The organism is Mucilaginibacter sp. P5_A4, assembly GCF_056400605.1.
Genome location: NZ_JBFUKX010000009.1, coordinates 115,344 through 156,885, shown reverse-complemented (window position 1 = coordinate 156,885; position 41,542 = coordinate 115,344). Strand labels below are relative to the sequence as shown.

General features: G+C 43.7%; 31 protein-coding genes, 2 tRNA genes and 2 rRNA genes (1 of these 35 running past the window's edge). 15 read left to right on the top strand and 20 right to left on the bottom strand.

Annotation, left to right across the window (positions count from 1 at the left end; genetic code table 11):
* The 5 genes from AC1DQW_RS08415 (at position 1) to AC1DQW_RS08395 (ending at position 4,687) form a co-directional block, all read left to right on the top strand.
* Positions 1 to 74, top strand: a tRNA-Ile gene (locus AC1DQW_RS08415).
* 113 nt (positions 75 to 187) lie between these two features.
* Positions 188 to 264 (top strand) — tRNA-Ala (locus AC1DQW_RS08410).
* Between the two features lie 278 nt (positions 265 to 542).
* Positions 543 to 3,422, top strand: a 23S ribosomal RNA gene (locus AC1DQW_RS08405).
* Between the two features lie 221 nt (positions 3,423 to 3,643).
* Positions 3,644 to 3,755, top strand: a 5S ribosomal RNA gene (rrf, locus tag AC1DQW_RS08400).
* Positions 3,756 to 4,207: 452 nt separating this feature from the next.
* Entirely contained in the window at positions 4,208 to 4,687 is a 480-nt protein-coding gene (locus AC1DQW_RS08395; protein ID WP_477453669.1) for a rhodanese-like domain-containing protein, read from the top strand.
* Between the two features lie 117 nt (positions 4,688 to 4,804).
* Here AC1DQW_RS08395 and AC1DQW_RS08390 read toward each other — a convergent pair whose 3' ends face one another.
* The 4 genes from AC1DQW_RS08390 to AC1DQW_RS08375 form a co-directional block, all read right to left on the bottom strand.
* Positions 4,805 to 5,266 carry a hypothetical protein gene (locus AC1DQW_RS08390; protein ID WP_477453668.1) on the bottom strand — a complete coding sequence of 154 codons (462 nt, stop codon included), beginning with the start codon at positions 5,264 to 5,266 and terminating at the stop codon, positions 4,805 to 4,807.
* A gap of 152 nt (positions 5,267 to 5,418) precedes the next feature.
* Positions 5,419 to 7,203, bottom strand: coding sequence for a PQQ-dependent sugar dehydrogenase (locus AC1DQW_RS08385; RefSeq protein ID WP_477453667.1), 1,785 nt, complete (start codon positions 7,201 to 7,203; stop codon positions 5,419 to 5,421).
* A 206-nt stretch (positions 7,204 to 7,409) separates the two neighbouring features.
* The gene (locus AC1DQW_RS08380; RefSeq protein WP_477453666.1) at positions 7,410 to 7,643 is read right to left on the bottom strand and encodes a type II toxin-antitoxin system HicA family toxin; all 234 of its coding nucleotides are present in this window, start codon (positions 7,641 to 7,643) and stop codon (positions 7,410 to 7,412) included.
* A complete protein-coding gene (locus AC1DQW_RS08375; RefSeq protein ID WP_477408399.1) occupies positions 7,640 to 7,867 on the bottom strand; it encodes a type II toxin-antitoxin system HicB family antitoxin in 228 nt (75 codons plus the stop codon). Before AC1DQW_RS08375 ends, AC1DQW_RS08380 begins: the two co-directional genes overlap by 4 nt.
* 139 nt (positions 7,868 to 8,006) lie before the next feature.
* Here AC1DQW_RS08375 and AC1DQW_RS08370 point away from each other — a divergent pair, with 139 nt between their 5' ends.
* The 3 genes from AC1DQW_RS08370 (at position 8,007) to AC1DQW_RS08360 (ending at position 13,208) form a co-directional block, all read left to right on the top strand.
* Entirely contained in the window at positions 8,007 to 9,311 is a 1,305-nt protein-coding gene (locus AC1DQW_RS08370; protein ID WP_477453665.1) for an amino acid permease, read from the top strand.
* Between the two features lie 276 nt (positions 9,312 to 9,587).
* Entirely contained in the window at positions 9,588 to 12,425 is a 2,838-nt protein-coding gene (locus AC1DQW_RS08365; RefSeq protein WP_477453664.1) for an outer membrane beta-barrel protein, read from the top strand.
* Between the two features lie 6 nt (positions 12,426 to 12,431).
* Complete coding sequence (locus tag AC1DQW_RS08360; RefSeq protein WP_477453663.1) at positions 12,432 to 13,208, top strand: GLPGLI family protein; 777 nt, start codon at positions 12,432 to 12,434, stop codon at positions 13,206 to 13,208.
* A gap of 418 nt (positions 13,209 to 13,626) precedes the next feature.
* Here the strand turns inward: AC1DQW_RS08360 and AC1DQW_RS08355 are convergent, their stop codons facing one another.
* Genes AC1DQW_RS08355 through AC1DQW_RS08335 form a run of 5 tightly spaced genes read right to left on the bottom strand, consistent with a single transcriptional unit; the run spans position 13,627 to position 19,018 of the window.
* Positions 13,627 to 14,415, bottom strand: coding sequence for an L-fucose dehydrogenase (locus tag AC1DQW_RS08355; RefSeq protein WP_477453662.1), 789 nt, complete (start codon positions 14,413 to 14,415; stop codon positions 13,627 to 13,629).
* 31 nt (positions 14,416 to 14,446) lie between these two features.
* Positions 14,447 to 15,727 (bottom strand): L-fucose:H+ symporter permease, encoded by a 1,281-nt coding sequence (gene fucP, locus AC1DQW_RS08350; RefSeq protein WP_477453661.1) that lies wholly within the window; start codon positions 15,725 to 15,727, stop codon positions 14,447 to 14,449.
* A gap of 30 nt (positions 15,728 to 15,757) precedes the next feature.
* The gene (locus AC1DQW_RS08345) at positions 15,758 to 16,969 is read right to left on the bottom strand and encodes a DUF6786 family protein (protein ID WP_477453660.1); all 1,212 of its coding nucleotides are present in this window, start codon (positions 16,967 to 16,969) and stop codon (positions 15,758 to 15,760) included.
* A gap of 4 nt (positions 16,970 to 16,973) precedes the next feature.
* The gene (locus AC1DQW_RS08340; protein WP_477453659.1) at positions 16,974 to 17,834 is read right to left on the bottom strand and encodes a fumarylacetoacetate hydrolase family protein; all 861 of its coding nucleotides are present in this window, start codon (positions 17,832 to 17,834) and stop codon (positions 16,974 to 16,976) included.
* On the bottom strand, positions 17,834 to 19,018 hold the full coding sequence (locus tag AC1DQW_RS08335; protein ID WP_477453658.1) for a glycoside hydrolase family 172 protein: 1,185 nt from the start codon (positions 19,016 to 19,018) through the stop codon (positions 17,834 to 17,836). Before AC1DQW_RS08335 ends, AC1DQW_RS08340 begins: the two co-directional genes overlap by 1 nt.
* 328 nt (positions 19,019 to 19,346) lie before the next feature.
* Between AC1DQW_RS08335 and AC1DQW_RS08330 the strand changes: the two genes are divergently transcribed.
* From AC1DQW_RS08330 to AC1DQW_RS08320, 3 genes are all read left to right on the top strand, one after another.
* Positions 19,347 to 19,919, top strand: a complete 573-nt coding sequence (locus AC1DQW_RS08330; RefSeq protein WP_477453657.1) for a Crp/Fnr family transcriptional regulator — start codon at positions 19,347 to 19,349, stop codon at positions 19,917 to 19,919.
* Between the two features lie 195 nt (positions 19,920 to 20,114).
* Positions 20,115 to 20,831: a pirin family protein gene (locus AC1DQW_RS08325; RefSeq protein ID WP_477453656.1), complete on the top strand. Its 717-nt coding sequence runs from the start codon at positions 20,115 to 20,117 to the stop codon at positions 20,829 to 20,831.
* Positions 20,832 to 21,022: 191 nt separating this feature from the next.
* Entirely contained in the window at positions 21,023 to 21,322 is a 300-nt protein-coding gene (locus AC1DQW_RS08320) for a hypothetical protein (RefSeq protein WP_477453655.1), read from the top strand.
* 117 nt (positions 21,323 to 21,439) lie between these two features.
* Here the strand turns inward: AC1DQW_RS08320 and AC1DQW_RS08315 are convergent, their stop codons facing one another.
* Both AC1DQW_RS08315 and AC1DQW_RS08310 read right to left on the bottom strand, forming a co-directional pair.
* Entirely contained in the window at positions 21,440 to 23,305 is a 1,866-nt protein-coding gene (locus tag AC1DQW_RS08315) for a CHASE3 domain-containing protein (RefSeq protein ID WP_477453654.1), read from the bottom strand.
* An 80-nt stretch (positions 23,306 to 23,385) separates the two neighbouring features.
* On the bottom strand, positions 23,386 to 23,745 hold the full coding sequence (locus AC1DQW_RS08310; RefSeq protein WP_477404786.1) for a response regulator: 360 nt from the start codon (positions 23,743 to 23,745) through the stop codon (positions 23,386 to 23,388).
* Positions 23,746 to 24,291: 546 nt separating this feature from the next.
* Here AC1DQW_RS08310 and AC1DQW_RS08305 point away from each other — a divergent pair.
* Together AC1DQW_RS08305 and AC1DQW_RS08300 are read left to right on the top strand one after the other, a co-directional pair.
* A complete protein-coding gene (locus AC1DQW_RS08305) occupies positions 24,292 to 24,468 on the top strand; it encodes a hypothetical protein (RefSeq protein ID WP_477453653.1) in 177 nt (58 codons plus the stop codon).
* A 15-nt stretch (positions 24,469 to 24,483) separates the two neighbouring features.
* Entirely contained in the window at positions 24,484 to 25,704 is a 1,221-nt protein-coding gene (locus AC1DQW_RS08300) for a family 8 glycosyl hydrolase (RefSeq protein ID WP_477453652.1), read from the top strand.
* Between the two features lie 39 nt (positions 25,705 to 25,743).
* On the opposite strand, the gene AC1DQW_RS08295 is transcribed toward AC1DQW_RS08300, so the two are convergent.
* Positions 25,744 to 25,983, bottom strand: coding sequence for a hypothetical protein (locus AC1DQW_RS08295; RefSeq protein ID WP_477404782.1), 240 nt, complete (start codon positions 25,981 to 25,983; stop codon positions 25,744 to 25,746).
* 313 nt (positions 25,984 to 26,296) lie between these two features.
* Here AC1DQW_RS08295 and AC1DQW_RS08290 point away from each other — a divergent pair, with 313 nt between their 5' ends.
* Positions 26,297 to 28,597 carry a PAS domain-containing protein gene (locus AC1DQW_RS08290; protein ID WP_477453651.1) on the top strand — a complete coding sequence of 767 codons (2,301 nt, stop codon included), beginning with the start codon at positions 26,297 to 26,299 and terminating at the stop codon, positions 28,595 to 28,597.
* Between the two features lie 42 nt (positions 28,598 to 28,639).
* Here the strand turns inward: AC1DQW_RS08290 and AC1DQW_RS08285 are convergent, their stop codons facing one another.
* From AC1DQW_RS08285 to AC1DQW_RS08250, 8 genes are all read right to left on the bottom strand, one after another.
* Complete coding sequence (locus AC1DQW_RS08285) at positions 28,640 to 29,845, bottom strand: ComEC/Rec2 family competence protein (RefSeq protein ID WP_477453650.1); 1,206 nt, start codon at positions 29,843 to 29,845, stop codon at positions 28,640 to 28,642.
* Between the two features lie 34 nt (positions 29,846 to 29,879).
* Positions 29,880 to 31,697 carry a S8 family peptidase gene (locus AC1DQW_RS08280; protein ID WP_477453649.1) on the bottom strand — a complete coding sequence of 606 codons (1,818 nt, stop codon included), beginning with the start codon at positions 31,695 to 31,697 and terminating at the stop codon, positions 29,880 to 29,882.
* A 324-nt stretch (positions 31,698 to 32,021) separates the two neighbouring features.
* Positions 32,022 to 33,722 carry a sodium:solute symporter family transporter gene (locus AC1DQW_RS08275; RefSeq protein WP_477453648.1) on the bottom strand — a complete coding sequence of 567 codons (1,701 nt, stop codon included), beginning with the start codon at positions 33,720 to 33,722 and terminating at the stop codon, positions 32,022 to 32,024.
* A gap of 677 nt (positions 33,723 to 34,399) precedes the next feature.
* The gene (gene araA, locus AC1DQW_RS08270; RefSeq protein ID WP_477453647.1) at positions 34,400 to 35,890 is read right to left on the bottom strand and encodes an L-arabinose isomerase; all 1,491 of its coding nucleotides are present in this window, start codon (positions 35,888 to 35,890) and stop codon (positions 34,400 to 34,402) included.
* Between the two features lie 70 nt (positions 35,891 to 35,960).
* Positions 35,961 to 37,328, bottom strand: coding sequence for a glycoside hydrolase family 27 protein (locus AC1DQW_RS08265; RefSeq protein WP_477453646.1), 1,368 nt, complete (start codon positions 37,326 to 37,328; stop codon positions 35,961 to 35,963).
* Between the two features lies 1 nt (position 37,329).
* The gene (locus AC1DQW_RS08260; RefSeq protein ID WP_477406427.1) at positions 37,330 to 38,028 is read right to left on the bottom strand and encodes an L-ribulose-5-phosphate 4-epimerase; all 699 of its coding nucleotides are present in this window, start codon (positions 38,026 to 38,028) and stop codon (positions 37,330 to 37,332) included.
* Positions 38,025 to 39,743, bottom strand: a complete 1,719-nt coding sequence (locus tag AC1DQW_RS08255) for a ribulokinase (RefSeq protein ID WP_477453645.1) — start codon at positions 39,741 to 39,743, stop codon at positions 38,025 to 38,027. The genes AC1DQW_RS08260 and AC1DQW_RS08255 overlap by 4 nt, the downstream gene beginning before the upstream one ends.
* Positions 39,744 to 39,844: 101 nt before the next feature.
* Complete coding sequence (locus AC1DQW_RS08250; RefSeq protein WP_477414082.1) at positions 39,845 to 40,552, bottom strand: NUDIX hydrolase; 708 nt, start codon at positions 40,550 to 40,552, stop codon at positions 39,845 to 39,847.
* A 308-nt stretch (positions 40,553 to 40,860) separates the two neighbouring features.
* Between AC1DQW_RS08250 and AC1DQW_RS08245 the strand changes: the two genes are divergently transcribed.
* Positions 40,861 to 41,542, top strand: the 5' portion of a protein-coding gene (locus AC1DQW_RS08245; protein ID WP_477453644.1) for an aldose epimerase family protein. It continues 494 nt past the right edge of the window; the window shows 682 of its 1,176 coding nt (coding positions 1-682); it begins with the start codon at positions 40,861 to 40,863; the stop codon falls past the right edge of the window.

The window sequence follows — 41,542 nt, the reverse complement described above, 5'->3', positions numbered from 1 at the left end:
GTCCTGTAGCTCAGCTTGGTTAGAGCACTACACTGATAATGTAGGGGTCAGCAGTTCAAATCTGCTCGGGACTACGATAGGAGCGGAAAGCAGAAAGCCACAGGCAGCAAGCAGGAAACTTCAGGCTAAGAAAGATAGAAAGGAAAAGGCTTTATGCTTTACACCTTGAGCTTTCGGCACATCTTAAGGGGGATTAGCTCAGCTGGCTAGAGCACCTGCCTTGCACGCAGGGGGTCAACGGTTCGAATCCGTTATTCTCCACCAGATCAGATATGAGATATCAGATGTGAGATATGAGACAAAGACGCAAGTCGGTCTCAATACTCAAATCTCAATGCTCAAATCTAATCGAACGTTCTTTGACATATTGGAAGAAGTAATTGAAAAAGAGAAGACAACAGTATAGAGACGGTTGTTGGCTTTAAAGGATTACAAGGACAAAGGTAAAAAGGTAGCAATACCAATGAACCAATGAACGAGTGAACCAATGAACGGCAATCTGATCAAAAAGCATACTATACGAGCAAAAGGCGTATAAGTAGAAGAAAGTAAGAAAGGGTACACGGGGGATGCCTTGGCTCTCAGAGGCGATGAAAGACGTGATAAGCTGCGATAAGCTACGGGGATCTGCAAATAAGACTTGATCCGTAGATTTCTGAATGGGGAAACCTAATTAGTTGAAGACTAATTGCATAAATGCGCAAACCTGCTGAACTGAAACATCTAAGTAAGCAGAGGAAGAGAAAATAATAATGATTTCCTGAGTAGTGGCGAGCGAAAGGGAAGAAGCCCAAACCAATTATGTTACGGCATAATTGGGGTTGTAGGACCACAACATGAGAATTAAACAAAACCGGAACGGGGTGGGAAACCCGGCCATAGAGCATGAGAGCTGCGTACGGGTAATGAATAATTGGATAGTGGTATCCTGAGTACCGCGAGGTCGGAGACGCCTTGTGGGAATCTGCCGGCACCATCCGGTAAGGCTAAATACTCCTGAGAGACCGATAGTGAACCAGTACCGTGAGGGAAAGGTGAAAAGAACCCCGAACAGGGGAGTGAAATAGAACCTGAAACCGTGTACTTACAAGCGGTCGGAGCAGACTTGTTCTGTGACGGCGTGCCTTTTGCATAATGAGCCTACGAGTTACTCTTTCCTGGCAAGGTTAAGTGTTTAAGACACGGATCCGAAGCGAAAGCGAGTCTGAATAGGGCGTATAGTCAGGGGAGGTAGACGCGAAACCTTGTGATCTACCCATGGACAGGTTGAAGGTGCCGTAACAGGTACTGGAGGACCGAACCGATAAACGTTGAAAAGTTTCCGGATGATTTGTGGGTAGGGGTGAAAGGCTAATCAAACTGGGAAATAGCTCGTACTCCCCGAAATGTTTTTAGGAACAGCCTGGCGGTTGAGTTAATAAGAGGTAGAGCTACTAATTGGGTGCGGGGGAGTCAAATCCTACCAAATCCAGATAAACTCCGAATGCTTATTAATATACGCTGGAGTGAGGCTCTGGGTGCTAAGGTCCAGGGCCGAGAGGGAAAGAACCCAGACCATCAGCTAAGGTCCCCAAATTACTGCTAAGTTGAACTAACGAGGTCCGATTGCACAGACAGCTAGGATGTTGGCTTGGAAGCAGCCATTCATTTAAAGAGTGCGTAACAGCTCACTAGTCGAGCGATCGGGCATGGATAATAAACGGGCATCAAGCAGTATACCGAAGCTATGGATTTACATTAATGTATCTGGTAGGGGAGCATTCTATATACCGGCGAAGCAGGAGGGACAACCGACTGTGGAGGTTATAGAAAAGCAAATGTAGGCATAAGTAACGATAAGGCGGGAGAGAAACCCGCCCACCGAAAGACTAAGGTTTCCTGATCAACGCTAATCGGATCAGGGTTAGTCGGGGCCTAAGGTGAAGCCGAAGGGCGTAGCCGATGGACAACTGGTTAATATTCCAGTACTTTTTATAACTGCGATGCGGTGACGGAGTAGTGACACTGACGCGAACTGACGGAATAGTTCGTTAAAGGCCGTAGGTATATGGACTGTAGTTAAGTACGCAGACCATGCTGAAAGCTGATAGTATACCAAATCTTCGGATGCGGTAATAGTTCAGGTAATCAGACTTCCAAGAAAACCCGCTAAGCTTCAGGTTATAAAAACCCGTACCGTAAACCGACACAGGTAGTCGAGGAGAGAATCCTAAGGTGCTCGAGTGAATCATGGCTAAGGAACTCGGCAAAATGGCCCTGTAACTTCGGGAGAAGGGGCGCTTTCAGCAATGGAAGCCGCAGTGAAAAGGCCCAGGCGACTGTTTAACAAAAACACATGGCTATGCAAAATCGAAAGATGACGTATATGGCCTGACACCTGCCCGGTGCCGGAAGGTTAAGAGGGGATGTTAGGAGCAATTCGAAGCATTGAATCGAAGCCCCGGTAAACGGCGGCCGTAACTATAACGGTCCTAAGGTAGCGAAATTCCTTGTCGGGTAAGTTCCGACCTGCACGAATGGTGTAACGATCTGGGCGCTGTCTCAGCCATGAGCTCGGTGAAATTGTGGTATCGGTGAAGACGCCGGTTACCCGCAACGGGACGGAAAGACCCCATGCACCTTCACTACAACTTAACATTGATATCGGATACAGGATGTGTAGGATAGGTGGGAGACTGTGATCTGGCTTCGCTAGGAGTCAGTTAGTCAACGTTGAAATACCACCCTTTCTGTATTTGGTGTCTAACTCTGCATTGCGGAGGACATTGTTTGGCGGGTAGTTTGACTGGGGTGGTCGCCTCCAAAAAGGTAACGGAGGCTTTCAAAGGTAAGCTCAGTACGCTTGGTAACCGTACGTGGAGTGCAATAGCATAAGCTTGCTTGACTGTGAGGCAGACAAGCCGAGCAGGGTCGAAAGACGGATATAGTGATCCGGTGGTTCTGCATGGAAGGGCCATCGCTCAAAGGATAAAAGGTACGCTGGGGATAACAGGCTGATCTCCCCCAAGAGCTCATATCGACGGGGAGGTTTGGCACCTCGATGTCGGCTCGTCACATCCTGGGGCTGGAGAAGGTCCCAAGGGTTGAGCTGTTCGCTCATTAAAGTGGCACGCGAGCTGGGTTCAGAACGTCGCGAGACAGTTCGGTCCCTATCTGTTGTGGGCGCAGGAAGTTTGAGTGGGGCTGACCTTAGTACGAGAGGACCGGGTTGGACTAACCTCTGGTGAATCTGTTATGGCGCCAGCTGTATTGCAGAGTAGCTACGTTGGGAATAGATAAGCGCTGAAAGCATCTAAGTGCGAAACTAGCCACAAGATGAGACTTCCATTGAGGGTCGTAGGAGACTACTACGTTGATAGGTCATAGGTATAAAGGTGGTGACATCATAGCCGAGTGATACTAATTGCCCGAAGCTTTCTCATAGCAGGTAATAATGGTGAGGGGTGAGTAGTGAATGGTGAGTAGCAATACTGATCAACCATGAGTGCCCCTCACTGACAAAAACTAATACTGTTGTTTTCTTTAATCAAGAACTTCTTTCAATAATATGTCATTGTTTATCGGGCTCGGGTAGCCGGTTGCGAGTTGCGGGTAAAACCGGAACCAGGCAACACGAACCACGAACCGAAAACATTAAAAATCTTCAGGTGCCTATATCGGCGGTGTCTACCTCTTCCCATTCCGAACAGAGAAGTCAAGCCCGCCAGAGCCGATGGTACTGCGGTAAAACGTGGGAGAGTAGGTCGGTGCCCAATCTTAAATCAAGCCCTTGTCCGTCAATTGACGGATCAAGGGCTTTTTTGTGCGCCTTTGGTTTTACCGGGTAAACCCTTAACTCAAAAGTCAAAAAATGGGCGAATAGCTTACAACAAGCAGTTTTGTGCTATAAATGAGCAGAAAAGGGGGACTTTTAGGGTTCTTTTAAAGAGAAAAAATGCAGAAAAAGTGCAGAAATATCGAGGTTTGTGTGAGGATTTATTAAGCATCCCTTTTTGATCCCTTAATCCACCCTACCGGCTACCTGCCGGGACGCTGAAATGCTCCGCCGGTTACCCTTTGGAACACCCTCCGGGGTACTGACAAAGTAGTGTCACCATTTTGTGGAATGGCGGGTGGTATATTTGTGGGGTTGGGTTTGCGGATAAACAGGATTTATAGATAAACATCATTATTTACATCACCAACGGTTTTATAAATCACCTTTACTATGAAAGTTAAATTTTTTATAACGGTTTTATACATTTTAATAGCGGGCTTATGTGGCTCGGTAGCGAAAGCTCAAACTACCCCTATGGCAATGCCATCCACAATTAATAATTATCCCTGGACAGATAAGCAATTAATGGAGCCAGTTGTATTGGCCGCCAGCCTGGTGAATACTCCTGCAAATCAACCCTTAATATTGAACATTGGCGCGGTAGAGGATATCATGGGGGCCAAACATATAGGGGCGGTTAGCAAACCGGAAAATATGGAACTGCTCGAAAACACTGTTTCTGCTCTGCCAAAAACTACGGAAATTGTTATTTATTGTGGATGCTGCCCGTTTACAAAATGCCCAAATATTCGTCCGGCATTTCTGCAATTGCAAAAGCTTGGCTTTACAAATGTTAAACTTTTAAATTTGCCGGTAAATCTGCAATCCGGCTGGATCTCCAAAGGTTACCCCTTGGCGATCAACCGATAGAAAGCGCCTATGTTTGCGATCTCTGGCTATGTATTCACTAAACCTATCCATGCCGGATCTTGATGCAAAGAAGCGGCATGGATGATTGGTTTTACAGAAATACTTACGCTTAAGGCCTTAACTTTTCTTCTTTTTATTTTGTTCCTTTTGTTGTTCTAACAAAAGGCAATGCGCGGCACAGGCGTGAAGTTTATAATTTTTGTGGGTAGTTCCCAAATTATGTCCCTGGGGATCTAAAATTTCACATTTTTCTTTGTCCAGGTCTTTGGTATTCAGTACATTTTCCCCTTTAATATCATAATAGGAGCCGTTTTTATTTGCTTTACCTAAATTTACGCCGTTGGCATCAATCACATTTCCGTTGCGATCAATAAAGTAAATCTTTTTTCCTTTGTTGTCCCTTACAATATTATTTTTATCAATAACTGCAAGTTTAGTTCCCTTATGATCTTTGATCACGCCTGATGAGTCGATAAAGATCTCCTGGTTTTTACCCACATGCGTTTGGCCTGCAACATTATTAATAATGCCGGTAGTAAATGTTGCTATTAAAATGAATAGAAGCTGTAATTTTTTCATGATACTTATCTTTTTGATTTAACTCAAAATTGATCTTTATATCACTTAAATTTACTGATTAACAGCACTTTAAAATATGATATTGCTCATGAAATCCTCACAGGGGAGGGTTAGTTATATGCAGCTATAATCAACCAGCAAGCTGGTATCATTTATTTTATTCTCAGGCTTGCCCTCACCTGTTTAACCTCTGATGCGGTTACCAGGTTGCTGTTGTTGCCGAAATTACTGCGGATGTAGGTAAGCACCGCCGCAATTTCCCCATCGCTTAAAAAATTATGCTTGGGCATTACGCTGTTATAGGGTCGGTTTTTAACTTTAATCGGTCCTTCAAGACCATTCAGCAATACCCGGATAGCCGGTTCTTTTTGCATATACTTACCCCCCGTAACCCACTCCGATCCATTTAGCGGCGGGAACAGGTTACCATCCCCTTTCCCGTTTTTTTGATGGCAGCCTACGCAATAGGTATTATATACTTTGATTCCCCCTTTAAGCATACCAGTAGCAATGTTATTGCGAATCCTGTCGGGTATTTTAAAGTTTGGCAGTTTTTTGCGGAGTTCCATTTTAGCAAGCTGGGCACCGGTAAATTTGGTTTTATCGCCTTCATAAAAAATACGCCATACCCGTCCTTTTTCGGTATCGCTTACATATAGTGACCCATCGGGACCCATAGACAAGCCCATTGGCCGGCAAACCGCCTCACTAACACTTGCTACCGTGGTAAGCCCGGCAAAACCATCGGCAAATATTTCCCAGGGACCGGCGGGAGCTCCATTTTTAAACGGAACAAACGCCACAAAAAAGCCTGCCTGTGGATATGGTGAGCGGTTGGTTGAGCCATGAAGGGCTACAAATGCACCATTCTTATACCTCGCCGGAAACTGGTTGCCGGTATAAAACAACAGGTCGTTGGGCGCCCAATGCGCCTGGAAAGCAATCAACGGTTGCGCATATTTTGCGCCATTGCCTGCTTTTTTGCCATCGCCTCCGTACTCGGGGTTTAGCAGTTTTTTATGACGAATAGGATCATAATAATAATACGGCCAGCCTACGTCTGTACCCTGCTTAATCTTCACAAATTCCTCGGCAGGCAATACAGCACTTTGCCATGCATTGAATATTTTGGGGAACAGCAAATGCAGGTCGTCCCTGCCGTGGGCAACCGCATACAGGCAATTATCAGCAGTATTCCAATCCATAGCCACTACACTGCGTAAGCCCGTAGCATAGCGGATGCCATCTTTTTGCTCCTGGTTGGATTTGGCCTCATCAAATTGCCAGATGCCCCCATACTCCTGTAATAAAGGGCAGCCCTTAATCCCCGGCGAACCGGGTACCCGGTTTTGCTCCTGGCAGGCGTTTGATGGCGCGCCAAAAGCTACATACATATGCCCGGCATTATCAAAGGCCAGGGGTTTGGCATCATGCTCGTGCTCGCCATGCGTATCATGCAATATCAATTCAAGCGGGCCATCGGGCACCAATGTATTCGGGTTTAGTTTGGTTCGAAAAACATTCATTTCCGAGCTGAAATACAGGTAGCCATTATGGATGCGCATAGCCGTACCATAGGACCCTTTATCTTCATAATTAGCAAATTTTTGAATGATATCAGCTTTACCATCGCCATCGGTATCGCGAGCTGCAACATTGCCGCCAATAGTATCCGGGAAGCGAAGCTTTACATAAATATCGCCGTTGCTATTCACCGCCAGGTGCCGCGCCCGGCCTTCCAGGCTATCAATCACCACAACAGCTTTAAACTTACCGGGGAGGTATAAGCCTCCGTTGTTTACGTCGGCGGTAAGTGTTTTATGCTTTTTTATTACGAGGGAGAAGCTGAGCATGGCCAAAGCCAATAAAATCATACAAATAACGGTTATCGGTTTATGAACCAGCTTTTTTAAAAATAAAAGATTGTATTTCTTCATCAGGGCGAATAGGGGATAAATATCATTAGAGTTGGCTGCTATCCATGTTGCATAAAGCTTGTCGGTATTAAAAGGAATCTGTGGGGTAAATGTTTAGATAACTTACCAAAAGAGTAAGGTAATGCAGGGTGCATCTTTAACCGTTGATTAAGCCCTCACCGGAAATTGCATTCTTCGGCCAGGTACAGGAGAAACTCCGGTTGAAATCAACGAACCAATTTATCAAACTCTTCGATGGATATTATAACATCTTCCCTTAGTATTTTTCTTAGTAAACCTTTAGGTAAAGGCTCATTTTTATGAACAGGTATAGTAGTCACCCTACCATCCGGATGTTTCATTCTGTGATGTGAGCCCTTTATTCTTATTACAATAAATCCCAGACTTTCAAGCAGTGATACCATCTGCTTACCGCTTACTACCGGTAATTTATCACTCATGCAGATATTGGAATATTGATTTCCATCTCACGTACCCCTATAAACTGATTAATATTTTCAGTGGTTTGTTCTTCCATGCAAAGCTCAATAACCTCTCTTAAATTTTCGAGTGCCTCATCAATTGTGTGTCCATAGGAATGGCACCCTCTAAAAGTAGGGCACGAAACAATGTAAACTCCATCTTCATCTATTTCAACAACTACCGGAAAATGATATGTTTTCATATATGCGCTTTGTAAACAAATTTAATATTTATTTTTAAGATTTGAAATTGAATGCTGGCACATGCGTTCAAAGGAGTAACAATTTTACCTCTCGTATTTAATAAAAACCTTATCTTATCATCCTTAATGATCTACAGTCATGCCCGCATCACAAAAAAAATTAGGTTTATGGACAAGCACCTCCCTGGTGGTTGGCAATATGATAGGTGCCGGGGTGTTTTTAATGCCTGCAGCTATGGCTTCATTTGGCAGTATTGGTTTGCTGGGCTGGGTATTTTCGGCGGTAGGCTCATTTTTTCTGGCAAAAGTTTTTAGTAACATGAGCAAGCTCCTGCCACATGCAACGGGCGGCCCCTATGCCTTTACACGCTATGGATTGGGCGATTTTGCAGGCTTTTTAGTGGCATGGGGATATTTTTTGTCCACTTCATGCGCCTGCGCGGCCATCACCAAATCATTGGTAAGCGCTTTAAGTACTTTCTTTCCGCAATTGGCAAGTGGTCTTCCTGCCGTATTAACAGGGCTGTGCGCTATCTGGCTGCTTACTTACATCAACACCAGGGGTATTGTCACCAGCGGCAAATGGCAGCTGGTTACTACCATACTTAAAATTTTGCCGTTAGTACTTGTAGCATTTGGTGGCTTGTTTTTTTTAGAGGCTAAAAATTTTTCTCCATTTAACAGCAGCGGTACAACTACTTACAGCGCAATTAGCACCACCGCCGCCATGACACTGTTTTCGTTTATAGGAATTGAATGCGCTACGATACCAGCCGGAAGTGTTGAAAACCCGGAAAAAACGATACCCTGTGCTACATTGCTGGGGTTGATGATTGCTACCCTGGTATATATTTTAGGTAGCGTAAGCGTAATGGGGCTGATCCCTGCCGCCCTGTTAGAGAAGTCGCAAACACCTTATGCCGATGCAGCTGCGATAATTTACGGCAATAACATTAGGTACTGGGTGAGCGCCGGCGTTGCTATTGCCGCGTTTGGCGCTCTTAACGGGTGGACACTGATGCAGGGCCAAATGCCTTTTGCCGTAGCCAGGGACAAGTTGTTCCCTGCCATATTTAGTAAACAAAATAAAAAGGGAGTACCTTATATGGGCATCCTACTTAGCAGTACTTTGGTTTCTATTTTTATGAGCATGAACTATACTAAAGGATTTGTAGAGCAATTCAGGTTCCTGTTATTGCTTTCATTGTTATCAATGCTTATTCCTTACCTGCTATCGGCTGCATCTTACCTCATAATCCGTGTAAAAAACAAACAGGCAGATGGTTGGTTAGGTGCTGTGGTTTTGGCTATGATAGCATTTGCTTATGCATTATGGAACATTGCCGGTACCGGTAAGGAAGCCGTTTATTATGGTTTTTTATTGCTGATGATCAGTGTTCCGTTTTATGTTTGGGTGGCTTATAAAAAAAATAGCCGGCAGTAAATACCTTATAATTTTTATTGATACGCAGTTATAACCATACTTTAATATTATTTTTACTTACATAATTGTTTATTTGACAGGTAAAATCGCTGTGTCGCTTAAATTTTACATCAATTGGCAATGAAATACAATGTTCAGATAATCAATAACTTATGGTGTGACAGAGAAACTTAAATGTTAAATTTTATGCCTTAAATGTTAAATTTCATTAGGCAAGTGTTAAACCCCTTTGATTACTAAGAACTTAGTTATATCTTGGTTTCCATAAACTACCTTATGAAAATCACAATTACTGCACTAATAATATTTTGCTTAAGTACAGTCTCCGTTTTTGCACAAAATACTTATTCTATTAAAGGTTCGGTTGCCGATACGGCATCAAACTCAAAACTCACCAATGCCACAGTTGCTGTTTTAAACGCCAAAGATTCTATCCTGCAAAAATTTACCAGGGTAAGCGAGGGGCAGTTTGCAATGGATAATCTTAAAAAAGGCAAATTCATCCTGCTGGTAAGCTACTCTGGGTATGCCGATTTTGTGGAGCGCTTTACGCTCGATTCGGCACATACTACCCATAACTTTGGCAACATTGGCATGATACTTAAAACCCGGCTGCTTAAGGAGGTAATTATAAAAGCACAGGTAGCTGCCGTTAAAATAAAGGGTGATACTACCGAATTTAATGCCAAAGCATTTACTGTACAGCCTAATGCCAAAGTAGAAGACCTGCTGAAAGAATTGCCCGGCATACAGGTTGATAAAGATGGAAAAATAACCGCCCAGGGGCAAACGGTAAGTAAAGTATTGGTTGATGGCGAGGAGTTTTTTGGCGATGACCCCACCCTGGTAACCAAAAACCTGCGTGCCGATATGGTAGATAAAGTACAGCTTTACGATAAAAAAAGCGACCAGGCCGCATTTACCGGTATTGATGATGGGGTGAAAAATAAAACCATCAACATAAAACTTAAAGAGGATAAAAAGAACGGCTATTTTGGCAAGGTAGATGCTGATGGCGGTACAGATAAGTATTACCAGGAGCAGGTATTGTTTAACAGATTTAAGGGCAGGCAAAAGTTTTCGGTTTACGGTACTTTGGGCAATACGGGCAAAGTAGGTTTGGGCTGGGACGATAACAGCAAATACGGTGGCAGCGGCGGCCTTGAATTTGGCGATAACGGCGATGTTTATTTCAATGGCGGCGGTGGCGATGATCTCGACTCATTCAGCGGGCGGTTTAATGGCGAAGGGATTCCGTTGGCCAGATCGGCAGGGGCGCATTATGATACCAAATGGGATGGCGATAAACAATCTATCAATGGTAATTATAAAATAGGCTCTTTAAATGTTGATGGTACTAAAAATACCTTAACACAAAACAATTACGCCAATACATTTACTACCAACAATTCTGACCAGGTATTTCATAACCACATGTTCAGGCAAAAACTCGATCTTACCTACCAGGTAAAACTCGATTCGGCCCAGAATTTAAAACTTATGGTTGATGGTACCGACAAAAACACCATCACCAATAATACTTATGATTATGTGAGTAAACGTGCCAATGGATCGTTACAGAATACCAACATGCGTAACATTGATAATAATGTACATCAAAAGCTATTTAATGCAAGCGCGTTTTATACTAAAAAATTTAAGAGGGTTGGTCGTACCTTATCTGTAAACGTAACCGAGGCCCTGAATCAAAGTAATTCGGATGGCCATTTATATGCCCGGACTAAGTTTTTTGACTCAACGGCTTTTGATAACACAGCCACGGCAACCAAAGATACCATTACCGATCAGCGTAAAACAACCAACATTAAAAGCAATGTATTAAACACAAACCTTACCTATACCGAGCCGCTTACTAAAACATTTTCGGCAATTGTAAACTATGGTATCAACCTGAGCAACAGCAGCGCCGACAGGAGATCATACAACGTATCGGGAACAAATCCCGACGGTACAAAGCAGTATAGTTTGCTTGATACCACGGTAAGCAATAATTATAAGCTGAACCAGGTATCAAACCAGTTTGGCTTAAATTTTAATTATAAGGGCAAAAAAAGTACATTTAATTTTGGCTCCAGGGTTTCGGCGGTTAATTTTAAGCAGGTGAATGAGATAACCGGGTTTACCCGAACCCGCAATTTTACAAACTGGTTTCCGCAGGCAACTTATCAATACCGCTTTTCGCAGCAGGAATCAGTGAGGTTTAGCTATAATGGTAATACCACACAACCCACTATCGATCAGATACAGCCGGTAAGGGTAAATACCGATAACCTGAACATTACGCTGGGGAATACTAACCTGAGGCCCTCGTACACAAACCGTTTAAATTTAAGCTACAACTCCTATAAAGTGCTGAGCGGACAATCCGTATGGTTGTATGGTTCCTACTCCAATACCTATAATCCTATTGTAAGTAATGTGGTTACGGTAGATGGTGCAAGTACTTACCAATATACCAACCTGAAAAGCAGGCAAACTGTAAACCTGTATGCGAGCGCTTATTTCGACAGAAAAATACCTAAAGTTGATATCAATGCCGGTTTGGGTGGAAACGTTAACGGTAATACGTATTATAACTATTCTAAAATTGATGCCGGGGCCAACCAGTTGAATAAAACCCAATCATATACCTATTCTGCCGACTTCAGGCTATCAAAATACAAACAGAAAAAGTATGATATGTACGCTTCCTTTGGACCTACTTATACCATAAACTCATCTTCGCTGCAGCCAAATATTAACAATAACGGGCGCGGATTTCAGGCCAACGGAGGGTTTAACATCTACCTGCCTTTGCATTTCTCCATCAGTTCCGACTGCAACTACCAGTTTAATGCAAAAACACAATCATTCCCCGAAGACTTTAGAAAAACCATTTTAAACGCCACCATTGGCAAAACGTTTTTAAAAGACGAAAGCATTAAAATTTACCTTGCCGGTAACGACCTGCTAAACCAAAATACAGGATACAGCCGAACCGGCAGTGCTAACCAGATTTCGCAGGAAAGGTATACCGCGATAAGAAGATTCTTTATGCTTTCGCTTGTTTGGGACTTTAACCACGTTGGCGGCGGCGCTGCACCTAAAAAATAATTAATCATGAAAAACCTCACTTTATTTGCAACCTGTTTATTGATGCTTGGGGGTAATACGCTATTTGCCCAAAACAAGCATTTTACAACCAACGGCACCATTGAGTATGAAAAAACCGTAAACATGTACGCTGTTTTTCAAAAGATAATTGATAAGGACAATGAAGCATGGCTGCAGCCTGCTTTTGATTCGTACAAGAAAAATCAGCCCCAATTCCGGAAGTTAAAAAGTACCCTGGTTTTTGGTAATAATAAAACTTTGTTTACGCCTATTGAGCCCGAAAATCAAAGTAATACCTTTTTTCTGGATAACCCCATGGTTGGGCAGAATAATGTGGTTCAAACCGACCTGGCTACCAATACCATCATCAACCAGAAAAAGGTTTTTGAATCGGTATTTTTGGTAAAGGATAGCGTGCGTAAAATAAACTGGAAAATAACCACCGAAACCCGCGAGATAGCCGGCTTTACCTGTCGCCGGGCCAATGCGCTGATATTGGATTCTGTTTATTTAGTAGCTTTTTATACCGATGATATACCTGTATCTGGCGGACCCGAATCGTTTGCCGGTTTACCGGGAATGATATTAGGCCTGGCGATACCCCACGAAAATGTAACCTGGTTTGCCACCAAAGTGAACGAGGTTGTTGTTGATGACAAAGCCCTTACCCCACCCAAAAAAGGTAAAGCGGTAAACCGCAAAGAACTGGCAGCTACCCTTACCGGGGTTATGAAAGATTGGGGCAACCAGTCAAACTCCTATTTGAAGGCGTTTGTGTTATGATGTATAGTACTTGCCTAAAAGCCAGACTTACGAGTTTTTATAAACAGACCGTCATTGCGAGGTACGAAGCAATCCCCGATTTACAGAGCCGCCCTGTATAGTTAGGGATTGCTTTGTACCTACCTATGACGTATTCAACTTTCAAGGTGTAAAGGCCTGTCAGTCTGAGCCTGTCGAAGACTCGTGCGGAGAGGCCTTTGCCCGCTATGCTTCGACAGGCTCAGCATGACAGCCTTTTAGCAACGTCATCCCCTCCTTCAGAGTTCCCGGATTTTACCACTCGCAATGACGATAGGATACGTGCTTCGCAAGTCTCGTTTCGGAGGCAGGCATCATCCCTTTAATGTTTTCCAATTCTATCAACCAAAATGGCAATTTGCAAAGTTGAAACTACTCCCCCTTCAGGGGGCTGGGGGGCTTACGCGTTTGCCAGTGCCCTATCCAAATGCACATAACCACCATCAACATGTATCAACTGCCCGGTAGTATGGCTCGACATTGGCGACAGCAGGAAGGCTGTGGTATTGGCCAGTTCTTCGGCCGTGGTCATGCGGTTACCCAATGGTATCTTTGCTTCTATTTCCTGGAGTTTGGCTGCCGGATCGGGCAGGGTTTTTATCCAGTTTTCGTAAAGTGGTGTCCAGCATTCGGCCACCACAATAGCATTTACACGGATGCCGTATTTTAACAATTCTACCGCCCATTCGCGGGTTAATGCGTTACGCCCGCCGTTTGCTGCCGCGTAGCCCGATGTATGGCCCTGACCGGTATCGGCAGTTTTGGAGGTGATATTGAGGATAGCCCCTTTTGATTTTTTTAGCTCGGGCAGCGCGTAATGCGCCATAAGGTAATAGTGTACTAAGTTTTTATGCAGTGATGCGGCGAAGCCCTCATAGTCACCACTCTCCAATCCCACACCATCGTTAACGCCAGCGTTGTTCACCAGGCCGTCAATCCGGCCATATTGGGCTATAACGGCATTAACAGCCGCCTCGCTTGCTTTAGGGTCGGTAAGCTCGGCAACTACCTGGAAGGCTTTGCCACCGGCAGCTTCAACTTTATGCACTACTTTAAGGTTATCTGCTTCGCTGCGGCCCACAATAATGGGTATGGCGCCCTCGGCAGCCAATACTTTAACAATACCTTCGCCGATGCCTTTTGCACCGCCTGTTACTATAATTACCTTATCTGTAAGTTGTAAATCCATGCTTATATGTTATAAAATATATCAATTCAAATTAATGGGAAACCGCCATACTAACCTTCTGTTTCACCCGCAGGTTTTTAACCGCAAAATAAAATACGAATAAAAAGCAGGCCGCTGGTACCAGGTAAGCTATCTGGATGTTGGTCATGTCAGACAGTTTGCCCATGATAGGTGGAAAAATAGCCCCGCCTACAATAGCCATAATTACCAGTGATGAGCCTTCCTTGGTTTTGGTGCCCAGGCCACGGATACTTAACGAAAATATGGTTGGGAACATGATCGACATAAAAAACTCTACACCTATTAAAGCAAAAACCGGGAATTTGCCATGCAGAAATACCGATAGCAGAATAAGCAATACATTGGTAATACCATAAATGGCCAGCAGTTTTACCGGGTTAATAAATGTCATTAAAAATGTGCCAACTGCTCTGCCTGCTAAAAAGGCCATTAAGGCAGCGGTTAAATAATAAGCCGCGGTTTTTTCATCCATGCCCGATACACGTTCCGAAAAACGGATAAAAAAGCTGCCCACGCAGGCCTGTGCGCCTACGTAAAAAAATTGCGCCGCTACACCAAAATTTAAATTCTTCTCCTTTAAAAGTGCAGCTGTGCGTTGAAAAAATGATAGGTTTTCATGTAGTGGTGAGCCTTCTCCTTCTTCAACAATTTCGGGTAAATGGGTTCGCCATAAAAGTGCAGTTACTATGAGCACACCTACAGCAATAACAATATAGGGTATTTGTACCGATGAAGCTTCTTTATTTAAATAATCATTCAGCTGGCCAGACGACATGGCCGATTCCTGTACAGCTGTAAGGTTTTTACCCGACAGGATAAAAATACCGCCGATTAAAGGTGCAAGGGCAGCCGCCAAACCATTAAATGTTTGTGCAAAATTAATGCGCTGGGTTGCACCGGCAGGGTCGCCAATGGCGGTGATGTATGGATTGGCTGCGGTTTCTAAAAATGCTGCCCCCGAAAATATTACAAACAAAGCACCCAGGAAAAAAGCGTAATTCCGTACAATGGATGCCGGGTAAAACAAAAACGCACCTGCCGAAAAAAGGATCAGGCCCAATAAAATTCCGCCTTTATAGCCATAACGTTTCATGAACTGGGCTGCCGGGATAGGTAATAAAAAGTAAGCGATGTATGATGCCGAATCAATTAATGATGATTGCAGATCACTTAACTGGCAGGCTTTTTTAAGGTGAGGTATCAATATTGGATTTAGGTTTAGCGCAAAGCCCCATATAAAAAACAGGGAAGTAATAAGGGTTATCGCTAAAAGGTCTTTGTTTTTTGCCATCTGATTTTTCTTATAATTAGTTTATTGGTTTTATTTTAATGCTGATTTGATATCCTTAATTGAAATGCCCAAAGTTTTCAGGGCGATACTATTCAGGGCCTTTTCATCCCCTGTAAAATGAAATACGCTGTGTTTGTGCGTTAGTTTTTCGCCGGGCTTCAAAAACGCGGCGGGCGATACACTTTCAATTTCGTAAAAAGGCCCCATTTGCTTGCCGTCTGCCAGCGGCCCGTCGTTATAGGCATTCACCGCATCGCCGGTAAAGGGGGCGGTATCGGGTTTCCATTCCTGGTTAAGGTAATCGGCGCCGCTATCCAGGTCAAAAACGGTTAGGGTTAATACCTTGTTACTGGCATCATAGCTGCCTGCCATGTTTTTGGCGCGGTTTGGTGGGATGCCCAGCTTACCGCGCGATTTACCATCGGCTTTAAAAAGCAGGATCCCATTGCTGTAAGTGATCCGGTCTTTGGCTATCTCGCCAAAATAATTGGTGGTGGCTACTTTGCCGGTTGCTTTATCTTCATAAGGTACCACGATAACCGTTTTGGACGATGGGCTGAACATATCCAGGTTCCATAAGCAGGGGGCGCCGGTTATTTTATCCCAGGCCTTATCGCCCGCATTAATGATGGTATTTACCGTGTTAAAACCTACAGATTTTACAGAATCATTTGTACTGATGCCCAGCAGTTGGTTAATCACCTCCGGCTCCAGGATTTCGATATCCCGCTCCAGTTTCATGTTAAGCTGTGTGCCTGCGTAGTTTTGCATTTGAGTGGCTTTGCTCATGGATACCTTTTTATCCGATGAGGAAACCAGTTCCCAGCTTTCGTAATCAATTGCGGCGGGCGTATGCCAGTTATCAAACTCCATTTTGGCGCCCGGCTTGAAGAACAGCGAGAACCTGCCGCCTTCGGGGCCAAGCCACAGGCGGTCTTCGCCACCATAGGCGTTCATGTGCGGGTCGGGTTGTTTAAGCTCGAAGGTTTTATAGTTTATCCAGCCGAAGCTGTTGCCATCCAAACCATCGGCTGTTGAAGTAAATACTTTCCCCTGGTATTTGGGGGATACGATTACGCGTGCACTGCTGTCTTTAGTTTTCAAAACCACAACAGTGCCATGTTTCTTTAAAAATTCCAGGTCGTACCTAAAGCTGCCTTTGGTTGCAGGCGGCATTCGCATGGTGCATGATGCAAAGCCCGCAGCCATCAGCATAAAAGAAGAAATTTTTAAAGTCATCATGGCTTTACAATTTATGCTTGGGGTTGATGCCGATAATATTGATCATGGTACCGATATTATCGATAGTAATAACCACCTCATCGCCCACTTGTAAAGTGAAGGTTGGCGGTGGCACCAGGCAGGTACCGGTCATTAAAAAGCATCCCTGCGGGAAATCACATTCGGCGTATAAATAACCCACCAGTTCGGTAAAAGAACGCTTGATACGGGATATGGTAGTTTCATCCTCATAAACAGCAAGGCCATCCCTTTTTATCACCAGCTTTATGGCCGATTCGCCCGGTATCGGGTTTGGGCTTACATATAAACAGGGGCCTAAAGCCGCGCTTTTTTCGTAAATCTTGGCCTGGGGCAGGTACAAAGCGTTCTCACCCTCGATACTCCGCGAGCTCATATCGTTGCCGATGGTATAGCCCTGGATGTTCCCCCCGGAGTTTATATACAGTGTCAGCTCCGGCTCGGGCACATTCCATTCCGAATCTTTGCGGATATAAACCTCGGCACCATGGCCCGAAACCCTTTGCGCTGTTGCTTTAAAGAACAACTCGGGCCTCGGGGCATCATAAACCTTATCATACAAACTTGCCCCGCCCGAGCTTTCCGACTCCTCCATACGGGCATCACGGCTTTTGAGGTAGGTAACTCCCGCCGCCCAAACTTCCTGTGTGCCGATGGGCGGCAGTAGTTGTTCGTTTAAAAACTCGCGCTGCACATCGGCGCCCAGGGCTGTGGTATCATCAATGATCTCCTGCAGGTATGCGGCCAGGTTATCCCGGTTAACCAGGGTGTCCCACTGGTCGTCAACAATATAGGCGGCCCCGGCATGTTCAAGGATTATTCCTTTGGTGGTTTTATATAGTTTCATCAGTTTACTTCCAGTTCGTCGCGTGAGGGTAATTTAGGGAAAGGGGTATGTGCCCCGGTTTGGTACCAGAACGCGGTTGAGGCAATATCATCCTGCAAAGGCATGTACCGCCCGTCGTGCCGCCAGCCCAGAGCCTGTATGGTAACCTTCAGGCTTTTTTCAAAGCGGATGGGGTCAACAATATGCCAGCGGTATAAACCAAAACGTTGGGCTATGTTATAATGCCCGTCGCCCCGGATCACCTGCGGCAGGCCGCTGTAGGGGGTGTTAAATTCGGTGTATTCGGTATGGTCTTGCTCTTTGCCGCCGGCATCCTTGTGGCGGGTATCAAAATCATATGATCCGCAAAAATAATCCTCCGTACCAGTACCGTTTATGGTAGGGAATTTGGTATCGCCATCCATAAAAAATTTAATCTCGCCTTCGCCCCACCAGCCATTTTTGTTGCTGCCATAGGCCAGGTAAGTACCCACATACTGTCCCTTGCCTACAATGCTATCTACCAAAACATAATCTTTTTTGTAAGGCAGCGGGTTGGTACGGCGAAACTGCGCATGAAAATAACCGGCATCATCGGGGATGTCCGTAAGCGTATAATCCACCTGGTAATACAGCACCATATCGTTATCGTCGATATTCTCCATGGTGATGCGGCATTTTTTACGGAAGGGCATAGGCCAGTAACAATTAAATGCGCTGCCCGGGTTCACCGCCACCGCCAATGATGACAGGGGCGAATATTTACCCCAACCCATGCAAAAGAAATCGCCAACGGGCACTTCAACTGAAGGAGTGGTTTCATCGTCCCAATAAAAGCGCAGGATGCTGTAGCGCCAGTTGCCGGTAGGTGTCATCCAGATGTGCTGTATCGCGCCGCTCTCATTAATTTCGGCAATGGTGAAGGTTGTATGTTTTTTGATCACTACGCTCGGGCTTACCTTCCAGGTTTGGCCCAGATCGCGCGAGGCATTGCTGCCTGTGCCGGTGGTGGCCATGCCGCCCTTACCCTTCTCGCCCGTAAAATTCTCCGGACTTATTGATCGTGTTTTGGCGTCGCTGGTGCGGTAAAGGTTACCCAGGCCAACGTCCAGTCCATTAAATTTCTTTTGTGCAAACGCGGCAGATGATACCAGCAAAACAGACATGCAGCTTAATAAAAAAACATTACTTTTAATTTTTAACATATAGGTTACCTGTTAGTAAAAATCAATATTGCATTAATTGGTAAATGCAATACCTGTTTATTTGCTGTAAGGCCTGCTTCATGCACAATAAGATAAAGCCGGTCACAATCATAAAAATAATTTCCGTTTAATATATCCTGCTTTATCAGCATAACATACAAGGATTTTAGCATTGGCACAGTCTAAATCCTCTCCAAAGGAGAGGGCTTGAATGAGGCTTCTTTTCTTACAAAAGCTAATTTACATTTATCAACAGGAGAAACCTCAACCCCAATAATAATATTAATGTTACATACTGCGATCAGCCTAAAAAAACACATTTTTGTATATGCCGTTTACACTCATCCTTAATAACGTTGCCAAACATATCCACCTCACCAACGAGGAGCAGGCCATTTTTACGGCCATGCTTAAGCCCCAAACCATTAAACGCAAACAATTTTGGCTTAGCGACGGGGATATCTGCAAACATTCGGCATTTGTAACTTCGGGCTGCCTGCGCGGGTTTACTGTTGATAAAAACGGCATTGAGCACGTGTTGAGCTTTGCCCCGCCAGATTGGTGGATGGCCGATATGTACAGCCTCATCAGCCAAAAGCCGGGGATCCTCAACATCGAGGCGCTGGAAGATACCCAGGTGCTGCTGCTTAGCAAAACCAACCAGGAAAAACTATACCAGCAGATCCCCAAGTTCGAGCACTTTTTCAGGGTATTGGTGGAGAACTCGCTGGTAGCCAGTCAGCAGCGCCTCATAGATGGGCTCAGTCTTACCGCCGAAGATCGTTACAACAACTTTTGCAAACGTTACCCAACGTTGATTTATACCCTGCCCCAAAAGCAAATAGCATCATATATAGGGGTTACCCCGGAGTTTTTTAGCAGGATGAAAAATAAACACTAATTGCACGAATTAAGGCGAATTTCACAAATCATGGCGAAGACTAATTTTATCAATTATTCGTCAAGATTTAGTCGAGCTCGCTCCAAATTCGTGAAATTCGCCTTAATTTGTGGAATTAGTGTTAATTCTTAACCTACATCAACTTCGCTTCCCAATGCCTGTAGTACCTTTATACCAACAAAAAAGAAAAACATCATGGCACAAACCATATTACATAAGGCCAAAACACGGGGGCATGCAAACCATGGCTGGTTAAGCAGTTATCATTCTTTCAGCTTCGGCAGTTATTATAATCCCGATAGGATGAACTTTGGCGCACTGCGTGTTTTAAACGACGATACCGTAGATGCAGGCATGGGCTTTGGCAAACACCCGCATGATAATATGGAGATCATCAGCATTCCCCTGGAAGGCGGCCTGGAACACAAAGACAGCATGAATAATACCGCCGTAATTAAAAATGGCGATATACAGGCCATGAGCGCCGGTACCGGTATTTATCACAGCGAATACAACCAGGATAAAGATAAACGCGTAAAATTTTTGCAGATTTGGTTATACCCCAACAAACGTAACGTTGAACCACGGTACGATCAGATCACTCTTGACCTTGCCGACCGTTATAACAAACTGCAGCAGGTACTATCGCCAAACCCGGATGATGCGGGCGTATGGATTCACCAGGATGCATGGTTTAACCTGGGTAAGTTTGATAAGGGGGTAACCGTTGATTACACTATTCACAAACCCGGCAATGGCGTTTATGCCTTCATCCTAAGCGGCGAAGTAGAGATCAATGGCCAAACTGTAAGTACCCGCGATGCATTAGGTATCTGGGATGCCGATAAGTTCACCATCAGCGCAACCTCCGACGCTGAGTTTTTATTGATGGATGTACCGATGAGCATATAAGTGTGCAGATTAACTTCGTTGAGGGCTTCGCCGTTTCAGATATGCAGATATACAGATGATGAATTGATTGAAAGGGCAAAATAAACTTTATGTAATTACGAGCGCAGCGCGGCAACCGCGAACTACACAACGCGGATCTGCATAGCGTGGGGTTGCTTCGTGCTTTATAATGACGACTATATAAATAGCAAATGGAACAAACAAAAATATTAGTCATCGGCCGCCATCCCGAAATACTGGCAACTGTAGTACGGCTGGTAAACAACAATCCCAACTGGATGGCTACCGGTTGCCAAACTGATGATGAAGCTACCCGGGCTTTCGATGAGCAGGCATTTACATTGGTACTGCTTGGCGGCGGTATCGAACCAGAATCAGAAGACCAGCTGTGCGCTTATTTCCGTAATTGCAATCCCGAAATCAGGATTGTGCAGCACTATGGCGGCGGCAGCGGTTTATTGGCAGCGGAGATCTACGAGGCCCTGAAATAGACGTTCCTGTTTTATGGTATCGCCAGCTTACCCAATTGGTGCAAGCTAAATGAAGATTTCTTATTCCACTGAAAGCATATTGATTACAACGGCAATAGTTGCAAGCGGATAGTCTTGTTATGCCTGCAGCGGCAACGTAAACCAAAAAGTACTTCCCTCGCCTAATGTACTTTCGGCACCAACGCTCCCGTCGTGTTTTTTAATGATCTCGGCGCTGATGTAAAGGCCTATCCCCAGGCCGGAGTACTGGCTGCTACTGCTGTGCCCCCTAAAATAACGGTCAAACACGAAGGGGATTTTCTCTGACGATATGCCGGGGCCTTTATCCGTTACCGATACCCTGGCCATACCGCCATCTTGCGCTATGCTGATGTGGATTTCTTTGGATTCGGGAGCATACTTTATGGCATTATTAACAAAATTTACCACAACCTGCTCAATACGCCTGGCATCGGCCACTACCTGCAGCTCCATATCGCCGGTAGTGATCACTTTATAAATTCCGGCAACTTTGATATGGTTGTTGCTATCCTTAATAATGCGCGAAAGCGTGATAGGCGTTTTATCCAGATCAGCCTGGCCCTGGTTCAATTTACCTATATACAAAAGGTCTTCAATTAAATAGGTTACTTTATTAACACTTTTGTTGGCCCGGCTTATAAGGTCGTCCAGCTTTTCGGGCGAAAGCTTATTTTTCATCGAGTAGATGATCTGCATAGACGATTTAAGGCTGGTTAAGGGTGTTTTAAGCTCATGGCTTGCAATGTTTATAAAGTCGTCCTTTTGCTCTTGCAGCTGCTTAATCTCCTGGATGTCAGTAGCTGTACCTACCCACAGTTGCACCTGGCCCCGGTTGTCTTTTAAGGGAGCCATCCTGATGAGGTGCCAGCGGTAATCGCCGTCAAAGCGTTTTTCGCGGATCTCGTACTCCCCGGCCTCCTTACTATCAAGTATGGCCTGGAAACGTTGCAGGTTGTGGGCGAGATCGTCCTGGTGGATCACTTCGCGCCAGCCCTGGTTTTTGGTTTGTTTAATGGTAAGGCCCGTATAATTAAACCATTGCTGATTGTAAAAGTCAACCTCGCCATCAGCAGTATTTGTCCAGGCTATCTGCGGAATGGTTTGCATCATTTTGCGAAACCGGGTTTCGCTTAATGATAGCGCCTGCGTACGTGCAATAACCCTTTCCTCAAGCTCGTTATTAAGTGCATGAAGCATATCTTGCGATGCAGAAAGCTCTTCGTTACTGGCAAGTAGTTCTTCATTAATGGCTTTCATTTCTTCGTTTGCAGCAGCCAGCTCTTCATTTAACTCAGCTGTTTCATGCTCCCTATACTCAAGCTCGGTTTGAATTTTTGTTCGCCCGGCAATAATTGCGGTAACACTCATGTATGATATGAGCGTGAAAATTAAGGCAAGTAACACTCCAATTACAAAAATAGCTGGCACATAAGCAGCATAGGTGTTGTAGGCACTTAGCCTGGTATTTAGCAATTTTCTCTCGGCGGTCTCGGTTTTGTTAATGGATTGGTTTAGGGCATCCATGGCGAGTTTACCCTTTTTGAGGTCGTTAATGCTTACAGTTTCGCTGTTTTTATTCTTATCCAGCAATTCCTTTAAAATACTTAGCCGGGTTGTTAAAACTTTTTTGATCCCATCTATATTCTGTTGTTGCTGAGGATTGTCGGCAGCTAATTGCCTGACTTCCTGTATTTGCTTAAGTGCTTTTGTTTCGGCTCCGTTATAGGGCTGTAAAAACTCTTCCTGTTTGGTAAGCAGGTATCCGCGCTGACCTGTTTCAGCATCTTTCATGATCGACTCGATATTTTCGAGCTTTTGGATCATTGTGTAGCTATGATCAACCAGGTTGGCGCTTTTTAACAGGAAGTGGATACTTAAATAGGATAAAACGGAAATAACGATAAGTATAAAAAGAGAAAAGCCATACCCAATTTGCAGATTACGATTAAGCGATATTTTCATTTTAATGGAAGAGTTGGCTTTTTAAGGAATTTACATCAAACCATTTAAATAATTGTGGGAGGGGGAAGGTACAATTACATTTAGTTTAGTAATTTATTAATGATGTTAACAAGATGCTGATTTTCAAAAGGTTTTGGAAGGTAGGCATCGTGTCCGAAATTCCCGATCGCAATAGCTTGTTTATGATAGGCGGTCATTAAAATAACCGGGATGTGGGCCAGCTCTTTATTGTTTTTAATAACCTGGCAAATTTTGCCGCCATTCATACCCGGTAAAATATAATCGGTTAATACCAGGTCGGGTTTGTTGGCTTTCAGTACTTCAATGATATCATTTGTCTGGGTTATTCCTTTCACCTCAAAATTATTCAAACTCAAAAGGGTATCAATTGAATCTAAAATATCTTCATCATCTTCTATTACAAGTATTTTTTTTATCATTCTGCTATGAAGTTATTATAAATTAGTTAATAATCCCTGTTAAATATAAAATATCTTATCGATTTTGTTTATAGTTTTTATTATGCAAATTAACATTGTTGAATACAATATTGCAATGTTTTGCTTAAAAAAATATTATATTAATTAAAAATTTAACCTGAATGTGTGTTTTTGCAGCCTGTTTTAATCAAAATGAAATTTTCGTCAAATAATTTACATTGCCAAAAGCTTAGTCTTAGGTTAAACTGTTAATTATAAAAGGTAAAGCAAATAGCAGCTTAGGGTTTAGCGGAAAATTTAACAGAGCAGGTTGCGTGTTTTGAGTAATGTTGAAACACGAAAAGTATCTGCCGGATACGTGCTTATACATTGCGGAAAGTTTATAATATACCGTTTGTTGGTTATTTTAATTATTATTCATGATTAATATTTACAATATTCGAACAGGTTTTGGACGTTTTTTACTTGTGTTTTTTGGTTTTGTCTAAACTCCTGATCTGCTGTTTGGGTAAAAAGCATACCTTGTACCTATAAAAATAAACTACTATGATCATTGTAAAATCAGATACATTTTTTACACACGACCGCCTGGCAACATTCATTAACGAGAACAATATTAAGCAGGCGGATATTTTAGCCATAACTGATGGCCCGCAAGGCCCCACTATTTACTTTTACGCCGATTCTGAAACTATAGAGATAACGCACGGTTTGTTTTCTTAACTATAAAGGTTGGCTATGCTAAAAAAAGGTATTGTATTGTACGTTGCAGTTTTTGCTTTTTACGGCTTACATGCGCAACATGCGTTAAAACCTTTTCCGCAGCATACTTCATATACTGCGGGCAGCATTATTCCAAGCCATGTAAGCCGGCAAAAACTGGACAACAGCGTGCGCGCTTTTCACCTGAAATGGAAAAGCCGCTATGTAAAACAGGTAGCCGGCAAAAACCAAAGCTACATTTGGTTTGAAAGACCCGGCAACAAACAATGCGTATCCGAAGGACAGGGGTATGGCATGATTATCGTTGTCCTCATGGCCGGTGCCGATCCGGCAGCAAAGGTGGTTTATGACGCTTTGTTCCGTTATTACCGCGCGCACCCGGCAAAAAGCGGGCAGCACCTTATGAATTGGGCACAGGATGTAAAAGGCAATAACCTTGATCACTCTTCGGCAACAGACGGCGATATGGATATAGCATATTCCTTATTGCTGGCAGATAAGCAATGGGGCAGCCAGGGCGACATCAACTACTTAAAGGAAGCCAGGGTACTGATAGCCGATATTATGCGGTATGAAATAAACCAGAAAACCTTCACTATCCTGCTGAGTAATGAGGTTGAGGCGGATAGTAAAGATTATTTTGATACCCGCTCATCCGATTTTATGCCCTCGCATTTCAAGGCGTTTAAAGCCGCCACTGGGGATGGGCGCTGGGATAAGGTGATAGCCGGCACCTACCGTTTATTTGCCCGGATGCAACAGCGATACAGCCCGGATGCAGGTTTGCTGCCCGATTTTATTCAACAGGTGAACCATCATCCGCGCCCGGCCAAAGCCATGTATCTCGAAACAAAGTACGATGGATACTATAACTACAACGCCTGCCGGGTTCCCTGGCGCATAGCTGCCGACTATTTATTGTACGGCGACACACGTGCCAAAGCCATAACCACCAAAATTAACCGCTGGATCCGGTCGACAACGAATGATAACCCCGATAACATTTCTGCAGGTTATACTTTATCGGGGAATGACCTGCCGGCCCGTTATTTCGAGGCACTTAGTTTTATTGCTCCCTTTGCCGTAGCGGCCACAACCGGGGCCAAAAATCAGCAATGGCTTAACCACACATGGGATTACCTGCTGCATTTTAAACTTAAAGATTACGATTATTACGACAACAGCATAAAAATGCTCAACATGATTATTTTAAGCGGTAATTATTGGAAGGGGTGAGCGAGACCCTGCAGTAACACCAACAGAGGTAGCCTCAATTTAAAACGACAGCGTATTGCGCCTTTGAATGATCTTATCAATAGTGTTGCCTATCGCCGTTAAAACGTGCTCGTCCAGGAAATCCTCATTTCGCTGCATCCATTCGCTGCCCATTTTAAAAAGCATGGCTGCCCGTCCATCCTTAAATTTAATATTCCATACATGCCATGTTTTAAAGTAGGCACTTGTAATGCTGATGATATGCGCGGTTCCGTCTGCTAATTTTATTTTGTATTCCATAGTATGATGTATGTTGAAATCCTGGTACCTTATAAAATACGTTTCAACTATTTCATTATTGCAAGCGGTAAAAAATTTAACATAATTTAAGGAATCCTGGTTAGATGTGAGATTTGAGAAGGGAAGAGGAAATAAGCAACTGCAAAAAAACAATATCATCCATTCGTTTGTGAACAGTTGTAATTAATTTATCGACAAGTAATTGTTGATAAAATATGATCTGCCGCAACGTTAATAACAGCTAAAACATGTTTTGGTGTAACTAATAATATGCTTAATCCGTTTAATTTAATTGTTAATTTAACGCTCATCTATGCAAAAAGGCGCTTTCCGGATAGCTATTATTTATGTTATAATCAGTCTTCTCTGGATCACTTTTAGCGATCGGTTACTCTTTTATTTCCTGCATAATTTTACCCAATACCAGTCTTTATTGTTCAGCACTGCCAAAGGATATTTCTTTGTAATAGCAAACGGATGTTTTTTATATTACCTGATAAGGAAGAATGATGTAAAACTTGGGCAAAGCGAAAACCAGTACCGCTATATGTATGAAGCCAACCCGGTGCCGATGTGGATCTATGACGAAGAGTTTCAAATTATTTCGGTTAATGACGCTGCCATTAATGCCTACGGATATAGCAGAGATGAGTTTTTAACAAAAAGTATCCTCGACATCAGACCGCAGGATGATACCAAAAATGGAGAATCGGCAAAACGGACTGCAGGAGATTTGAATTTAAATGGTACCTGGCGGCATGTTAAAAAAGATGGAACCCTCATTTATGTGAGTATAACATCGCATAAGATCATTTTTAACAACCAGCCAAATATACTGGTTATGATAAAGGATATGACCGAGCGGGTGATATTTGAACAAACATTAGAGAAAATAAACCAGGACCTGCAGGGCGGAAAAAGAAAATTAAGGGAAACGCAAATGATGTCGAAAGTTGGGGGATGGGAGTATTTTCCTGAAACTCAAAAACTGATATGGTCTGATGAATTGTATATGCTTACCGGTATAAGTAAAGATGGCGGGCGCGAGGTTTTTAATATTTACGTGGAGCATATATTTCCCGAAGACAGGCCAATGATGATAAGGGCGTTGGATGACCTCGTTAGTACAGGTAAAACGATGGACATTACGCACCGCATTGTAGCACTAAACGGCGAAACCCGTTATGTACGACAGCTTGCCCGGTTAGACGAAGAACACCCTACTCCTTTAAAACTAATTGGTTCGATGCAGGATATTACCGAGCTGAAACAATTGGAAATGGAAAGGAATAAATACCTGTACAGCCTGGAAAATACTTTGAATAGCATTAGCGATGCTTTTTTCGCTTTGGATTTTGATATGAATATCACCCGCATTAACCAGGTTTTCAGGAAGCTGGTTGATGCAAAGATTACAAATATTGTAGGAGAAAGTATTTTTACCCTGTTCCCGAAAGAAATGAACCGGTTATATCCCTACTATCAGAAAGCGCTGGAAGAAAGAGTTATTGTAAGGCAGGAAGAGTATTCGCTCGTGCTAAAAAAATGGATTCGCCTGGCAGCCTATCCAACAGATGATGGGGTCGCGATTTACTTTTCGGATATAACGGAGGATAAATTAAAGGATACCAAGCTTAAAGAAGCTATAGAAAGATATGAGCTGGTAGCCCAGGCCACAAAGGATGTTATTTATGATCTTAACATCGTGAGCAATCATATTATTTACAACACCAGTTTAACCCAACTTGTTGACATCCCTTATGCCCAGATTGAGTATTGCCTGGAATGGTGGCGTGGATTAATTCACCCTGATGATGTTGCCGGGGTTAAAGAAAGTCAGCATAAAATAAAAAGTGAAGGAAAAACAAACTGGGAATACGAGTACCGGGTGAATTGCGGTAACGGTCATTATAAATACATTATGGACCAGGGGTATTTTATTTACAATGAACAAAAAGAGCCCACGAGGTTAATAGGCGTAATTAAGGATATAGACGCGCTTAAACGGTCGACCCAGGAAAATAAGCGCCTGGCCGATATTATTACCCGGGTTAACAACATGATTATTGTAACCGACCCTAAAAACCGGGTACAATGGATCAATAAAGCATTTGAAGATATTACGGGGTTTAATTTTGCAGAAATGGAAGGCCATGACCCCTTTGAGCGTTTAAGGGAACCCGGTATGGATGAGGACGAAATTAGCAGCATGTATGAAAAGCAAAAAATGCACGAAGCTTTTTCGGTTGACCTGGTGATCAATACCAAATTTAAGTTGCCTTTATGGGTTTCTATTGAGTTAACCCCTGTGTTTGATGATTACAGTAATTATTTGGGTTACATTGCGGTTTATCAAAACATCACCCTAAGGAAAGAAAAGGAACAGGAGATTAAACGCCAGAATGAGTTTTTGAAGGAAGTGGCATGGATGAGTTCGCACGAGATAAGACGGCCGGTAGCCACCATGCTTGGCCTCATGACCCTGGTGGATATAGCCGACAACGAGGAAGAAAAAGAGGAGATTTTTGAGCTGTTAAAAGTATGCGTTAACGAAATGGATGGCATAGTATACCAAATCCATAACAAGATTAACGATGTTGTGGATCTATCGTAACTTAACGGTATTAGTCCCAATTTGATCTGGCGGTAAATGTCGTTAAAAATTGACTTTGTCTTCTAAGTTAATGATAAATGATAAGTTGGCCTCATCCCGGAACGCAACCTGTAAAGGATTGCCATTGCTGCTTAGTTTTTTTACAAAATCATCCAGCTTTTTTTTAAGTTCCAGTTCCCCGTCATGGTTGGTTAAATGCAGAATTCCCTTTTTTACTGCCTGGTTCATCATATCCAATGTTTCTTGATCTGGATTATTAAATTTACCATTGGCAGATACTACATAATGATCTGCAGTTACGTTCATTAAAAAATCCGGGGTCATATCTGCTTTACTCCCGTGATGCGGCATTTTCAATATATCAACGTGTATCTTGCCATGCTCATCAAGCAGCCCTTTTAGTTTTAAGCCGGCATATATGTCATCGCTCCGTCCATCACCAGTAAGCAGCATTTTTTTATCCCCAAACTTAACCAGGCAAACTATGCTGGATAAATTGAATGGCGACTTATCATTATTAATAAGGCTCGAAACGATGATCTGCTTGCTTTTTTCCTTGCTTTTTGCTTTGGCTGCTTTTTTAAGGTCTTTATCCCACTGTACCTGCAGTTCCTGTAATCGTTTGGCAGTGGGGTGTACTACGATGATTTCCAGATTGCCGATGTGCAAACTTTTAGTTTTGGTATCACCGCGAACAAGTTTGGTATTACCAGGTTTAAGGTTTTTAAAGGGCGCGTTAACAGATAGATTTAATTTGGCAATGTTATCGCGGATATGTCTTCCCTGGCCTGTGGAGGCAATTACGGCAACAATATGTTCGGGGGCATTATCAAGCTCGGGTATTTGTAAAGAGCTTATATCTGCTGCGTGTGCAGAAGTCTTTAAATCTTTAATGATTGGTATCTGCTGGTTCCCGATAATGTCATCAAAACTGTTAAACCAAAAATTATCAATAATAAAATCCTGTTGCTCCTGCTCAGATAATTTATCCGTCATGGCATCTGTGAGGTCGATAATTCCCTGTATATGGTCCTCATCAGCATGGCTTATCATTACCATGGCCAGGGGCAAGGGCTCATCGCCGGTAAGCTTTGCTTTGATTGCCATAAGGCGGGGCTTCAGTGTTTTTGTGTAAACTCCCGGCGGGCCGCCATCAATTAATATAGATTTTGGGTCATTAGGATCGCCAAAATGAAGCATCAGGCAGTCACCATATTTAGCTTCAAGAACTTCTAAACTGAAAAGCATATGAGATGTGATTTAGGTAATGATAAACTGATTTTTAAACCGATTGAATGGCCCGCAACACATCAACCATGCCGCAACCCTGGAAGTACTTTTCCCGGCCAAGGTCGGTAGCTGTTTTGCACAGTGCCTGTTTAACTTTTGTCGGCTGGCCAATAAGTTCACGATGCCTGGCTAATATCAGCGCAGCTGCACCCGAAACATGAGGAGCAGCCATTGATGTACCATCCATACGCTCCATGCGATTATCTATACTGGTTGAAACAATTTTTTCTCCCGGGGCAACAAGGTCGGGCTTTAGCCTTCCGTCGCCTGTTGGACCCTTACTCGAAAAATAAGAAACACCATAGTTGTGCGGCCTGTTGCGATGAGTTGCCCCAACGGTAATAACCAGCTCGGCATTTCCCGGGTCGGTTATATTTACCATCCGGAACCCTGCACTTGAACTGCCATCGGGGCTTTGAAACAATGCTTGTCCAAGGTTACCTGCAGCTGCAACCACAACGGTGCCTTCATTAACCAGCTTTTCGCAGCAGGTGCAAACAGGGGTTTGCCCGCAGGCATAGCTGGCCACCTCATGCACCATCGAAAAGCTCATGTTAACACCATGGATAGCCGGTTCATCTCTTTGATTGTTCATCCATCTAATGAATTGTATGCCCGCCAGGATATTAAATTCTTCTCCCGATCCGGAATCATCCATTACCCTGATATCATAAAGGTCTATCCCCGGGCACATCCCTATGATATTTTGCATGGTAGTTTCATCTTTTAGGCCTGCGCCAATAATACCCGCTACATGGGTGCCATGTGGGTGCACCGGCGGGTAATATTCCAGGATATTATGCGGAATTCGCAACAGTGGGGCAATAACCGACCAATCCAGGAGCCTGCCGTTTCTAAGATCGTTATCTATTTCTTTAACAAAGTCCATAACCTCGTTAGTTGAAAGTCCGGCATCATTGCTGTCGCCAGATGATCTGATGGCCGAAGGAATATGCCGTGGTTTGTTAAAGGCATATTGCTTATGAATGCTTGCAAGCACTTTTCTGAACCTTGTAAAATCATATGAGGCTACTATCCGGGTATGATTTGAGAATTTGTCGGTTTTTTCGCCTAAAGCATCATCATAAGGTTTTTTTGTTGATACATCTGTTTTTCTGAAGGCCGGATGACGTGCATCAATACCAGAATCGAGTACGGCCCAGGCAATTCCCGAACCATCAATTTCAAATAAGCGCCGGCCGGCATCGGCTTTGGTTGCCGGCACCGATCTTTCAATGGTTAAAGTTGCGCGCCTGTTGCGGTTTATAGCCCATAGGGTAACAGGTGCTTTTATTTCAAATGGCCTAAATTCATCAAAATAAGTATGAAAAGCATTTTCAAATTCTTCTTTTATTTCAACAGGGTTATCGCTTTGAGTTTCTTTTGTATTTGCCGATAACAAAATTGCACCTATAAGCCGGATAAGCCAATAATAATCTTCGGTTGGTACGCCCTGCTTAAACAGGTAAGTTTGCCACCACTGGGTCATTGGTAAAGCAACCAATATTAGTTCTTCAAAAGTAAGACAGGCTACCACAGATTCTCCACTGGTTGCCAGTTGCCATCCGTTTGTTTCCTCCGGCTTTCCCTGTCGCAGCAAATTGTGAGACAATGCACTGAATAACTCTGAGGCTGAGGAATTTTTATGGGGTGTTAAAATAAGGTCTACCCGGCTTTTTTTGAGCTGTTTACCTTGCTCAAAATAGGCAAGCCAAACATCAGGAAAAACTGGGGAATCCTGTGTGAAACGCAACGTTTGCTGGAATTTTTTAAAGATAAGGCTCTCTATTAATCCTGGATTGATGATCATACAAGAAAGGATTTAGGTTTAACTTGATGTTAATTTGAGGCTTAATATCGTTTAGCTGTAAACTATGTTAAGCTATACCAAGTTAGCATATTATAAAGCATCAGGCAAGGTGCAAATAGATTTATTTATTCACAATTTATTGGTTATCAGGGCTGTTTTTGGAGGTGAATTGATTAGCCGGTTTGATAGCTGACATCAGTTAAGCCGGGGTTATATAGGTGCCCCTGTGGAGCATCCCGATACAAAAAAAGTCCCCCGGTAATCACTCCGGGAGACTAAATCAAATATAATGTAAACCTAAAAGTTTTATTGTACTGTTATATATTACCAGAACTTAACATAAAGTGCGGTAAGTAATAAAAGGGTTATTATAATTAATGCCAGGGTTGATTTATCTACCTTAAACATGCTCCTTGGTATGTCAAATGCTTTCGGATTCACTTTCGGTCCGGCAAAGCTAATAGCTACCATAACTATAATGGTGAACATGAACGACAGACCCATACAGATCAGGAACGGAATTTCGTAACCACCCTTGCCATTAGGGAAGGCGGTATACAGCAATGTTTCGTGACCAAACAAGGCCGGTGCATAATTATTAAACAATACCGACATGCCGAAACCTGTAAGGATCCCCGCGATAGCCGCCGCGCCGGTAGTACGTTTCCAGAAGAAACCCAATATGAATATGGCAAATATCCCCGGACTGATAAAGCCGGTATATTTTTGGATGAAGGTAAAGCCACCTTCGCCGCCAATACCCAAAAGATCTTTCCAGGTAAGTATAATGGAGAAGATCAGGGCAGCCAGGATAGTCAGCTTGCCTACAATAACCATCTTCTTTTCGGTGGCCTCTTTATCCATGTGCTTTTTGTAAATATCCAGCGTAAAAATGGTGCTGATACTGTTAGCCTTACCTGCAAGCGAAGCCACAATAGCGGCCGTTAGCGCTGCAACTGAAAGCCCTTTTAGCCCGGTAGGTAAAAAGCCAAGTATAGCCGAATATGCATTATCAGAGTTGAAATGCCCGCCCGATGCCATTTCCTGCTGCAGGCCGCCATTTTTATACAATACATATGCTGCAATACCCGGTAAAACTACAATGATAGGCATAGCCAGTTTCATTAAACCGGCAAACAATATCCCGGTACGTGCAGTTTTAAGATCGGCACCCAAAGCGCGTTGGGTAATGTATTGGTTACAGCCCCAGTAGTTAAGATTCACAATCCACTGGCCCGCAAAATACATGGCGATGCCTGGTAGTGCCAGGTACTTATTGATTTCGTCTTGCGAGGCACCGGCTTTGGGCTTGGCCATCATCATTTTAAAGTGTTCCGGCGCATCTTTAAACATGGCGTTTAAGCCGGCCATGGCATCTTTGCCTAAACCAAAATGCTCACTCACCAAAGTAAGGGCTATATATGTAGTGGCCAAACCGCCTACAACCAATACCAGCACCTGGATAACATCGGTAAAACCGATAACTTTCATACCGCCAAGTGTAATAAACAAAGCGAAAATAGCCAGCCCGATAATAATCTCATGGAGGTAGCCGCCGCCTGCCAGGCTGTTAATGGCCAGTGCACCCAGGTAAAGTATCGAAGTAAGGTTAACAAACACGTACAAAAACAGCCAGAAAATGGCCATCACAAAGCTTACTGTTTCGTTGTACCGCGTATGTAAAAACTGCGGCATGGTAAATATCTTATTCTTGAGATACACCGGTACAAACCATACCGCCACTATAATAAGAGCGATAGCTGCAACCCACTCATAAGCTGCAACCGCCAGGCCGACAGCAAAACCCTGCCCGCTGGTGCCTATAAATTGCTCGGCCGAAATGTTTGATGCGATAAGCGAAGCACCGATAGCCCACCAGGTAAGTGAGCCCTCGGCCAGGAAAAAGTCATGGCTGGCCGATATACTGGCCTTTTTTTTGCGGCTGTATACCCAGTAACCGTAGCTGGATACCACAACAAAATAGATTACGAAAATGACGTAATCAATGGTTGAAAATTTATTCATAATGGGGGGTTAATTTGTTTAATTGTGTTAGTTTTTTTTAAAAAAACAAGCAGCCGGAATCCCATCTTGGGCTGCATGTTTGTATCATATAATTTTTGTCGCAATATACTTTTGTTTCACTATAGTTTGTTATTCCGGGTGCAGTGAAGAATTTATTCTCCAATATGTCTGCGTCTTTTGTCCTTTGTCTTTTATCCTTGCTCTAACAATCCTTGCTCTATCGGCCCTTGCTCTACCAATCCTTTATCCAACATGGCGTTCCCTGCGGGCCGGGCTTTCCGTTCATACGCCTGCAGGCATTACGCGCAGGCCGGTATCCACTGCTATCCCTAACGCATCTTTCCGAACCGGAATTCACCGAATTTCAGAATTAACAGAATTTATTTTATCTGTAAAGTCCCTTAATCACCTGCCATTGCGAGGTGCCTACCCATAACGTGTTTGCCAAAAAACATTTGTCATGCTGAACGTAGTGAAGCATCTATTATTCGCCATGCTTCTTCGCCCTGTACAGTCTGTGAATAGATCCTTCACTCCGTTCAGGATGACAAATCTTTTATAACGTCATTTCCCCTTCAGCGTTTCGCGAAATTTTACCACTCATAATGAGGTGATTTGTATCACGCAAAGCAAAAGTCTCCCCCTTAAGGGGGAGATTTAGAGGGGGCTTGCGCTCCCTATTTATAAGCCACTTCGTTCCACAATATCTCATTCCTAAACTGTGGAATGGTTGTATCCTTACCAATCCTCAAAAATTCTATTCCTGCCATATCAGCAAAATCCTGCATATGTTCGGCAGTCAGGTTCTGGCTGTAAGCGGTATGGTGTGCGCCACCACCGTAAATCCAGGCTGCACAGCCGGTTTTCATATCGGGCAGTGGTTTCCATAGTACGCGTGCAACAGGCAGGTTTGGCAGGTCTTCAATCGGCTCAACAGCTTCAACCTCGTTAACCAGTAAGCGGAAACGGTTACCCATATCCACAATAGATGCATTAAGCGCAGCACCACCGGCCACGTTAAATACCAAACGTGCGGGATCAGCCTTGCCGCCAATGCCTAAGGGGTGAACTTCTAAAGATGCTTTACCACTGGCTAAAGAAGCATCAACTTCCAGCATGTGCGAACCTAAAACCAAAGCATTGTTAGGGTCAAAGTGGTAGGTATAATCTTCCATAAAGGCATTACCGCCGGCCAGACCTGCGCCCATAACTTTAAATGCGCGTACCAGGGCAGCCGTTTTCCAATCACCTTCACCGGCAAAGCCAAAACCATCGGCCATCAGGCGCTGGGCAGCAATACCAGGTAATTGGATCATGCCATGCAAATCTTCAAATGTATCCGAGAAACCTTTAAAACCGCCATCAACTAAAAACTTACGCAACCCGATCTCGATCCTGGCAGCTTCGTAAACCGAAGAATATTTTGCGCCGCCTTTTTTAAGGTCATCGGCCATAGTATAGGTAGCCTCATACTCATCTGTTAAAGCAGTAATAGCCTCTTCGCTTACCGCGTTAATCACAGCAACAAGGTCGCCAACACCATAGGTGTTTACCGAGAAGCCAAATTTTAATTCTGCTTCCACTTTATCACCATCGGTAACAGCAACAAAACGCATATTATCGCCAAAACGGACAAATTTGGCGCCTTGCCAATCGTGCCAGCCGGCTGCGGCGCGGGTCCAGGTTTCTATTTCGGCCAAAGCCTCTGGGTCCTGCCAGTGACCAACTACTACTTTACGGTTAATGCGCATGCGCGATACCATAAAACCAAACTCACGGTCGCCATGGGCGCTTTGGTTCAGGTTCATGAAATCCATATCTATTGAACTCCATGGAATATCGCGGTTAAACTGCGTATGCAGGTGCAGCATCGGTTTTTTGAGGATGCTTAAACCGCGAATCCACATTTTTGCAGGGCTAAAAGTATGCATCCAGGTAATAATGCCGATACAATTTTCGGCAACGTTTGCAGCCTGCAGGGTAGTATAAATTTCTTCAGTTGATTTAACAACAGGTTTGTAAACCACGCGTACGGGGATATTACCGGATGCATCTATTCCGGCAGCAATCTCCTGGGAGTGTTCGGCAACTTTTTTTAGTGTTTCTTCTCCGTATAAATTTTGGCTTCCGGTAATAAACCAAACTTCAAATGTTTTAAGATCGATCATTATATTTAATTAGTGATTTAGCGAATTATTGATTTAATGAATTTTTATATTGGTTTTTGATTATGACTGATTAATTAGCTGCAGGCGAAAGTCTTAGCAATGTTGCGCCGTGCAGGTTGATGTTTTGTTGATAGCCTTTTTTAAACTGACCAACATCCTGCTTTTTCCACAGATCGCGCACCTTTACTTTGCCCTTTAAGCCGATGGCCGCAAAATCAACTGCTATACTGTTGTTTGTATCGCCAATGTTGAACAAGGCGGCATAAATATCCTTACTGCCGGGGATCTGCGAATACCAAACCATAGCGCCATCTTTTTTATACAACTGGCGTGGATTAGCTCCTTTTTGATTAGCAGCCAAAACCTCATCGTTGGTAAATAATTTCAATTCCAGCTCGCGATTTTCGGGCAGGTTGCCGCCAATCATCAGGGGCGAACGGTAAATGCTCCAAAAGGTCATGTGGGTGTACAGCTCATCTTCGGTAAAACGACTGTAACGCTCCTGGCCAACAGGGCCGCGTTTGCTTAGTTTCCCAATCTGGATCATGTCGCAATCGGGCCAGTGACCGGGGCCGCCTACGCCTTCCCAGCTTTTGGCGTAATCAAACATGTGTAATATCTCTTTCCAGTTGTCCCAAAAATCATCGGCCATGCGCCACATGTTGGCATATTTGGTGGCATGTGCTGCCTGTGCAACCGGCGTTTCGCCGGGCGAAAGGCTTAATACAACTGGTCTGCCGCAGTTTTCTATCGCTTTTTTGTAGCCTTCTACCTCGGCATTGCTGTATGGGCGCGAAAGGTCATCTACCTTAATAAAATCTACATCCCATGAAGCATAAAGCTCCAGCAACGAGTTCAGGTATTCCTGCGCACCTGGTTTTTTCATGTCAAGCCCGTACATGTGGTTCATCCATGGGCATTTGGAGTTGGTATCGGCAACCATATCTGCAGTAATACCATTGGTGCCTTTTATGGGCGATTTTGCCCAATAAGCCTGTCTCGGGATGCCGCGCATTACATGAATTCCGAATTTTAATCCTTTCCCATGTACATAATCGGCCAAAGGCTTAAATCCGTTGCCACCCAGGGCAGAAGGGAATTTATTAGGCTGCGGTGTTAACCTGCCCCATTTATCCATAGTAAGCCATGGCACATATGATCCATCCTGCAAACGCATTTGAAAGGGATTACCGATGTTGCTTCCCGGCGGGTTATCGTATGACCATAGAAAATCGACCACAATATATTCCCAGCCATGAGGCTTCAGGTATTTGGCCATGTAATCGGTATTAGCTTTTACTTCATCTTCATGCACGGCCGAGCCGAAACAGTTATAGCTGTTCCAGCCCATGGGTGGGGTAGCAGCTACGGTTTGTGCCGATGCTTTTGCACCCAGCAAGCCTGCTGCCAGGATGATTATATAACGTAGTGATCTCATTTTATTGGCCGTAGTATGAATTTGGTCCGTGTTTGCGTTCAAAATGTTTCTTGATGAGTGAGTCTTTTAAGCGTGGTGCCTTCGGGTTAATCTGTTCGGTTAAGTAAGCCATTTGGGCAACTGCTTCTAAAACTGCGCTGTTATAAACTGCTTTATGCGGCGTTTTACCCCAGGTAAAGGGGGCGTGATTACCCACCAATACCATCTCAACTTCATTATAATCCAGGCCCTGATCTGTAAAATGATCCATAATCTGGAAACCGGTTTGATATTCATAATCGCCCTCTATCATTTCATCGCTCATGGGTGGCGCGCAGGGTATATCGGCCGTTAAATGATCGGCATGCGTGGTGCCGAAAATAGGAATATCGCGTTGTGATTGCGCCCAGGCTGTACCATAGGTGGAGTGAGTATGAACAATACCTCCGATATTTGGCCAGTGCTTATATAAAACGGCATGGGTTTGTGTATCAGATGAAGGCCTCAGATCGCCCTCTACAACAACCCCGTCAAAATTAACGATCACCATTTTTTCCGGTGATAGGTCCTCATACGGAACACCGCTTGGTTTTATAGCAAATACCTCTTGTGCCCTGTCGGCCGCGCTAACGTTACCAAAGGTGAATAGTACCAGCCCAAGTTTGGGCAGCTGCATATTGGCTTCAAAAGCAGCTTGTTTTATATCCTGATACTTGCTCATGCTAAAACTGAATTATCTGCTGTTGTTTGCGTTGAGTTAACTGCAATCTGCTGAGCAATAAAAGCACCTAAAGTTTTGTATTTATTATAGCGGGCTAAATAAGCTGCTTCCAGATCTTTATTAGGATAATACTCTACATCAAAACCACGACCCATTGCCTGCATAGCTTCCTCAACAGTTGGGTAAATACCGGCAACAACCGCTGCAAACATGGCAGCACCTAAAGCGCAGGTATGTTTAAACTGGTGGATGCGGATAGGCATGCCCAATACATCAGCCATCATTTGCATCACAAATGGTGATTTTTTGGCTACGCCGCCAATACCGATGATCCCTTTAACCGGGATACCCTCGCTGATGAAACGCTCCACAATGCTTTTAGCTCCAAAACAGGTAGCCTCTGCTAATGAACGGAACACGCGCGGTGCGTCGCTGCCCAGGCCTAAGCCCGTGATGGCGCCTTTCAGCTCCTGGTTAGCATCCGGTGTACGGCGGCCGTTAAACCAGTCGATAGATAATTCGTTATCAAAATCTAAAGGCAACAGATCTGCCTGCCTGCTCAGTTCCGGGATAATCAACTCTGCCATTTCAGCCTTTAAAGCTTCGGCAGTTGCTGCATCTATTACTGTTGATTGCGACAGCAGGTTATTTAAAGGCCATAAAAGCACGCTTTTAAACCATGCGTAAGTATCGCCAAAGGCAGACTGACCAGCTTCTAAACCTGTCATGCCAGGGATAACCGATCCGTTAACCTGCCCGCAAATACCGCGAACCAGTTTGTCGCCGATCTCGGCAGACGGTGCAACCAATATATCGCAGGTTGATGTACCCATTACCTTACTTAAATGGTAAGGTTCAATTTGCCCGCCAACAGCGCCCATGTGCGCGTCGAAAGCACCTGTACCTACAATTACATCTGTAGATAAACCTAATCTTTCGGCCCACTCAGCGCTTAAGGTTCCTGCGGCTTCATCGGCAGTATAGGTTTCTGTAAATAGTTTAGAAGTAATGCCTTTTAACAGCGGATCAAGAGATGAAAAGAATTCATCGGGCGGTAGGCCGTCAAATTCTTCGGCCCATAAGGCTTTGTGACCGGCAGAACAACGACCACGTTTGATATCTGTAACATTAGTACCGCCTGTTAACAGGAAAGGGATCCAGTCGCAATGCTCCACCCAGGAGTGTAGTGATTCGCGCACTTGTTCATCAACTCTTATAATATGTAGTAGCTTGGCCCAAAACCACTCGGATGAGTAGATACCGCCTACATATTTTAAATAATTGATATCAAATTTTGTTGCGTGTTCATTAATCTGGGCGGCTTCCAATACCGATGTATGATCCTTCCATAAAATGAACATTGCATTGGGGTTTTGCTCAAAACCCGGGGTTAAAGCCAGCGGCGTGCCCGTTTTATCAACCGCGATTGGGGTTGATCCGGTGGTATCTATAGATAAGCCTTTAACCGCTTTGGCAACATCGGCGCCACCTGCTTTTTGAAGGCAATCTTTAATAGTGGTTTCCAGCCCTTCTATATAATCAAGCGGGTGCTGCCTAAACTGGTTTTCTGCAGGTTTACAAAATAATCCTTGCTGCCAGCGGGGGTAATTAAATACGGATGAGGCTATTTCTTCGCCGTTTTGCGCATTGATTAAAACTGAGCGAACAGAGTCGGACCCATAGTCCACTCCAATAACAAATTGGTCTTCTCTCATATTGGTTAAATAATTCGTGTTGAAGTAACACTTATTTTTTTACAATAAAAAATTTTTATTAAAAAACATTTAAATTGTTACGGAAACAGGGGTGTAAAAACTTAATTCAAAAGGGTATCCGGGTTTGGGATGAAGTTCATAAATGCCTGAAATTTAGCATAATAATTCTGCATGTTCAGTTGATAATAATAGGCGCCACGTTTTGAACCGGCCTTATCTTTATCGGTCAGCTTAATCAGCAATCCGGTAGCTAAAACTCTTTTACTAAAATTTCTCTTGTCTATCTGGGTATTAAAAACGCTTTCATAAAGCGCCTGCAATTGCGGAAGTGTAAATTTACCTGGTAAAAGCTCAAATAAAATAGGGTGCATAGCCGCCTTGTACCTGATCTTCTTTTTGGCAGCTTCCACCATTTCCTGCTGATCGAAAATGAGCTTAGGTACCCTTTTTAACGGGAACCATTCGGCATGGTAATCTTTACTTAGCTGGGTTTCGTATTTATTAATATCTATTAATGCAAAGTAGGTAACAGATACTGTTCGCTCTATAGGATCGCGTTTGGTATTACCAAATGCGTGTAATTGCTCTAAATAAACCCCTTGCAAATCGGTAAGTTGTTTTAAAATACGGTTGGCCGCCTGGTCCAGGCTTTCCTGGGGCTGCACAAATCCACCCATCAAACTCCAGTTATCTTTCTCGGGCTGGAATCCTCTTTTAATGAGCAGAATCTTCAAGGTATGACCGTCAAATCCGAAGATAATACAGTCCACTGCCAGTAAAAGTCGCGTTTGTTTAGAATATTTCTGCATGTGATTGGTTTAAAGAGAACGGCAAATGTAATTTTTTAGATACAGGAAATTTAAATCTGAGCCTTGGTTTATTGATAAAGCGGCTATAAACGCATGAATCCTACTTTGCTTGTGTCCTTAGCGCACAAATAAAATGAAAATTATTTTAATTGTTTTTATCACAATTAAAATAATTTTATTCTACCTTAGATTTTAATTAGGGAATCAATAAATCCTGATAATAAAACCAACCACCAAATTATAACCAGTTAACCATTCAGAAAACTTTGAGAAAAGTTGAGAAAAATGGAGAACTATTTTAAAAAATTATGAAAAAAGTATACAAAAAACAATACTTATTATGTAGCCTCGCGCTATCGCTATTGGTAAGCTGCAGTGGGCCGGCTGAAAAGAAAGCTGCCGCCGGAGATTCTACATCAACAGTTGCCTCGGTCGCGCCCGACGCCAAAAATTTTGACGGCGACGTGAATGGCAAGGTCGTTAAACTATATACATTAAAAAACAGCAAGGGCGCCAACGTGGCTATAACCAATTATGGCGGCCGGGTTGTAAGCCTGATGGTACCAGATAACAAGGGAGCTTTAACAGATGTGGTTTTAGGGTACGATAGCCTTAAAACTTACCAGAAACCAAAAGAACCATTTTTTGGCGCCATTATAGGTCGTTATGGTAACCGCATTGGTAAAGGAAAATTCAGTTTGGAAGGCAAAGCTTATCAACTGGACATTAACGATGGCGTAAACACGCTGCATGGCGGCTTTAAAGGTTTTTACGCCCAGGTGTTTGATGCCGCCCAACCTAACGATAGTACCCTTAACCTTACCTATGTATCTAAAGATGGTGAAGGCGGTTACCCGGGTACGCTTACAACTAAAGTAACCTATACGTTTACTGCCGATAACGCGCTGAAGATAGAATACACGGCAACCACCGATAAAACAACCATTGTAAACTTAACCAACCACGCCTACTTTAATCTTAATGGCGCGG

Coding starts and splice junctions, on each gene's coding strand:
- AC1DQW_RS08315 (WP_477453654.1), bottom strand. CDS start 23,305: ATGAAAATATCGCTTAATCGTAATCTGCAAATTGGGTATGGCTTTTCT.
- AC1DQW_RS08320 (WP_477453655.1), top strand. CDS start 21,023: ATGGAACAAACAAAAATATTAGTCATCGGCCGCCATCCCGAAATACTG.
- AC1DQW_RS08380 (WP_477453666.1), bottom strand. CDS start 7,643: ATGAGTGATAAATTACCGGTAGTAAGCGGTAAGCAGATGGTATCACTG.
- AC1DQW_RS08390 (WP_477453668.1), bottom strand. CDS start 5,266: ATGAAAAAATTACAGCTTCTATTCATTTTAATAGCAACATTTACTACC.
- AC1DQW_RS08260 (WP_477406427.1), bottom strand. CDS start 38,028: ATGAGCAAGTATCAGGATATAAAACAAGCTGCTTTTGAAGCCAATATG.
- AC1DQW_RS08300 (WP_477453652.1), top strand. CDS start 24,484: ATGCTAAAAAAAGGTATTGTATTGTACGTTGCAGTTTTTGCTTTTTAC.
- AC1DQW_RS08325 (WP_477453656.1), top strand. CDS start 20,115: ATGGCACAAACCATATTACATAAGGCCAAAACACGGGGGCATGCAAAC.
- AC1DQW_RS08305 (WP_477453653.1), top strand. CDS start 24,292: ATGATCATTGTAAAATCAGATACATTTTTTACACACGACCGCCTGGCA.
- fucP (WP_477453661.1), bottom strand. CDS start 15,727: ATGGCAAAAAACAAAGACCTTTTAGCGATAACCCTTATTACTTCCCTG.
- AC1DQW_RS08395 (WP_477453669.1), top strand. CDS start 4,208: ATGAAAGTTAAATTTTTTATAACGGTTTTATACATTTTAATAGCGGGC.
- AC1DQW_RS08275 (WP_477453648.1), bottom strand. CDS start 33,722: ATGAATAAATTTTCAACCATTGATTACGTCATTTTCGTAATCTATTTT.
- AC1DQW_RS08375 (WP_477408399.1), bottom strand. CDS start 7,867: ATGAAAACATATCATTTTCCGGTAGTTGTTGAAATAGATGAAGATGGA.
- AC1DQW_RS08370 (WP_477453665.1), top strand. CDS start 8,007: ATGCCCGCATCACAAAAAAAATTAGGTTTATGGACAAGCACCTCCCTG.
- AC1DQW_RS08265 (WP_477453646.1), bottom strand. CDS start 37,328: ATGAGATCACTACGTTATATAATCATCCTGGCAGCAGGCTTGCTGGGT.
- AC1DQW_RS08285 (WP_477453650.1), bottom strand. CDS start 29,845: ATGCTTTTCAGTTTAGAAGTTCTTGAAGCTAAATATGGTGACTGCCTG.
- AC1DQW_RS08365 (WP_477453664.1), top strand. CDS start 9,588: ATGAAAATCACAATTACTGCACTAATAATATTTTGCTTAAGTACAGTC.
- AC1DQW_RS08385 (WP_477453667.1), bottom strand. CDS start 7,203: ATGAAGAAATACAATCTTTTATTTTTAAAAAAGCTGGTTCATAAACCG.
- AC1DQW_RS08255 (WP_477453645.1), bottom strand. CDS start 39,743: ATGAGAGAAGACCAATTTGTTATTGGAGTGGACTATGGGTCCGACTCT.
- araA (WP_477453647.1), bottom strand. CDS start 35,890: ATGATCGATCTTAAAACATTTGAAGTTTGGTTTATTACCGGAAGCCAA.
- AC1DQW_RS08345 (WP_477453660.1), bottom strand. CDS start 16,969: ATGATGACTTTAAAAATTTCTTCTTTTATGCTGATGGCTGCGGGCTTT.
- AC1DQW_RS08295 (WP_477404782.1), bottom strand. CDS start 25,983: ATGGAATACAAAATAAAATTAGCAGACGGAACCGCGCATATCATCAGC.
- AC1DQW_RS08330 (WP_477453657.1), top strand. CDS start 19,347: ATGCCGTTTACACTCATCCTTAATAACGTTGCCAAACATATCCACCTC.
- AC1DQW_RS08280 (WP_477453649.1), bottom strand. CDS start 31,697: ATGATCATCAATCCAGGATTAATAGAGAGCCTTATCTTTAAAAAATTC.
- AC1DQW_RS08340 (WP_477453659.1), bottom strand. CDS start 17,834: ATGAAACTATATAAAACCACCAAAGGAATAATCCTTGAACATGCCGGG.
- AC1DQW_RS08335 (WP_477453658.1), bottom strand. CDS start 19,018: ATGTTAAAAATTAAAAGTAATGTTTTTTTATTAAGCTGCATGTCTGTT.
- AC1DQW_RS08310 (WP_477404786.1), bottom strand. CDS start 23,745: ATGATAAAAAAAATACTTGTAATAGAAGATGATGAAGATATTTTAGAT.
- AC1DQW_RS08290 (WP_477453651.1), top strand. CDS start 26,297: ATGCAAAAAGGCGCTTTCCGGATAGCTATTATTTATGTTATAATCAGT.
- AC1DQW_RS08250 (WP_477414082.1), bottom strand. CDS start 40,552: ATGCAGAAATATTCTAAACAAACGCGACTTTTACTGGCAGTGGACTGT.
- AC1DQW_RS08355 (WP_477453662.1), bottom strand. CDS start 14,415: ATGGATTTACAACTTACAGATAAGGTAATTATAGTAACAGGCGGTGCA.
- AC1DQW_RS08360 (WP_477453663.1), top strand. CDS start 12,432: ATGAAAAACCTCACTTTATTTGCAACCTGTTTATTGATGCTTGGGGGT.